Raw genomic sequence first — 55,393 nt, 5'->3', positions numbered from 1 at the left:
CACGCCCACGGCGCCGAAGGCGTCCACTTCTTCACCCGCGGCAAGGTCGTCACCACCCGCTGGCTCGACCCCAGCCACGGCGGCCTCAACCTCGGCTTCCCCCAGAACAACTAGACCCCCAATCACCTGTGCGGGGCGCGGATCTCGGACCGCGCCCCGCGCAGGCCCCCACCCACCACACGTTCGAGGAACACGTCATGCCACTCGTCCACATCCACGTCATCGAGAACAAACGCACTCCCGAGCAGCTACGCCGCCTTGCGGACGTGGTGCAGGATGTGATGCTCGAACACTTCGCCGCACCCGATCGAGACCGCTACCCACTCATCACCGAACACAAGCCGGGCCAGATCATTGCCGAAGACACCGGGCTGGGGTTCGAGCGGACCGACGACATCGTCGTCGTGCAGATCGCTCAACAGGGCAGAAGCGTGGACCAGAAGACGGCGATGTACCGGGCACTGGCTGACCGACTTCACATCGAGACCGGTGTGGCACCAACCGATGTGATCGTCTCGGTCGTCGAGAACACGCGCGATGACTGGTCTTTCGGCAACGGAATCGCCCAATTCGTAGAAGGTCACCTCTGACCGACACCGACACGTGCGCAAGCGGTGCGGCGGGAGTCGACGCAAGAACCCCGGATCAGCGGACTGATCGCTACCTTGACGCCGTAGGCCCGAAGAAGGCCGCGAACGTCCGGATCAGCTGGGCCGAGGCGCGATTGATGCCGTCATGGCCCCCGCGGAGCGCTGCCGCACGGCCGTGGGGCAGCGCAGCAGCAAGGGCATCGTTGAGTTGCTCGTAATAGGGCGGTCCGTCCGCACCCCTCAGCAACAGAACGTCCGCAGTCACCCCCGCCCAGCGGCTCGGCGGACCGTCGGCGCGTGCGATTGCCTGCGACTCGTCCAACGTCATGGGCAACAACGCACCCATGGTGCGCCCGACGGAAGTGCGCAACAACAGTCGGCTCATAGCGATCTGCACGCCCAGTGGCAGGGTGCTCGCCCGCGACTGGGTGTTGATGCCGGCCCCGGTGATCGCCATCGCGCGTGCGACGTCGCCGTCCCGGGCCGCTGCCCTGGCGCTGTCCAGCCATTGTGCGGGGAAAAGTCCGTTCACGGACACTGCTGCGTCGTAGAGCGCGAGACGCGCGATGGGCAGTTGCAGGGCCGCGGTCAGGGCGATGAACCCACCGCTGCTGTGGCCGATGACGTCCGTTGCGCCGGTGTGTTCGAGCACCGTCCGCAGGTCGTCGACGTCCTGCTGAACGTCGTAGGGCTCCGAACGGGGCGGCGCATCCGCGCGTCCGCGTCGGTTGTACAGATACACGGTGAACCTGTCCGACAGTTTGCGCGCCAGTCGGCGATAGGAATCGATCGTCACCCCGCCGCCGTGAACGACCACCAGAGCGGGGCCGTCACCAACCGCGTGCAGGACGACGTCGCCCGCTCGTTCAACCCGCTCGTGCATCGCATGCCTCCCTGAGTGCATGCACAACAATAGCAAACAGTGTTCGCAGTTTAGGATTGTGAGGTGAGCGACGACCCACATCGACCCCACGAACAGAAACCCCCTGCTGGGGAGACACCGCCACGCCGACGAGGCCCGGTCCCCGCGCACAGCCGCGACGACATCGCCTCCGCCGCAATAACACTCACGGATCACGAAGGCTTGGCCGGTCTGTCCATGCGGGCCGTGGCCGCGGCGCTGGGCACCGGTGCAGCGTCGCTGTACCGGTACGTGGCATCGCGTGACGAACTTCTCGCGCTGATGACCGATCACGTCATGCGCGAACTCCGCCCGTACCCCACCGGCCATGATCAGTGGCTGGACGCCATGCTCGAGATGTCACGTCGACAGTTGCACCTGTATCGGCGTCACTCCTGGCTCGTCGACGTCACGCAGCACTCGCCCGCATTCGGTCCCGAAGCCCTGGCCTGGCTGGACCACTGCCTGCAGGTACTCGAACCAGTCACGGCCTCCGGTCGGGCGAAATTTGAAGCGATCGCGATGGCAACGGGGGTCACGACGTTGTTCGCTCGCACCGAGCTCGCCTCACAGCCCGCACTTCCCCCGATCGACAGCCATACGTATCCGCACCTGGCCAGGGCGATCTCCGCTGACGCAACTCCTGCGCCCACCGATCGGGACCTCTTCGAGGATGCCTTGCGCAGCCTGCTGGTCGGTCTGCTGTCCTGAGAGCGGAGTCGTTCGCCGGACCCTTCACGGGATGGTGAGCGGCACTGCCAGTGGATCGCCCGGTGCCGGCGCGCGGCGGTTGGCCGCGGCGAGGTCCCACGCGGTGTGCCGTGGCGTCACGCCGTCCAGCATCCATTGGCCGAGCAGCAACGCGACCTTGGCCAGCATCTCGGTACGCAGCCGATGGAACGAGTCCTCCGGGTCTGCGCCGACGTGACCGAGCAGCACCCACCAGGCCCAGGCGACTGCTCCGGCATTGGCAACGAAGTCCGGGACCACCGGAATGCCCCGGCCGGTGAGCACCGCCTCGGCCTGCGGGGTTGTCGCGGCATTCGCAGCTTCGATCACGACCTTCGCGGCGACGTGGTCGACGTTGTCCGCCGTGATCGCATAGGAGATCGCGGCCGGGACGAGGATGTCTGCCGCAGTGGCGATCACGGCCGCTCTCGGCAACCGCTGAACATGCGAGGGGACGCGAGTACGGTCGATCTCGCCGTAGCCGTTCCGCAGGTCGAGCAGCGCGGGAACGTCCAGGCCGTCGGGGCAGTACAGCGTGCCGACGGCGTCGGCGACAGCAACCACGCGCATACTGGCCTCGTGCAGATACCAGGCCGCGCCGCCCCCCATGGTGCCGATGCCCTGGATTGCCACCGTGGTGGCGGCCGGAGCCCATCCACTGGCATTCACGGTACCGATGCAGGCCTGCGCGACTCCGTAACCGCCGATCACATCGCCGAGCAGAAATCCGCCGGACACCGGGGCGTTCAACGCGGCCCGCACCCGGCGCAGAGTCCTCTGCGGATCTTCCGCACGGCTGATCGCCGCATGGTAGGACTGCTGAAGACCCAGCCGCGCGAAGACGTCGTCGATCAGATGCTGCGGCACCCCCAGATCCTCTGCGGTCACCCAGTGGGCGTCCAGCCACGGGCGCATCGCCTGACAGAACCGCTCCAGCACACCGACGGCGCGGGGGTCCTTCGGGTCGAAGTCGATGCCGCCCTTCGCGCCGCCGACGGGCAGGTCGAATACCGCGGTTTTGGCAGCCATACCGCGGGCCAGGTCCTCCACCTCCGAGATCGTGCAGCCTGCCCGCATACGGGTGCCCCCGGTGGCCAGGCCGGACACCAACGTGTGCACGACGAGGTAGCCTCGCGCTCCGGTGACCGGATCGGACCAGGTCATACGCAGCAGGGGATCACCGCTGCGCGCGGTCGCCGCGTCGACCCGACGCTGCGGCGCCGTGTTCTCACGGTGGTCGTACTCACGGTGCTCGGGGGTGCGCCCGAACCCGGATTCCGTCGTCGTCGTCACCTCGAGTTACCCCAATCGTCCTCGGAAGATCATCGCCGTTTCGGCCATTCGGCCGATGACGTCAGAGTGCGCGCCCCGGTGACCAGGCGTCCAGTTAAGAATTTTGAATGATTGCGTTCACGCTTTCTACACAGCGCGACGCGTGGTCCGATTGGACGGTTCGGACCGGATGCATAGGGTGGGGGCATGGAGCTGTCTCTGCGCCGGTTGCGGATGCTTCGGGAGTTGCATCGCCGAGGCACCGTGACAGCCGCCGCGCAGGCCTTGCACTACACCACGTCCGCGGTATCGCAACAGCTCACCCAGCTCGAACGCGACGTCGGCGCAAAGCTATTCGAGCGGCGCGGCCGGCGGGTACAGCTCACCGAGATCGGTCTTCTCCTCGCCGAGCACGCTGAGGAGATCATGCGATCGGTGGACCGTGCGACGTCCGCCCTCGAGCAAACGCAGGAAGGCGTCACCGCCCGTTTGACCGTTGGTGTGTGGGCGTCCGTCGCGTCGGGCCTGCTGCCGAGTGCGCTGTCGTTGCTGGCCGCCGAACATCCCGGCATCGAGGTGCGGACGAAGGAACTCGCGCCGGAGGACACGGCAGTGGCAGTGCGGGACGGCTCGCTGGACTTCTCGTTCGTGATCAACTATTCCGACTACCCGATGCCGTGGGACCCGGAGTTGACCCGAGTGGTGATCGCGGTGGAGCGACTGCACGCAGCGCTGCCACCGGGCACGGTGTCCGCCAGAACCATGGCGTTGGCGGATCTCGCCGAGCATCCCTGGATCCTCGCGGGACCCACGTCGCATTTCGGCCGCGCGGTCCGCTCGGCCTGTCAGCGTTGCGGATTCGAACCCAAGATCAACCATGAGGTCGGCGAGCAGGCGACGGCACTCGCGATGGTGTCCGCGGGTCTGGGGGTCACCCTCGTCTCCGATCTCGGACTGACGCTGCGCCCGCCGGGCATGGACGTCGTCGCGCTCACCGAACCGGTCATGCGGACGATCTCCATCGCCCATCGGGGGACGGAAGCGCACCGCCAGCCGCTGCAACTGGTGATCGACGCCGTGCGGGCCGCGGCGGCCGCACAGGGGCTCGCCGCGCGGTCGCCGTACCCCTAGCCGACGACGACGCCTGCCTGTCGGGTCAGGGTTGCGCAGCGTTGAACGCCGCCGTGTACTCCGCGAGGAGCGACTCGAGTCGGCTGACCATGAAGCTGTAGTACTCGTGCATCGCGTGGAAGCGGGCGCGCTGTTCGGGCGGGAGGTTCTCTCCCCGGGTTCGGGCACTCTCCGCCAGCGCCAGCAGTTCGGTGGTCTGCTCGAGTTGGTGCTGTAAGCATCCGATCCAGGCATCGTCGCGCCAACGGTAGACGAACTGGCGACTTCCGGGCTCCTTGAATCGTTCGACGGTGCCGGTGGTCATGAGCAACCGAGTTGTCTCCGACACCGATCCCTTGCTCGCATCGAGCGCATCCTGCAATTGCGCCATGGTCATCGGCGCCTCGCTGAGGATCAGCACGCCCGCGGCTCGACCTGCCATGGGGGGCCAGCCCATCGCACCGCCGATATGCACACCGAAGTCCTCGATGAGGGAAGCCCTCTTGTCGCTGTCGGACACCGCCACCTCCATTCGATCAATTTAAAATGAACATTCACTCTTGACTGAACACTTCGCCTACGGAATCCTACTCGGCAGGACCCGGGCGCTCCCGGAGACCTCATTCGCGCAACTCGTTACGGAGGTTTGCTGTGACCGAAACAGGCTGGGACGTCATCGTGGTGGGTGCAGGTTCGGCGGGGGCCGCGCTCGCTGTCCGATCCGCCGAAAAAGGCAAGCGGGTGCTGCTCCTCGAGGCAGGACCGGACTATCGCTCCGCGCACATGCACGACGCGTGGCGGTCACCCAACCCGATCAGAGCACTGCTCGACCCGACGGCGACCGAAAATCTGGTCTGGCCGGGGCTCGACGCGGCGCGGACAGAGAAACAAGAGCCTGCACCCTACTGGCGCGGTCGAGGGGTCGGCGGCAGCTCCTCGATCAACGGACAGATCGCGATTCGACCCCCGGTAGAGGACTTCGACGATTGGGTCAGCTGGGGTTGCGCGGGTTGGGGACCTGACGACGTCCTGCCGTACTTCGCCAAGCTCGAGGACGACGAAGAGTACGGCGACGAGGTCTATCACGGCCGAGGTGGACCGACTCCGATTTACCGCATGCCCCAAGAGAATTGGGGATCCGTCGACACCGCGCTGAGCCGGGCTGCACTGTCCGCCGGGCATGCTTGGGCCCCGGACGTCAATGCGCCCCACGCGATAGGAGTATCGCCCTACCCGATCAACTCACGATCCGGGCGCCGAGTATCCGTCAACGACGCCTACCTCGAGGCAGCACGCGAATCCTCGACCCTGACCATCCGCGGCAACGCCCTGGTCGACCACGTGCTCTTCGCCGGAGACCGCGCGATCGGTGTCCGGATCATCGTCGACGGCACCGCTGTGACGGAGCACGCCGACGAGGTGATACTCAGCGCCGGCGCGGTCCACTCTCCGGCGATTCTCATGCGCTCCGGAATCGGACCGTCCGGGCATCTGCGCTCGGTGGGGATCGAGGTGCGCCAAGATCTTCCGGTCGGCCGAGGTCTGCAAGACCATCCGATGGCGGTGGTGTCGATCCCGCTGATCGACGAGGCGGGGATCCAAAGCCCCGACGACCGGCACACCAACGTCTGCGTCCGCTACACGAGCGAGCCCGGCGCCCCCACCGGCGACATGATGTTCGTGTCGCAGAATCAGAATGTCGTTGCAATGGCCAACCCTGACATGCGTGCGCTGGCAGGTGCGTTCGGTGTCTGGGTGAACCAGGCGTACTCCCGCGGTGTGTTGACGCTGTCCTCGGCCGACCCGGCGGATCAACCCCAGGTTCACACCCGGATGCTCTCCGACGAGCGGGACCTGTCCCGTTTGCGCGACGGGATTCGCAACCTGGTCGAACTCGCCCGCGACCCGGCGGTCGCCGCCATCACGCATGGGCCGCTCGTTACCGAGAACAGGGCCCTGTTCTCGGTGCTCGACAGTGACAGCGAGCTCGACGACTACTTGCTCGCGACCGTGAGCGATGTCCAGCACGCCACCAGTACGTGCCGAATGGGTGCACCTGGAAGCGCGGACACCGTGGTCGACCCGTCGTGTCAGGTCCTCGGAACCGACGGGCTGCGGGTGGTCGACGCATCGATATTTCCGTCCGTCCCGCGGGCCAACACCAACCTGACGGCGATCATGGTCGGCGAGCTCATGGCCGACCGCATTCGCTAACTCGTAATCACAGGGAAGGCAGTACCTTTCACATGAAGACCTTGCAGAACTTGATCGGTGGAAAATGGGTGGACTCCCACAGCGTGTCGCTGCACGATGTGGTGAACCCCGCCACCGAAGAGGTGATCGCACACTACCCCGGAGGATCGGCCGACGACGTCGACCGCGCCGTCGAGGCAGCAGTCGAGGCGCAGCCCGGGTGGGCGGAGTTGCCGGTCGCCGAACGGGTGGAATACCTGACACGGTGGGCCGCGGAGATCGCCGAACACACCGAGGAACTCGCGGAGCTCGAATGTCGGGAAATGGGAAAGCCGGTCGCCCTCGGCAGAACCTTCATCGAAGGTGGTGTCCAGGGGTTTCGGACCGCGGTCGAAGAGGCTCTGACCTATCCCTTCGTCGAAACCCTCCCCTCCGCGGACGGCGGCGGAACGACGATCCTGCGTCACCCGCTCGGCGCCACCGCCGTCATCACCCCGTGGAACTTCCCCGTGCCGATGGTGCTGGGTGCGCTCGGGCCGCTCCTCGCCTCGGGCAACACCGTCGTGGTCAAGCCGTCCGAACGCTCACCACTGTCCACCGCTCGACTGTTCGAGCTGTCGACGCTGCCTCCAGGCGTGGTCAACCTCGTCCTCGGTGACGCCCGAGCCGGGGCACCGCTCGTCGAGCACGGACAGATCCGGCTGGTGCACTTCACGGGTTCCGTCGAGGCCGGTCGCCGGATCGGCGCTGGAACCGGTGGGCGATTGTGCCGGTCGGTCCTGGAACTCGGCGGCAAGGACCCGGTCATCGTCGACTCCGGGGTCGACCCTGTCGCAACCGCTGCCGCGATCGCCTTCGGCGCGTTCGTCAACACCGGACAGATCTGCACGTCCATGGAACGTATCTACGTCCACCAGGACATCGCCGAGGCGTTCGTCGACGCCCTGGTCGACATTGCATCCACCTACACCCTCGGTGACGGCCACGACGCCGAAACCGTGATGGGGCCGTTGGTCGATGCACGCCAACGCGACATCGTCCACGGGCACGTCACCGATGCCGTCGAGCGTGGCGCTCGCGTCCGCATCGGCGGCGTGATCCCGAAGCGGAAGGGGTTCTTCTACCCAGCAACAGTGCTCACCGACGTCGACGACTCCATGCTGGTGATGACCGAGGAAACGTTCGGCCCGCTCGCCCCGATCGTTGTCGTCCCCTCGTTCGAGGAGGCGCTCGAGCGCGCCGGCTCGTCACGCTTTGCGCTCGGGGCCACCGTCTACACGCACAACCCCGACCACGCCGCCGCAGCCGCCGGCATCCCTGCCGGGGTGACGTGGATCAATCAGTGGCAGGGCGGTGGCTCGGAGAGACTCTACGAGCCCGCAGGCGACAGCGGCATGGGCGCAACGGGCGCCCGAGCCGCGTACGACGCCGCAACCCGGCCCGCATCGATTCACACTGCCCCCGCAACTGCGTCCACAGGCTCATGACCCCGGCGGCCGTCGGAGCGAAGGCTTCCGTCGAGAACAGGATCCGACGGTGCGAACGGACACTCCTGGGATTGTCTCACCGCATCCACGCGAACCCTGAACTGGGATTCGAAGAATATCGAGCCAGCGAGTGGGTCGCCGACGAACTCCGCAGCGGGGGATTCGACGTGCAGCGCGGCTGCTACGACCTGCCCACGGCGGTGCGCGCCACCATCGGATCGGGTCCGGTGCATGTCGGAATCTGCGCCGAGTACGACGCTCTCCCCGAGATCGGGCACGCGTGCGGCCACAACATCATCGCCGCAGCGGGCGTCGGTGCCGCCCTGGGCCTGGCCGAATTCGTCGACGACTTGGGGTTGACCGTCACCCTCCTCGGCACCCCCGCCGAAGAGGGCGGCGGCGGGAAGATCCTCATGCTCGAACGCGGTGCCTTCGACGGTCTGCACGCGGCGATGATGGTCCACCCCGCCGCCGTCGAAATGGCGGCGATGCCCGGCACCGCCATTTCCCAGTTCGACGTTGCGTACAAGGGCAAGCCCGCCCATGCCGGGGCGTATCCCGAACTGGGGGTCAATGCCGCCGACGCGATTCTCATCGCGCAGGTGGCGATAGGTCAACTGCGCCAACAAACTCGGGGAACCGACCGCATTCAGGGCATCGTCACCGATGCCGGCACCGCCGTCAACGTGATCCCGGACAGTGCGGCCGGACGCTGGATCGTCCGTTCCGATACCGCGGAGGCACTCGCCACACTCACCGCGCGCGTGAAACGCTGCTTCGAGGCCGGGGCACTGGCCACCGGATGTGCAATGTCGATCACGCCCAGCGGACCCGACTACGCGGATTTGCGTCCGGACGCCACCCTGCTTGCCCTGTACCGCGCGAATGCAGAAGCCCTCGGTCGCAGCTTTCCCGACCTACCGGACGGAATGTCGGGTGCCGCGACCGACATGGGTAACGTCTCTCACGCCGTGCCCACCATTCATCCCATGCTCGGCCTGGACTGTGACCCCGCGGTCAACCACCAACCTGAATTCGCCGCCGCCTGCGTCGGTCCGGCAGCCGACAGAGCTGTTCTCGACGGAGCCATCGCAATGGCCTGGACCGCAGCGGATTTCGCAGAACAGCATCTGGCGATTCCTCACTGATTCACAAGAAGCTTTCGGCCCGGACGTCGAGCATCGTGACTGTGCGCTTCGGGCGAAGCAACATCTTCGAAAGGCATGACCGTATGAGACTCGACAAGACATTGTGCTGGGACGGCGAACTGACGGTGACGCGGCATGACAGGGAAACCGGGACGTCCTTCATCATTCGCTTGGACTCGACCCGACTCGGACCTGCCGCCGGTGGCACCCGCGCGGCACAGTACGCCTCCTTCGGTGAGGCGCTCGACGATGCCGGCCGACTCGCGGGTGCAATGACGTTGAAGATGGCCGTCAGCAACCTGCCGATGGGCGGTGGCAAGTCGGTCATTGCGCTCCCGGCTCCGCGCAATGAGATCGACCAGGGCACATGGAAACGCATCCTTGTTCTGCACGCCGAGAACATCGACAAACTCGGGGGCAACTACTGGACAGGGCCCGACGTCAATACCAACTCCTCGGACATGGACCTTCTCAACGACACCACCGAGTTCGTCTTCGGCCGCTCCACCGCGCGTGGCGGTGCAGGTTCCAGTGCATCAAACACGTCGTTGGGCGTCTTCGAGGCGATGAAGGCGACTGCCCTGCACCGAGGACTCGGGACGCTCGACGGTCTCACCGTGCTCGTTCAGGGCCTCGGCGCGGTCGGCAGCGGACTGGCCGTCCTCGCGTCGCAGGCCGGGGCGCGCCTCCTCGTCTCGGATACCGACTCCGAGCGGTTGGCCTGGGCTCGGCAAGCCGGTCACGATGTCGTCGAGATCGATGACGTCCGGTCCACGCCCTGCGACATTTTCGCGCCGTGCGCGATGGGCGGGGTAATCGACAGCGCGGTCGCCGGTGAACTGCCCGCCTCCGCAGTGGTCGGAGCCGCGAACAATATCCTTGCCGACGTCGAGGCGGGAACGATCCTCCACCAACGCGGTGTCTTGTACGCGCCCGACTTCGTCGCCAACGCCGGCGGCGCGTTTCACTTGGTCGGCCGAGAAGTCCTCGGCTGGAGCGAGGAGACAGTCGGAGCACGCACCCGACGCATCGGAGACACACTTGCCGAGGTCTACTCGATCGCCGAGAGCGAAGACATCGACACCGACCGTGCCGCGCGAATCCTGGCTCGTCGCCGGATCGAGACAGCAGGCACCCATCCCCCGCACACCCGAACCGCGGGGATCAGCGCGGACCCGAGGACGCGGGTACTGCCCACGCGCTCCCCTGTTCGCGATCGAGCACGGTGACCGCCTTGTTCTTCAGCCCGAAGATGTAGACCAGCAAGCTGACCCCGATCACGACCGTCACGTAGACGATGAACCAGCCGACGTGGCCGGCCGACTTCGACGCCTGGTACAGGAGCGGCGCCGTACCGCCGAACACGGAGTTCGCGAGCGCATAGCCCAGTCCCACACCCAGGGCCCGGATGTCGGCGGGGAACAGTTCCGCCTTCACGATCGCGTTGATCGAGGTGTACCCGGTGAGGATGATGTAGCCGACCGCGACCAGCGTGAACGCCGCCAGCGCCGAGGTGGTCTTCGGAAGGTAGGTGAGCAGGACGTAGGTGTAGAGAACCCCACCCACACCGAAGAAAATCAGCAGCGGCTTGCGCCCGACGCGGTCGCTGACGAGGCCGCCGACCGGCTGCAGCAGCAACAGCAGGATCAGTCCGAGCAGGTTGATCCACGTCGCCGTCAGCGCCCGGTCGTCCCCGAAGGTGGACTTCACGATCGCCGGCGCGTTGACACTGTAGGTGTAGAACGCGACCGTGCCGCCCGCGGTGATGAGGAACACCAGCAGCAGCGAACGCCAGTGTTCGGTGAACAACGCCGTCAAGGAACCCGCTGTCCGGTCTTCACCCGCACGGATGGCTTTCAGATGCGACTCGCTGAGCGACTCGTCCATCGACCGCCGAATCCACAGCACGACGAGGGCGGCGACGCCGCCGATGAAGAAGCCGATCCGCCATCCCCAATCGTGCAACGCGTCGACATCGAGAACGCTGAGCGCGATCAGGAGCGTGAACTGCGCGAGGACGTGACCGCCCACGAGGGTCACGTACTGGAACGACGACAGGAAGCCACGCCGATTCGCGGTTGCCGCTTCGGACATGTACGTCGCCGACGTGCCGTACTCGCCGCCCGTGGCAAATCCCTGCACGAGCCGGGCGACGACCAGAATGACCGCCGCCCAATACCCGATGGTGTCGCGAGTCGGCATGACCGCCACCAGGAAGGAACACGACGACATGATGGTGATGCTGAGCATCAGGGCCGCCTTGCGGCCACGACGGTCGGCGAACCGGCCGAAGAACCAGGACCCCACCGGTCGCATGACGAAGGTGACAGCGAAGATCGCATAGATGTACACCGTGGAGTTGGAGTCGTTCTCGTCGAAGAACTGCGCCTCGAAATACGTTGCGAAGACCGTGTAGATGTACACGTCGTACCACTCGACGAGGTTTCCTGCCGAACCCTTCATCGTGTTGAGCACCGCCCGCCGGGTGCTCGTCGGAGCGCGGGTTGGACCGGACGGAGTCGCGTCATCGATCATCCGTCGACGATAACGGATCGATCGACCACACCTGGTCGAGTCACATCAGTGACTGCTCCGGCAGCGTCGTAGTTGGCTGGACAGGTACCGCCTGGCACGGCGATGACCACCCACGTTCTCGAGTTCGATGTCCAACGCGTTCAGGAGCGTCGCGAGTAGGGTCGCCTGCGGAGCCCATCCGTGTCGGCGCCGGCACTGCGCGAGCCAGTCGACCGGACCGATGTGGCCACGGTCCGCGTTGCACCGCCGACACGCCGCGGCCTCATTGGCCACGATGCTGGGCCCTCCTTTGAGTCGCGGCACCAGATGTTCGGTGGTCGGCAGAATCAACGGCCCGAAACGCCGACCACACCACAGGCATCGCCCACCCTGCCGGTCGACGGCGAGGGCGAGTCGGGCGGTGCGGTCCACCAGCGATCGTGACCGAACGACTCGGCGAGCGCCAGTGCTCGGCCGACACATGTTGCTACACCTTCTCCTCCGACGTGTGCGTCGTGAACGGCAACACGAGGCGAGACGGGTGGGCGGCGTCCCGGTAGATCTTGTGGGTCACGGGACGACCGACCGGCAGATGGAACGCATCCGGTGGCAGCAGCGCGTTGTGCTCGTCCGCCATCGGTTCGGCGTTCGACAGTTCCGCCACCAGACGATGCCCCGGCCGGAACGTCGCGGCGAAGGGGTAGAGGCGCAGCACGTACTCCTCGATCGTCCCCGGCTCGACCGGCAGCGCTCGGGTGTGCGGGTGGTGCGGGTTGCCCTCGGTAGTGCGCTCGTCGAGTTCGCGGTGCGAGGCCTTGAGGTACCCGGACGTGATCAACTGGCGTCTCTCGTTCGGTGCGTAATCCCACAGGCGCAGAATGAAATTGGTGTCGGATTGGTCGATCTCCGCGAAGAGGTGCGCGGCTCCGGTGCCGATCAGTTCCGTGGGCTCCTCGAACGGCGCGGTCTCCCATCGCAGGATCTCGACCTTGTCGGTGACGGTCAGCGGCGCCTGATAGAAGCCGTCCGGGGCGGCGTACCGGGCGGCCATCGGTTCGGGGTCGGTGGACAACTTGCCGCGCGGCCGCAGATACAGCGACCGGTACTCCACGTCCTTCGGCGGCCACTGGTCGCCGGTGACCCATTCGCGCGCGCCCTCGACGTGGACGGTGACCGCCGGCTCGTCCATCACGCCGTTGTCGATGCCCTTGATCCAGTAGTCGTACCAGCGGAACATCTTGTCGTGTTCCTCGATGAACGGCCGCGACTGCATGGGTGGGTACGGGCCGATGTCGAGTTTCTTCGGTCCCTGCAGCGCGTCGAACAGCGCGATCGTGCCGTCCACCGTCCAGCCGCGACCCTGGTCGATCTGTAGATGGACGGGGATGTCGATGTTCGGGGCCAGCGTGATGGGGTTTCGTTCCTCGTACCACTCGCCGTCCAGGTCGTTCATCACGATGTCGAACCAGGCCTCGTGGTGATTCGGGTAGTTCAGCACGTGCACCAGGTTCGGCCAGGCGGCCACGTCCGGATCCTCCAGGCGCGCGGCGACACGCTTCCTCAGTTCCTCCGGGGAGCACGTCTCGACCATGCGGGATTTGACGCTGTCGGTGAACGCCCAGCCGGAGTCGCCGCCGCGGCCCTCGCGGGCGGCACGCGGCATGAACCACATGATGCCGCCGTGATAGGTGGTCTCGTAGAAGTCGAAGTGCCCGCCGCTGACGAAGATCGCTTTGAGGTGCGGCGGCCGCTCCGCGGCGGCGAGCACCTGCATCGACCCGAAGTAGGAGATGCCGATCATGCCGACGTTGCCGTCGCACCACGGCTGTTCGGCGACCCACTCGACGAAGTCGTACGCGTCCTGGCCCAAGGAGACGCCGCCGGCGTTGTAGTTGCCGATGTGCTCGCCTTCGGAGGCGCCGGAGCCGCGCAGATCGCCGATGACGTGGACGTAACCCTCTTCGACGACGCGGGCGATGTCGCCGGCTTCGATGCAGCCGTCCCACATCGGGGAGGGGCGACGCTGCGGCGGTGTGGTGAGGGCGAGTGCCTGCAGCTCTTTGCCGTACGGACTCAGGGCTACCAGCGCCGGCCGTGGTGTGTCGTCGACTCCGTGGTACGCGTCCGCGGCCAACTGGATGCCGTCTCGCATCGGGACGCGGAGATCCTTGCGGATGTGGATGGTCTGCCCACCCGCGTCGAACGTCTGGAATTCGGCCATGGGGCGCGACTCCTTTTCTGTGTCAGACTTTCTGGGTGTACTGCGTGCGGTAGCCGTGCAGCGTCGTGAAGAACGGGGACGGTTCGAGGGTGGGATCGCCGTCGTAGCCGAGGTCCTCGGCCACCGCGGTGAACGGCGAGTACGGCGAGTCGATCTCTGGTAGCCCCCCGCACACGCACCGCTGGGCGGCGCCGCGGACATCGCCTTCGATGTCGAGGCTTTCGCGGAGCGCTTCGGCGGCCTGGTCCCGGTCGAGTTCGACGCCGTAGGCGACCCCGTCCGCCCGCCGGTAGGGATGCCCGAGGTACAGGTGGTTCGGACGGATCTCGTCCCGCAGGTACTCCAGGCTCGACCGGTAGGCATCCGAATTCTCGTAGCCGGGGAATCCGTTGGCCGCTCCGTGGACCTGGACGGCGTCGCCGACGAACACGGAGTTCCGACCGTCCACGACGTAGGCCACCGATCCCGGCGTATGGCCGGGGATGGAATGCACCGAGACGGTGACACCTCCTCCGAGCGGCAGGGTCTCGCCGCCGCGGACCGGCATCGTCGGTTCCATCTCACCGGAGATGACGGCGTGCGTCGCCGCGATCTGCTTCGCCTCACCGTCGGGGTCGTGCAGGTACTGCCCGCGCACCGACAGGTACTCGTCGACGTGCGCCTGCCGTGAGCGCAGCAGGTGCGCGTCGGCCTCGTGGATGACGACCTGGGCGCGCCTTCCGGTGAGTTCCCACAGCGCGTGCGCCCCGCCGATGTGGTCGATGTGACCGTGGGTCAACAGGATCCATCGGACATCCTCGATACGGCGCCCAAGGGCCTCGAGGGCGGGCGCCATGCCCTCGGCGGGTGACGTCGCGATGCCGGTGTCGACGATCGCCGGCTCCGGAGCATCGATGAAGAAGCTGTACAGCCCGAACCGGCCCCACGGTGAGACGAGCGGGTGGATGGTCCCGTCCTTCGCCACGTCACTCCCCCGGCCGCGTCAGGAACTCGGCGGTCTCCTCGAACGCCCGGTGGAACTCGGGGATCCACGAGAAGTGCTGGACGAAGCCGTGATTGGCTCCCGCGTAGCGACTGACCGTGGCCTTCACCCCGGCCTCGTTCAGACGCGCGCCGTAGAGCTCGCCCTCGTCGCGCATCGGGTCGAACTCGGCGGTGACGATCAGGGCCGGCGGCAGGCCGGTGAGGTCGTCGCGTTTGACGGGCGAGACGCGCGGGTCGGCGGGGTCGGCGCCGCTGTCGAAATAGAACGCGTTGAAGGGTTTCAACCCGGCCGTCTCCACACCGTAGCCTTCGGCATTCTCCCGGAGGGAGTCGTAGCGGTCGATGTCGAAGTCCAGGTCCAGGGACGGAGAGAACAGCACCTGATGCGTGATGCGGTCGAACCCCTCGTCGTGGGCCCTCGCGGCGACGGCCGCGACGAACGTACCGCCGGAGCTGTCGCCCGCGATCGCAAGGGTATCGCCGTCCCAGTCGAGGCTCTCGCCCTGCTTCACGACCCAGCGGACCACCGCGTCGCAGTCGTCCAGTCCGGCCGGGAATTTCGCCTCGGGTGCGCGACGGTAGCCGACGGAGATGACCTTCAGTCCGGTTTCGCGGGCCAGGTTCCGGGCGACGTGGTCGTGGGTGTCGAGGCTTCCGAGGAAGAACGCGCCGCCGTGGAAGTAGACGAGCACCCCGAACGAGTCGGCCTCGACCGGGGTGTAGATGCGGATCGGCACCGCACCCACGCGTGTGTGCGCAGTCGTGTCCTCGACGGTGTGGAGGGGCAGTCGCTCGTCGATCGGTGCGACCTGCGACTCTTCGATCGCGCGCAGGACTGCCGGGTCGAGCGAGTCCGGCGGAGCCGGCAGTGTGCCGAGGGCCTGGGCGATGGCGGGGTGAAGGGTCATCGTGTCGCCTCTGTCCGAGTGGTGGACTTCTGCCCCGGGAAGACGTCGTCGACCTCGTCCTCGGTCCAGCCCTGACGGGAGATGCGCTGCAGTTCGTCGGTGACCGGTTTGCGGGTGGCCTGGTAGAGCGCCAATGCCCCGGCGACGGTGTCGGCGTCCCGCAGGGCGTCGGCGAGTGCGCCGGCGTCGAGGATCGCCGAGTTCGCGCCCTGACCCTGGTGGTGCAGCATCGAGTGGGCGGCGTCGCCGACGAGGACCGCCGAATCGGAATGCCACGTGTCCACCGGGTCGATGTCGTACACGCCGCGGGTGTTGACAAGGCTCATGTCGAGGTCTCGAGTGATGTCGACGATCCTCGGGTCGAAGCCGTCGACGGTGGCGAGCATGTCGTCCTTGGATACCTGTGGCGCCCAGTCGCTGTCGGGGCACAGGGCGGTGATGTCGAAGGAGACCTGGCCGCGGTGGCGCAGGGGCAGCAGGTATACCTTGGTGCCCTTGCCGATGTACATGCGGAGGTTGTCGTCGACGACTATGCCGTGGGCGTCGGCGATGTCGATGACGGCGCGGTAGGCCCGCTCGCCGGAGAACACCGGTTCGTTGTCGCCGAAGAGTTGTCGGCGCACGACGGATTTGATGCCGTCGGCACCGACCACCAGATCCGCTTCGGCGGTCGTGCCGTTCGTGAAGGTGAGCAGGGAACGCTCGCCGCGGTCATCCACGGTGGCGAGTTTGTGGCCGAGTTCGACCATGCCGCCGGGCAGGACGCTCACGAGGGCCTCGATGAAGTCACCGCGGTGGATCAGGTGAGTATGGGTCTCGACGGTGTACTCGTCCATACCCGGCCACGATTCTTTCATGATCGGTTCGCCCGTGGCGGTGAGGATCTCGAAGTAGTCGCTCGGTGAGCTGACCTTCGCAATCGCGTCGAAGATGCCCCACTGGCGGAAGCAGTCCATGGTGGAGGGGCGCAGGCCGATGCCGGCGCCGACCTCACGGATCTCGGTGGCCTGCTCGTACACGGTGACGTCGGCGCCGAGCAGGCTGAGGGCCTTGGCGGATGCGGCGCCGGCGTACCCGGCGCCGATGACGGCGACGGTCAGATTCTTCAGGTCCGAAGATTGCATGATTCTCGTCCTAGTCAGTTCTGGATGGTCAGGAAGTCGGCCGGGTTCTCGACGAAGAGCGTGGTGATGGTCGCCTCGTCCAGGCCTGCTTCGCGTAGATCCGGGATGAGGTCCTCGAACAGGTAGTTGCACGTGTGACCCTTGACTCCGGGCCAACCGAGTGGGCTGCAGTTGGCGTCGACGCCGGCGAGCGCCTGATCGAGGTGACCGGCGGCGAGGAACCCGAGGAAGTGGTCGAGTCGTTCCTTGCGCGGGCGGGCCCAGAACGGCGGGTCCTCGAGTTCGGTTTCGTAGCCGAAGGTGTCGAAGCCGACGCGACCGCCCTGTTCGGCGATCCACCGGTCGCGTGTCTTCGACGCGTTGACTCCGTCGTCGGCGTGCCCGAACAGCACGCGGTGCAGCGGGAGTCCTTCTTCGGTGAAGATCGCGATGGCGTTCTCGGCGTCGATGGCCAGGTGGGTCAGGATCGGTACGCCGGTCTCGAGTGCGGCGCGAGCCGCGGCCCGGTAGATGCGCTTGTCGAGGTCGGTCATCTTGCCGCCGCGGCTGACGCCGACCTTGATGACTCCGGCGCGGCTGCCGGTGTTGCCGATGCCGACGGTGATCTCGTGGAGGAACTGCTCGGTCAGGTAGTCGACGCTCGCCCGCTCGAAGAACGGCAGGGCGGTGTCGCCGCCGACGAAGCCGGTACAGGCGACGATGTGGACGCCGGTCTTCGCGGACAGCGACTTGTAGTAGTCGACGTCACGGCCGTTGCAGATTCCGGTGACGTCGACGAAGGTTCCGCCGCCGTACTCGTGGAACTTGCGCAGTTTCGGCACGGTCTCCTGGTACCGCTCCTCGGGGGTCTTCCACCACCTCGTGTCCAGCTCGGAGCCGGGCATGCCGTATCCGATGTGCTCGTGGACGGCGACGATGCCCAACTCTTCGGCCGGGATCGATCCCAGGACGGTGTTCACTCTTGACACAGGAAACTCCCCTTCGGGAAGGACGATTCTTCGATGACGTGGGTTCGGGCGCTCAGCGCACCGACAGCAGGTCGCGCGGGTTGTCTGCGAGCATGCGCTGGATGTCGGTGACGCCGAGTCCCTGCGCGGTGAGACGCGGCACGAAAGCCGACAGGATGTAGCTGAACGGCAGATCGAGACCCGGTTCTCCCACCGACACGCCGGTAGCGTTGCTCGACAGGAGGATTCGGTCGCCATGACCGGCGTCGACCAGTTCGCGGATGAGGGTGGCGCGCTCGGCGTCGGTGACGTACAGCCCGCCGTCCGCACCCACGTGGTCGAGGGCGACGTAGGCTCCGCGGCGGGCGATCTCGAGCGGCGCGCCGGCGTCGACCGCATCCCTGCGGTCGAGGCCGCCGACGACGACGCGGTCGGCCTGCAGGCCCTCGTCCACAACGATCCCGAGGTCGTGCACCGCGTCCTTCCCGAAACGGAGAGAGACCGGTACGCCGGTGTCACGGGCGGTTCGGGCTGCGGCGCGGAGAAGGTTCTCCTCGGTGGCGGTCATGCCGTCGGGATTCGCGGCGGTCGCCACCAGTCCTGCGGCACCCCGGCGTTCCACCCGGGGAACCACCATGCCCTCGGTGATCTCCTTGGTGAAGAGGTCGGCGAATTTGTCTGCAGGCCACGGCGTCGGCGGATCGGTCTGCGGCGTCAGGAAGTATCCGCCGAGCATTTCCTCGGGTCCCATGCCCGTCGACGCGACGATGTGCACTCCGGTCGTGCGTGACAGCGCTTCGTAGAGCTTGACATCGCGGCCGTGGAACATGCCGGTGCTGTCGACGATCGTCCGCCCGCCGTGGTCCCGGAATTCGGTGAGCTTCCCCACCAGCACCTCGAAGGTCTCGGCGCGGTCCGGGGTGATGTCGAATGCGTGCTCCGCGCCCGGGACCACGGACAGCAGCGCTTCGTGAACCGAGACGACCCCCAGTTCGTCGGCGGGAACCGGGCCGAGAACGGTGTGGACGGTGTTTCTCTCGGCGGTCTGGGAGCCCTTCATCGGCACTTCCTTTCGTCGACGTCATGTGCGCATGACGTGGTACTAGTCACGGTAGCCATTCACATTACAGATCGTCAAGTGAATTGATTTATCGTTTTGTGAATGGCCTATCTGATTCGTGGGTTGACTGCGGCTACAATCTGAGGTCATGTCGCTCCGCGCCGCACAGAAGCAAATGACCTACGACCTTTTCCTCGCCAAAGGGCTCGAGCTGTTCGGCACAAAGGGCTACGTCGCAACCACGATCGATGACATAGCCAGCGCCGCGGGATCGACCCGGACGACCTTCTACCTGCACTTCTCGTCCAAGGCCGACGTGATGAGCGCGCTGCTGACGAAGGTCGACGCAATACTCACCGCTGCCGACGACCCCACGCTCACCGCGGTGGTGGCCTCGGGCTCGCGTGACCGGATCCAGCAGTGGCTGGACCGCAAGTTCTCACAGTGGGACGAGATCAAGCCCTATCTCACCGCGTCCTACCAGGCAGCCCAGGAGCCGGACGTCGCAGCCAAGACCGAGCAGTGGTTCGAGTCCGCCGTCGGCGACATGACGGCGGGCCTGGACCAGGCCACGCGGTTCCCTCCCGATCGGCGCCGGATCCGCTGCGTGCTCGCGTTCGGTCAGCTGGAGTACCTCTCGCGCCGCTACTTCGCGGTCGGCTGGCAGACTCCCCGCGAGGCGTGCCTCGACGAACTCACCGACTCCTGGTGCCACCTACTCGCGTCGGACGACTAGAACTCGAAAGCCGTCGCGTCGACGAGGATCTCCCGCAACCAGGCGATGAACGCCGCATCCGCCAGCCGCGGATTCCACACCATGTCGATCCCCAACGGCGAGACCGGCAGCGGGAACTCCTCGATGCGGAGGTCCACCCGTTCCCGCATCGCGACGGCAACCCGGAAGGTGTGCACCGCCACCCCGCCTGCCGACGCGACCATGTGCGGGATGAGCAGGTGGTCGGAGATCAATTGCCCGATCCGGTAGTGCACGCCGTGCGCGTCCATCGCGGCGTACGGCGCCACCCGGTGCCGGGAGTCGTAGGTGACATGCGGCAGAGACGTGAGCAGATCCAGTGCGGATGCCCCGGGATCGCTGTCCGGGTGGGCGATCACCACCCAGCGATTCTCGTACAGGCGCTCGCGCGGGTACGGCGAGGTGAACGCCTCGGACAGGAGTACGACGTCCACGCCGTCGTCGGTGAAGTCGCTCGGTTGCGGTTGAACGAAGTTGCGCACCCGCAGAGTCGCATTCGGTGCCCGCTCGGCGATCAGCCGCGCCACACCCGGCCCGACCACGAATGCGGTGCTGGTGGTCATCGCAACCGTGATGGTGCGGCTGTCGCGCGCGGGGTCGAAGCCCGGGAAATTCACCACCTGTGCGGTCTGCCGCAGCACTTCGCGCAGTGGTGCGACGAGTTCCAGGGCACGCGGTGTGAGCATCAACCCGCTCCCCTGCCGCGTCACCAGATCGTCACCGATCAGTCGGCGCATCCGCCCCAGGGCATGACTCATCGCGGGTTGGGACATGCCGACCCGGGCCGCGGCGCGGGTGACCGATCCTTCCTCGAGCAGGGCCAGCAACGGCACCAGCAAGTTGAGGTTGACCGCGGCGAGCCGCTCCAGGCCGAGATCACTCGAGTGATCGCCGGGTTGGTTCATCCACACGAAGTTACGCGTCCTCCTCCCGAGGGGTCGACGTCATCCGGCCGCGGCGGCCATGCGGCGCAGTTTCGGGATCGGGATCCGATGGTTGACGGCGACCGCGACACCGTCACCGCCGACGTGGGTCCAGCGCATCACCGACGGTCCGTGCGGGCTGTCGCCGAGCAGGAACTCGGGTTCACCGGCGGCCGGTAGGTGGCCGGTGGCCTTGAGGTTCAGCCCGAACTGCTCGGTCCAGAAGTAGGGTTCGAGGTCGAGTTCCGGCGCATCGTCGCCCGTCAGGAGCGCGTGGGCAGCGACCTTCGCCTGCTCGATAGCGCTGCTCCACAGCGGAATTCGACGCACTCCCGTAGGCGTGGGAACGGCGGCGGCGTCCCCGGCCGCGACGATGTCTGGCCGGACCCGGCCTCGCGAGTCCACCTCGAGACGGCCGCCGGTCAGCAGTCCGCTGGTGGCCAGCCACTCCGTGTCGGGTATGTCGCCGATCGCACTGACGATCAGGTCGGCGTCGACTCGTGATCCGTCGCGCAGGACCACCCCATGCGCGTCGATCCCGGCAGCCGAGCCGATGACGACCGTGAGCCCTCGGGCTACCGCGGCCGCGGTGAACGCCTCGGACAGGCAGTGCCCCAGATGCGACAGCATCGGCGGGCCGTCGGCTACCAGCGTGGCCCGGCACCCCGCCGACAGGGCCGCGGATGCGATCTCCATGCCCAGCGGACCGGCGCCGACAACCACGACCGTGGGCCGGGCCGCCAGCCGTTCCCGGAGGACCAGGGCGTCGTCCACGGTGCGCAAGGACAGCTCCACGCTGTCGTCGCCGCCCAGGCGCCGCGCCCTGGAACCGGTGGCGATCACGAGTCCGTCGTAGGTCAGGTCCGAACCGTCGTCGAGACGCACCCGGCGGGACTCGACGTCGAGGTCGACGGCCGCCACCCCCAGCACCTCGGTCGCCTCGTGCGTGGGCGGTGCCAGTTCGTGGGAACCCCCGTCGACCAGGAGCGCCTTGGAGAGCGCGGGCCGCGAGTACGCCGCCCGGTGTTCGGCCCCCACAATGGTCAGATCACCGCCGAAACCCGCGGCTCGGAGACTGTCACATGCGGTCTGGCCGGCGATCCCGTTGCCGATGACCAGGATTCGTTCGGGAACTTCGATGAGTTTCATGCGAGCCTGAGTGCGGCCACGGGGCAGACCCGGACCGCGGCGCCGGCGTCCGTGAGTTCCGGGCTTCCCTCGGGGATGTCGTCGACGTCGAGGATCAGTTCGCCCGCGTCGTCGAGGTGCATCAGATCGGGAGCGATCTCTTCGCACAGTCCATGACCTTCACAGCGAGGCCGGTCGATCACGATTCTTGTCATGCTGGAACCACCTTCAGGATCTCGAGTGCGTCGATGGAGCGGGTGATGTTGCTGGGCAACCGAACCGGCTCGGCGGCCACCAGCCGCTGCGCGTGGACGGCGAGTGCCCCGATGACGGCGTGGGCTTCCAAGCGGGCCAGGCCCTGGCCGGCGCAGCCGTGCGGTCCGTATCCGAAGGAGAGGTGGTCGACGGGATTTCGCTGGACCAGGAAGGCGTCCGGGTTCTCGTAGTGCCGCGGGTCGCGGTTGCCTGCGCCGAACAGGATCGCCACCTGGGATCCGGCCGGCACGAGGGTGCCGTCGATGTTCACGTCCCGGGTCACCGAGCGGCCCCAGGCATGGACCGGCGCCCAGAATCGGAGTATCTCGTTGAACGCTGTCGGCACCAGCGCGGAATCTCCGCGGACCAGGTCGAATTGATCGGGGAAAGCCGAGAAGAGCGCGACGATGTTGCCGAGCGCGGCGATCGTGGTGTCGACACCCGCGCCCAGGTACTGGTGGATGATGTGGCCGGCGGTGCCGGGAGGAATGGCGCCGCGGCCCTCGGCGTCGAAGATGCCGCGACCGACCGACCCCGGCGCCAGATCGGCGGCCCCGACCCCGGTGCACCACCCGTAGAGTTCGCCGGCGATCGGGAAGTTCTCCGCGGTCCGCTGATTCATCGGACCGATGACTTCCATCGCGGCCTGTCCCCAGCGCAACATGTTGTCGCGCACCTCACCGGTGAAACCGATCAGGTCCGCGACGACCTCGAGCGGGAAGGCGCGCGCCAACGCATCGATGGCCTCGAACGATCCCCTGGCGACCAGGTCCGCGACCAGCGCATCGGCCTTGGTGTGGATCTGATCCCGGAGCCCCCGCAGCGCCCGTGGAGAGAGGTTCTCGGAAAGAGTCGCGCGCAATTCGGTGTGGATCGGCGGGTCGGAGGCCAGCGATGTGCCCTGAAGCGCCTCGTTGACCACGGAATTGAAGCCGATCGTCCGGGACGAGAAGGTGCCCGGATCGGCCAACGCGTCGCGGATGACGTCGTAGCGGGTCAGGGCATAGACGTCGTTGGCGGGCAGATGTACCACCGCACCGAGATCGCGGAGTTCGGCGTACGTCGGGTAGGGGTCGATCACGACCTCGTCGGCGAAGAGGTCCGTATCGCTACTCGCCGGAGTGCTTCTGTTCATGCCTCCAGTGAAGTGAGTCCACTCACATAAATCCAACTCATATTAGGCATGTACGGACATGAACAAGATTGATGCCGTCCGCCCTGCGGTGCTCTCATCCGTGGTCGCGGCACACCGCGGACGCGGGATCCGGTTCGCACATTTGCTGCCACGTGCAGAAGCCGGGATGTCTTCGCCGTGCAGGATCGTCGCCGTCACTGCGCGGCCACCCTCGCCTGCACGGCGATCAACAGCCGTTTCTGCAGGGCTACTGAGACTGGAGGATTCTACGAGCCCGCTCGGCGACGGGCAGATCCACGAACTCGCCGTCCGGAAGCTGGACGGCCGCTCCGCCCGATTTCGCGAAGACGTTCACAACCCGTCGTGCCCAGACGAGTTCGTCCTCGCCGGGGATGAAGGCGGTGTGAATGATCGGCAGCTGGGAGGGGTGGATCGCGGATTTGCCGCCGAAGCCGAGAGAGCGGGCGTGGGCGGCTTGCCGGGCGAGTCCGTCAGTGTCCCGCAGGAGGGGGTAGACACTGTCGATCGGTGGTGCGATGCCCGCGGCCCGGGAGGCGATGACCAGGTGCGATCGCGCGTACTGCAGCGGGGCGTCCCCGTCGCCGATGCCGAGGTCTTTCCGGAGGTCGATGCCGCCGAGGGCGAGGTGTTCGACGCCGGGTTCGGCGGCGATGGCCGGGGCGTTGGCGACTCCCTTCGCGGTTTCGATCGCGCAGATCAGTGGCGTCTCCGTTACCCGGTCCCGCACCCACCGCACGTCGTCGACCGAGTCGACCTTCGGGATGCGGATGCCGTGAGCACGGTCGGCGACCGCGGCCAGATCGTCGGCGGCGAGCGCGGTGCCGACAGCGTTGATGCGCACCCACGCCGGGTGGATGGTCAGAGTGTCGGCGACGCGAGCGCGGGCGGCATCCTTGTACTCCGGCGGGACCGCGTCCTCGAGGTCGAGGATCACCGCGTCCGCACCGGCGTCGAAGACCTTGCCGAGGAGCTTCTCATTGTGTCCGGGCACGAAGAGGTAGCTGCGGGCCATCAGATGACACCCTTCTCCTGTAGATTCTCGACATTCAATCCGAGTGTGTCGCGGTAGATCTGCGTGTTGTCCTGTCCGAGTCGCCGTCCGGGGAATCGGATGGCGCCCGGGGTGCCGAGCATGCGCACCATGAGGTTCTGCATGGCGAGAGGCCCGAGGTCCTCGTCGTCGACGGTGGTGATCATGTCGCGGGCGCGGACGTGCGGGTCGTTCATCAGTTGCTCGACGTCGTAGATGGGTGCGAGGGCGGCGCCGACGCGCTCGAACTCGGCGACGACCTCGTCGAACGGGCGGGCGGCGATCCATTTCCCGACCGCCTCGTCGAGGAGGTCGCCGTTGCGGCTGCGTTCCGCGGCCGAGGCGAACCACGGCTGTTCGACGAGGTCAGCTCGTCCGACGAGGCGCATGACCCGTTCGGCGACGGAGGTGGCACTGGCCGAGATCGCCACCCACCGGCCGTCCTTGGTGAGGTACGTGTTGCGGGGGGCGTTGTTGGGCGAGCGGTTGCCTTGGCGGCCGGCGATCGCGCCGAGCTGGTCGAAGGCGGTGGGACCCGGGCCGAGGATGCCGACCAGGGGTTCGAGCAGCGAGAGGTCGATGACCTGCCCCTGCCCGGCGCCTTCGGGGCTGTTGCGGTGCAGCAGTGCCGTGACCACGCCAAAGGCGCCGGTAATGCCGGCGACACCGTCGGCGAGACCGAACGGAGGCAGCGTCGGCGGGCCGTCCTCCTCACCGGTCTGGTGTGCGAATCCGCTCATCGCCTCGGCGAGGGTACCGAAGGCGCGACGTTGGGCGTAGGGCCCGTCCTGTCCGAAGCCGGTGACCCGCAACATGATCAAGCCCGGATTGAGCGCCATCAGCAGGTCGGGTCCGAGCCCCCACTTCTCCAGCACTCCGGGTCGGAAGTTCTCCACGAGCACATCGACGTCGACGACCAGATCCCGCAGGATCTGCTGGCCCTCGCGAGTGCCGAGGTCGAGGGTGATGCACTTCTTGTTGCGCGCAATGACCTTCCACCACAGTCCGTGGCCGTCCTTGTTCGCCCCGTGGGATCGGGCGGGGTCGCCCGTCGGGTGCTCGACCTTGATCACCTCGGCGCCGAAGTCGCCCAGCAGCATCGCGGTGATCGGAGCGGCGTACACGGTGCTGATGTCGAGAACTCGGATCCCCTGCAGCGGACCGCGGTTCGCCTTCCCAGGCGAACTCGAGGTCAGGGTGTCATCGTGTGGATTCACGCTCATGGGCAGTCCTCGGCAGTGTCGAGAGATGATGGAGACGGAAGGGTGGTGGCGCCCTGCGTGGAAGTCGGGCGGCGCCTTTCCCGCGTGTGCGGACTCCAATCTGTCACCCGCCCGAGTGAAGTACAATCGCAAGTATCTTGACTCCCTTTAAATTCTTCTAAAGGCAGGTGGCTGACGTGCTCGACACGACGCGGATGTTCACGCTGTGCGAGGTCGCGAAGCACGGCTCCATCACCGCGGCTGCCGCGGCGCTCGGATACACCACCTCGGCGGTCTCGCAGCAGATCGCCAAGCTCGAGAAGGAGGCCGGGCAACCGCTGCTGGAACGGCACGCGCGCGGCATCATGCTCACCGACGCCGGCCGCTCCATCGTCAAACACACCGAACGGATCCTCATCGAACTCGAGGCCGCGGACGCCGAACTCGCGGAGATCCACGGACTACGTGCGGGAGAACTCGCGATCGGAACCTTCCCCACGGCCGGATCCTCGCTGCTGCCGCTGGTGATCAAGGAATTCAAGACCCACCACCCCGGCATCGACCTGCGCGTCCTCAGTGGACGATTCGCCCAGCTCGTCGATTCGCTTCGCCGCCGGGAGACGGAGCTGTCCCTGTTGTGGGACTACGAGTGGAACCGGATCGACGACCCACTGCTGACGTACCACCACCTGATGAACGATCCGACCCTGCTCCTGGTGTCGGAAAAGCACCGCCTCGCCGACCGGGAGTCGATCAGGATCACCGAACTCCGCGACGAGTCGTGGGTGGTGCGCGCCGACGATCACCCGGTTGCCCACACCCTCGAAAGGCTCTGCCAGCAAGGCGGATTCAGCCCTCGGACAAGTTTCCTCGCCCACGACTACGGGGAGGTGCAGGCCATGGTGGGGGTCGAGTTGGGGGTGTCGATCGCGCCGCGGCTGGCGGTCCTCAATCCCCGCCCCGACGTCCGGTCCATCCCGCTCGCCACCCGCTCGCCGCAGCGCCGGATCCTCGTCGCACACCTGACCGAGCGTCGGCTGAGTCCGGCGGCCCAAGCGGCCATCACACTGTGCATGGCGGCAGCGCGACGCCTCGAGGAAGGTTTCGCCGACGCTTAGCGGGTCACCGTGCGGTTCCCGCCAGCACGGCAGCCGGGGACGCGACGAACAGTTCGGCGGCCGCGATGCGCCGCGCCGCGCGGTGCAGTGAGACCGCCTCGATCACTCCGTCGTGGGAGGTGGTGAGGTCGATGTCGAGGACGCCCGCGGCCGTTCCCAGTCGCAGCGATCCGGGCCACCGCACCCGGGCGTTGTCTGCCACCACTCCCCCTCGCACGGTGGCGGCCGCGGCGACGGCGACGGCCGATGTCAGGCCGATCGCCGGATGCGGGGCGAGCATGGACAGCATGCGGACCGAGACGTCGTAGTCCTCGCCGGCGATGTCGATGCCCGCGCTGGTGCGATAGTCCCACGGGGGGCCGATCACACCGACCTTCGGAATGGCATGCGAGATCGGGTCACCGGGCTTGCTCAGTCCCATCCGCAGCGACGATTCGCGCCGCAAAGCCACGAGAACGGAGAGGTGGTCGGCGATCACCGCATTGTCCTCCGCCCCGCTCAGGCCCAGGTCGGCGGCGTCGAACAGCGCGGCCGGCGCCCCGGCGACCACCATCGTGCCCCGGTAGCGGCGATCACCGAGCGCGATCGAATCGGACGCCGACCCGGTGGGCAGCAGTGCGGTACCGGAGGCGAGGCCGGTGAAGGTCAGGGCAACCGCAACGCCGAGCGCACTGGTCCCCGGCACGGCGGCAACCCCCTCGGTGGGGATCACCCCGCCCGGGGTCGCGATCTCGGCGGTGAGGATTGCACCGGTGTTGGTGTTGCGCATCCGCACGATCGTCGTCGCACTGTCGACCGCGACGAGCCCGGACTGCAGCGCATACAGCCCTATCCCGGTGGCGCAGTTTCCGCAGTTGCTGCCCCACTCGACCCGGCGGTCACCGATCGCGACCTGTGCGAACAGGTACTCGACGTCGATGCCCGGCTCGGCGGATCGGCGCACGATCGCGGCCTTGGATGTTGTCGAGCTGCCGCCGCCCACGCCGTCGAGCTGACGGGGGTCACCCGAACCGAAGGCCGAGGTGAGTATGGCGTCGATCCCGCCCGCCTGCTCGACCAGAGGGTCGACATCAACCGCGTTGAAGAGCCAGCACTTGCTGGTGCCCCCTCGCATCCAGGTTCCACGGAGTGTGAACACCGCCCGGCCGCCTTTCATTCGTGACGAAGTCTGAGGCACCGCCGAAGGCTCTGATCGGGGTAAGGGAACTGAATCTCCAGCGGTGACACCGTCAACCCTGCGCCCCACCTGGGTGGAGCACAATTTCGAATGTGAGGACGACCCTTAAGAGTGGCTTACATTGCCGGGTCGAGCGCCATCGTAGGACGGCGCACACACCCGCCGGCGGCGCGGTGCGACCAGGGGCGCCGCCGTTCGTCGAGGTCGACGGCCCACAGCGGCACCACCGGCACGACGATCACCTGGGCACGACGCCGCCGGCATGACTTAAGCAGAACTGAACCCCCGGGTAGAAACGTGACATTGTTCTGAACATCTGTCGTCTCTAACGTGATGTAGGACATGATCGACGAGAGGATGTGACATGCGAACCACGAGCCCGCTACCCCGACGCGAAGACGTTCCCGCCGACCGGGACCGGGCCTGGGAGCTGTCCACCGAACTGGTCGATCCCACCGCGCCCGTTCCGACCCCGCACCGTGACCCCGTCACAAGTCGGGAGACGCCGCGCACGCGCACCCTGGCACCGCCATTCAGTGCCCTCGGACGCGTCGAGGCCCCCTCTGTTCACGCAACCGGAACAGCCGACGACCAGGCAGGCGACCCTGCCGGACAGCAAGCGAAAGAACGACCATGACCTCCATCGAAATACTCCCCCTGATCGCCTTGGTCGCGATGTTCGTGATCGCCACCATCTTCCCCATCAACATCGGCATCCTGGGCTTCATCGGGGCCTTCCTCGTCGGAGCCTTCGCCCTCGGATACGACGACAAGGAAATCCTCGCCGCATTCCCGAGTTCGATCGTCCTGACGATCATCGGCGTCACCTACTTCTTCGGCATGGCCAAGAGGAACGGCACCATCGACCTCCTCGTCAACGCCTGCATCCGCGCAGTCGGCGGCCGGACGGTGATCGTTCCCTGGGTGTTCTTCTTCTCCGCCTCCGTGCTGACGGCACTGGGCACCTTCAGCCCCGCGGCGGTCGCGCTGATCTCGCCCGCGGCGATGTCGTTCGCCGCGCGCACCCGGATGAGTCCGCTCGTGATGGGCATCATGACGATCAACGGCGCCCACGCCGGCGCGTTCTCGCCGATCTCGGTCTCCGGCGTCCTCGTCACCGACATCGTCAACTCCAGTGGCCTGACCATCGCGCCCTGGACGCTGTTCTTCGCCAGCTATGGCATCAATCTCCTGCTGTCGGTGCTGACCGTCGTGGGCTACTCGGTCCTCGCCCGAGTCCGCGACCTCGAGTACACCGCCACCGGAACGAGCGACGAAACCGGCAGCGGTACACCGCGTCCCACCACCGTCGGGGCACCGGATCGGACGCCGACCACCGGCGGTGCAGGCTCGTCGGGCGGGACGCAGGTACTCACTCGCGCGCAGACGGCGACCAGCGTCGTGCCCGACGCGCACCCCGTGACCCGCGTCCAGAAGCTCACCCTGTTCCTCATCGCCACCGTGCTCGTACTCGTGCTGGTGCTGCATCTGCCGATCAGCTTCGTCGCCATCGCCGCCGGCGCGGTCCTCGCCTTCACCGATCTGTCGAAGCAGAACGAAGCCATCGCCGGCATCAGCTGGTCCACCGTCCTACTCGTCGCCGGCATGGTCACCTACATCTCGATCATGGAGGAAATGGGCACCATCGACCACCTCGCCGAAATGGCCATCACCGTCGGTGCACCACTGCTGGTCGCGTTCGTCCTGTGCTACGTCATCGGCGTCACGTCCGCGTTCGCATCCTCGACCGCACTGCTCACCGCGATCATCCCGCTCGCCCTGCCCCTGCTGCAGACCGGCGCACTCCCCGTCGTCGGAGTCGTCGCGGCGCTGGCGATCTCGGCGACCGTCGTCGACGTGTCCCCGTTCTCCACGAACGGCGCCCTCGTCCTCGCCAACGCCCAGAACATCGAACGCCCCGCGTTCTACCGCCAGCTTCTCCTCAACGCAGGCATCGTCGTCGCAGTCGCACCGGCGCTGTGCTGGTTCATCCTGGTAGCCGTTCCCGCAATGGCCTGAGCACCACGGACAACAGCCGCGGCCGCCACCTCACCCGAGGTGGCGGTCGCGTGCGTGTGGCGCCGACCTAGGCTCCCTCCGCTCGGGTTGGATTCAGGCGGTGCCGCGGAACTCGACGCAGTCAACCAATTGCTTTGCGAATGCATCGAGATTGGCGAGCAGACCTCCCCGTGGACAGCCCGGCATCGCCTGAATGCGCGTCAGCGCACCCGAGAGATCATGTCGAGAAGAACGGTCGCGGACGAGATTTGGTCGAGGTCAATCGACCGACGGATGCCGGTCGCTCGACGGCACCTCACACGGAAGCTGAAGTCGACGTCGAACTTCAGGCCCCGGTGGCGATACTCCCAGCAGAAAGTCAAGCCCTGCAAAAATAGCGATTCAATGTCGGGCGCTGGGCGCGTAATCTACTACATAAGGCTTCTTGGCGCTTCCTAGCGCTTCTTGGTGCTACCTGTCGCCCGGTGCCGCGCCATACAAACCCGAAGATTGGAGCAGAGATGCGTATCTTGCGTGCGTTTGTAGGAGGGATCGCTGGGGCGATCATTCTGGTTCTGGGACTGTCTCTTCACGCGCCTGTGCCCACTGCTCAGGCCGAGTGTCTGAGAATGCCGTACTTCACGCCGTTCGGATATGCCAACTTCGATTTTCCCCCGCGAATGGTTGCGCTGGTGAACGACAACGAGATCGCAGTCGAAGGCATCGCACCGTTCGAGGCCAAGCCCGGGAAGACCGGCCTCTATCTGCCAATCGGCTCGCACACCAACTACATCGACGCATGCCAGGGCGTGTACTATCCCGGCGGCCCGAGATTGATCAGTAAGACCGGGAATTCCGTTGCAGTCGAGAATATCTGGCTGCGGATGGACGGCGCCTACGGGCTTGTGACGATCAACGGGGTCCCACAAGGCGAGCGGATGGTCGCCACCTACAATGTGGGTGAAATGATGCCGACGCTCATGACGCCACACGGCGGAGGGATCGGCCCCACATATTGGCCGTTCCGCTTCACCCCATATTTCGCGCAGGTCTTCAACGACACCGCCGGCGCCAACCTCGTCCAGCCCGGTGAGGTGTTCGCTAATCTCGACGCCGTCGGGAAGTTTGCGCCCTGATCTGACACGAGATCAGATGAAGCCCCGGATCGAGTTCGACTGCGAGATCCCGCGGTCGCCGGGTTCGTCTCGGCCACCGCGGTTCCCGACCGGAGAATGTCCATCGATAGCTTGCGTCGGACGATCAACCCGTGATCGCGAGCTAACGACGACGAGCGATACCCACTACACGGGTTGTGGCGTTGAAGGCCGCCTTCAACGCGCGATCAGCAATCGAACCGTCGGGCGGTACAACTTGATCTGGCGGGCGAATTCCATTTGGTCGTAGCGCACCGTGTTGGTGACGACCTTTCCGCCGGCGATGACGAAGTGGTCGAATCCCTCGAATTCGATTCGCCGACCGGTGGCGGCGACGCCGACGAAGGTGCCGACGTGCCGCCCGGTCAGGCGCCAGTGGACGAGGACGTCGCATTGGAGACGTCGTTCGGCGGAGGGATTGTTGTAGGTCGGGCTGCGATCAGACATCTTTACTTCAATGCAGGTTGACGCGAGGCACGCTGGCATGCAGCCTCGGCCCTGCGGAACGAGACACTGACACAACACGACCACGGCCGACTCCACGTGCCGCGGCCGGTCGGCTCCTATTGTCCTCCGCGCCGCCGGCGATGTCACCGATGATTCGCTGAGGGAAAGAGACGCTCCGGCCGACAGTGCATCGAAAGCTCTTTCCGCGCGCAGGGCGCAGCAGACGTGCGAAAAGATCGACGAGCATTCACCCGTCACATTGGAGTAGCTACATGCGGCGTAACGCAATCAGACCGCGCGCGATAGTCGAGTGAGAGCATCGACTCGGTCAGGGACGGCGGTTCGTCCCGAATGCGAATGGAGTGCAAGTGAAGCGGGCTATCGCGGCAACCGTCCTGTCCCTCATCCCCTTCGGCCTCTGCGTGTCGATAGCATCCGCCGATCCCGTCGATACCGACCCGTTCGGGTACAAGGACCGGACCTCCTATTTCGTCACCCCTGTGGATCCTGGAGCGTTCGGCGCGAACGCCGACAAGTCGATCATCCTGAGTCCGTATGGCACTAGCCGAACGATCGAGTGTGCGTCCTTCCATGGGCAGGGTTGGTGTCGCCAGTTCGACCACCTCGGCAATGAGCACAAACTCGATCAGGTGAAGATTCCGACCGGGTCGAGCGAGTGGGACTACCGCGGGGTGTGGATCTATAACCCGTTCTGACACGCGAGCCAGATTCTCCGTTCGAAGCCACCGCGGGGGGCGCGTTTGCGAACGGCTGCTTGTTTCACCTATGCCTTCGGTGATGACCTTCGCGTGGAGGGTCGCCCCATTGCAATCCGCTGCAACCTTTATTGCGCTCGTCATATCTCCCTACATTCATGACCCGGGTTACACGAGGCACGAACCGTTCCGGCGCCGCATCGCGATCGGAGGTCGGCCCCGAGGTAGCCGGCGACAACGGAGAAACCAAGGGAGTGCAATGGCGCTGAACAAGAATTCGTTACTGAGCGCGTATCGGAAGATGTCCGAGATCCGAGCGTTCGAAGACCGGCTTCACGAGGAGAACGCCACCGGCGACATTCCCGGCTTCATCCACCTGTACTCCGGTCAGGAAGCCATTGCCGTCGGCGTGTGCGAGAACCTGCAGGACAGCGATTACATCGGGTCCACCCACCGCGGTCACGGGCACTGCATCGCCAAGGGGTGCGACCTCCACGGGATGATGGCGGAGATCTTCGGGAAGGACGACGGCCTCTGCCACGGCAAGGGCGGTTCGATGCACATCGCCGACCTGTCGGTGGGCATGCTCGGCGCGAACGCCATCGTCGGCGGGGCACCTTCCCTCGCCATCGGTGCGGCGCTCAGTGCGAAGACACTGCGCAACGGCGGTGTCGCCGCCTCGTTCACCGGCGACGGCGGCTCCAACCAGGGAACGGTCTTCGAAGCCATGAACATGGCCGTCGTGCTCGACCTTCCCATCGTCTTCGTCACCGAGAACAACGGTTTCGGAGAGGCCACCGGCCGGGACTACGCCGTCGGCGCACCCAGTATCGCTTCCCGTGCGGCTTCGTTCGGCATGCCTGCCGTGACCGTCGACGGAACCGACTTCTTCGCCGTGTACGAGGCAACCCGTGAGGCCGTCGAGCGTGCGCGCATGGGAGGCGGACCCACGTCGATCGAGGCGATCGCGTACCGCTGGCACGGACACTTCGAAGGTGACGCGCAGCTGTACCGCACCGCGGATCAAGTTGCGGAGCTGCGCAAGACGAAAGACCCGCTGCTGAACTTTCGCAATCACCCGGACAGCAAGAAGGTGTCCGCGAAGGAGCTCGACGCGATCGACGCCGATGCGCGGGCCCGCGTCGACGACGCCGTGGCGAAGGCCCGGCAGGCCGAGTATCCGCCGTTGGCAAACCTTCTGACCGACGTCTACGTGTCGTACTGAGAGTGAGAACAGAAATGACAACGTCGAAGACGACGTACCGCGAAGCAATCAAGGCCGCGCTCGCCCAGGAGATGGAACGCGACGCGACGGTCGTGCAGATCGGTGAAGACCTCCGTGGCGGCCAGGCGGGTACCAATCCGGAACTCGAGTCCGGAAAACTCGAGGCGTTCGGTGGGGTGCTGGGTGTGACGAAGGGCCTGTGGACCGAATTCGGTTCCGACCGGGTCATCGACACCCCGATCACCGAGTCCGCGATCATCGGCATGGCAGCCGGCGCCGCATTGACCGGGCTGCGTCCGGTCGCCGAACTGATGTTCATGGACTTCTTCGGAGTCTGCTACGACGCCCTGTACAACCAGGCGGCGAAGTTCCGCTACATGTTCGGCGGCAAGGCCCGCACCCCGCTCGTGGTGCGCGGCATGATCGGTGCCGGATTCTCGGCGGCGGCGCAGCATTCGCAGTCCCCGTACAACGTGTTCGCCGCGGTCCCCGGCCTCAAGGTCGTGGCCCCGTCCAACGCATATGACGCCAAAGGCCTTCTCATCCAGTCCATTCGCGACGACGACCCGGTGGTGTTCTGCGAGCACAAGACCCTGTACGACCTGAAGGGCGAGGTTCCCGACGAGCCATACACGATCCCGTTCGGGGTCGCCAACTACACCCGGGAAGGTACGGACGTCACGATCATCGCGCTCTCGGCGATGGTGAACGCCGCCAACACGGCCGCCGACAAACTTGCCACCGAGGGCATCTCCGTCGAGGTGGTCGACCCGCGGACCGTCTCGCCCCTCGACGAGGAAGGCATCCTCGAATCCGTCGCGTCCACCGGACGAGTCGTGATCGTCGACGAGTCCGCGGCGCGGTGCGGATTCGGCCACGACGTCGCCGCACTGATCGCCACCAAGGCGTTCGGTTCGCTGAAGGTACCGATCGAACTGGTCACCCCGCCGCACACCCCGGTGCCGTTCTCCCCCGTGCTCGAACAGGCATGGCTTCCCAACGCGGCGCGCATCGAGGCCGCGGTACGCAAGGTGGTGACTGCCTGACCATGAGCGACATCAAGCTGATCGAAGTTCCCAAATGGGGCCTGTCGATGGACGAGGGCACCGTCACCGCGTGGTTGATCGACGAAGGATCGCCCTTCGCAAAAGGCGATCTGATCTGCGAGATCGAGACCAGCAAGATCACCAACGAGTTGGAGGCGCCGTTCGACGGCGCACTGCGGCGCATCGTCGCCAAGCCGGGTTCCACGCTGCCGGTGGGTGCGGTCCTGGCGGTGTCGGCGGACGCGGCCGTCTCCGATGCCGATATCGAGGAGTTCCTGACCGGAATCGGAGCGGATCACGTCCCAACGTCCGAGCCGGAGCGGACACCGGGCGGGCAGCCCACGCCCGCAGAGCCGCGCGTGACTACTACCCCGTCCGCTCCGGCGGCCCAGGAATCGGCGCGGCCATCCGGCACCACCGCCGTCCCGGATTCGCTACGGGGACGGACGAATGGCGACGTCTTCGCGACGCCGCACTCCCTGCGGTTGGCCGAGAAACTGTCGATCGACCTGGGCCGGGTGGCCGGGACCGGCCGCGACGGCCGGATCTCGCTCGCCGACGTCCACGATGCGATTCGCTCGGCAGGCGGAACCGTCGCAGAGGCACCGTCGCCGACTCGCTCAGGTGTGCCCGGACGCTCCGCCGAGGACGACGGCGCGGTCGAGGCGACGCCGGTGGCACGTCGACTGGCGAAATCTCTGGGCATCAACCTGCACGACTGCCGGGCCACCGGTTCGCGGGGGCGCGTCTGCGAGGCGGACGTCCGGGAAGCCGAAAGGGCGTTCCGACCGGTTCCCGAACCGACACCGGCGCCCGCCGGCGGTACGGACACCTCGCACGCGCTACCCGAGTTCGAGACGATCCCCTTCAACTCGATGCGCAAGGCGATCGGTCAGCGCCTGCAGGAATCGAAGCGCAACGCCCCGCACTTCCGGCTCACCGCGGACCTCGAGATCGACAATCTCCTCGCACTCCGCACGGAGATCAACGCAACTGTGCCGGCCGTCAAGCTGTCGGTCAACGACTTCGTGGTCAAGGCCTGCGCTGCGGCGCTGCGCAAGGTCCCGGACGTCAACGTCCAGTTCGACGAAGCGGCGCAATCGGTGCTGAGATTCTCCGCCGCCGACATCTCGGTGGCCGTCGCCTTGCCGTCGGGGCTGATCACGCCGATCGTTCGCGGAGCGGAGAGCAAGAGTCTGGCCGAGATCTCCGGTGAGGTTCACGCATTGGTGACCAGGGCCAAGACCGGCAAGCTGACGCCCGAGCAGTTCCAGGGCGGCACGTTCACCATCTCGAACCTCGGTATGTTCGGCGTGCGCGAATTCGACGCGATCATCAACCCACCGCAGGGCGCCATCCTCGCCGTCGGTGCGGGGCAGCAGCGGCCGGTCGTCGTGGACGGCCGGGTGGAGGTCCGTACGATGCTGACCGTCACGCTGTCGTGCGACCACCGCGTGATCGACGGCGCCCTCGGCGCGACGTTCCTGCAGGAACTGCGGCGCTTCGTCGAATCACCCGCGTTGATGCTGGTCTAGGGAGTGTTGATGACTGACAACTACGACGTCCTGGTGATCGGAAGCGGACCCGGCGGCTACGTCGCCGCCATCCGCGCCGCCCAACACGGACTCCGCACCGCGGTGATCGAACGGGACCGGCTCGGCGGCATCTGCCTGAACTGGGGTTGCATTCCCACCAAGGCCCTGCTGCACGGCGCCGACGTGGCGCACACGCTGGCGAATCTGCGTCCCCTCGGGTTCTCCACCAGCGGTGTCGAATTCGACATGGCGCAACTGGTCGAGTTCAGCCGTGGGGTGTCGGGGCGGTTGTCCGACGGCATCGGGTATCTGATGAAGAAGAACGGCATCGACGTGATCACCGGCACCGCGCGACTGACCGGAAAGGGTGTGGTGGGTGTTCGGGAGGACGGTGACTCGGCGTCGCCGCTCACCGAGTACCGGGCCGACCACATCATCCTCGCCCCGGGTGCGCGTCCCCGTTCGGTGCCCGGGGTGACACCGGACGGCGATCGGGTCTGGACCTACTTCGACGCGCTGGTGCCCCAGGAACTTCCGAAGTCGCTGCTGGTCATCGGTTCCGGTGCGATCGGCGTCGAGTTCGCGAGCCTCTACCACGATTTGGGTAGTGCGGTCACGCTCGTCGAACTGGCACCGCAGATCATGCCCGTCGAGGATGCCGCGGTGGCCGGCCACGTGCGTCGGCAGTTCGAGAAGCGCGGGATCGAGATCCACACCGGCGCCTCGGTGTCCGGACTCACCGTCGGCGCGGATTCCGTCGCCGTGACGGTGAAATGCGCGGACGGATCCCTCGAAGAACGGGTCGTGGAGCGGGTTCTGGTCGCCGCCGGCATCCAGGGCAACGTCGAGAACCTCGGGCTCGAGGACGTCGGCGTCGAGGTGGACCGCGGGTTCGTCACGACCGACGAGTGGTGCCGCACCACCGCATTCGGGATCTACGCCATCGGCGACGTCGCCGGCGCCCCGTGCCTCGCCCACAAGGCGAGTCACGAAGGCGTGCTGTGTGTCGACAAGCTGGCGGGAGCCCCGCACGTGACACCGTTGGACAAAGACTACGTCCCCGGATGCACGTACTCGAGGCCCCAGGTCGCCAGCCTCGGCCTCACCGAGGACCAGGCGCGGGCAACCGGACGTTCCCTGCAGATCGGACAGTTCGATCTGCAGGCGTCCGGCAAAGCACTCGCCATCGGTGAAGCCGACGGCTTCGTCAAGACCATCTTCGACGCCGACAGCGGTGAACTGCTGGGCGCCCACATGGTCGGGCCCGAAGTCACCGAGCAGATCCAGGGATTCGGCATCGCACGATCCCTGGAGGCCACCGGTGACGATCTCGCAGACGTGGTCTTCGCGCACCCGACGCTGTCCGAGGCCATGCACGAATCGGTCCTGTCGGCGCTCGGCCGCCCGATCAACATGTAGCACTCCCCGCCGAACCGCGGTTGCCTTCCGGCACTGCGGTTCGGTGGGAACCACCACCCAGGAATCGACACGTGACTGCCACACCACGAACACCGTCCGGGGCCGTGCAGGCTCCGCCCGGCCGCAAGCTGCTCCGCCTCGAGATCCGAAACGCGGAGACTCCGATCGAACGCAAACCGAACTGGATCAAGACGAGAGCGAAGATGGGCCCGGAATACTCCGAGCTCAAGGGCCTCGTCACACGCGAGGGTTTGCACACCGTCTGCGAAGAAGCCGGCTGCCCCAACATCTACGAATGCTGGGAAGACCGCGAGGCGACATTCCTCATCGGCGGGCAGCACTGCACCCGCCGCTGCGACTTCTGCCAGATCGACACCGGCAAACCCACTGACCTCGACCGCGACGAACCCCGCCGCGTCGCCGAATCCGTCCAGGCGATGGGACTGCGGTACTCCACCATCACCGGCGTCGCCCGCGACGACCTGCCCGACGGCGGCGCCTGGCTCTACGCCGAAACGGTCCGCCAGATCCACCAGCTCAACCCCGGCACCGGCGTCGAGAACCTCATCCCCGACTTCAACGGCAAGCCGGACCTGCTCGCCGAGGTCTTCGACTCCCGCCCCGAGGTCCTCGCCCACAACCTCGAGACCGTGCCCCGCATCTTCAAACGGATCCGGCCCGCGTTCCGCTACGAACGCTCCCTCGGCGTGATCACCGCCGCCCGCGAGGCCGGGCTGGTCACCAAGTCCAACCTCATCCTCGGCATGGGCGAGACCCCCGACGAGGTCCACCAGGCGATGGAAGACCTGCACGCCGCCGGCTGCGACATCCTCACCATCACCCAGTACCTGCGCCCCTCCCCCCGGCACCACCCCGTCGAGCGGTGGGTCAAGCCCGAAGAGTTCGTCGAGCACTCCCAGGCCGCCGAGGAGATCGGGTTCGCCGGCGTCATGGCCGGACCGCTCGTCCGCTCGTCGTACCGCGCCGGCCGCCTCTACATGCAAGCGAAAGCCAAACGCACAAATCCAGTTTCGCCACCAACGGAGATTCACCATGACGAATGATTCCGTCATCGACGACGTAAGGGTCGTCGAGTTCGCCCGCCGCTGGCTCCCCTACGGCGGCGGCACCACCGGCGATCTTCTCGTCGAATTCGGCATGACACCCGCGTGCTACCTGGCGCGGCTCGGCAAGATCCTTTCCGGACCCGTCGGTCAGCGGCTCGATCCACAACTGCGCGCCGACCTGCGTCACTTCGTCGCCGTGCGCTCGGCGCCACGATAGGCCCGAGGTCCGGCATCCGCGTCAGTCGACGATCTGCACTGCCACACCGTCCGCGAACCGGTAGGGATGGGTGGACAGGACCGGGCCGAGACTTTTCCGGAGACGGGAGATCTCGGCGCGCACGGCCACCACGTGGTCGCGGTCACCGAACAACGACACGCTCAGCGACGCGGCATCGATTCCGGCGGAACCGATTTCGGTCAGCACTCGCAGTATCTGCGCATGGCGCGGGGAGAGAGCACGGGTCCATTCCGTATCGCCCCGCACCGTTGCTCGCGGGGACTCACCGAGATCGAGTTCCACCTGGACGCCCGTCGGCGTGCCGGAACGTCGCACCAGCCAGCCGTCACCGAGCGGTTCCGGTACACACAGCCCCAACCCGGGCACCAAGAGCGGCGTGCCGGGGCCCGGAAGTGACACCCGGTCGGGGGCGGCGAGGCCACGGGCGTCGGCGACCCAGCCGTGCCGGTCCACCACGAGGGCCGGCCCGGCGGTCGCCCCCAGCACCGGTGCCGCGTGCCCGCGAAGCTTCTCCAGGTTGATCGTGTGCTCCTGCCACAGTGTGGCCTCGGCCAACCGCACCGCCGTTTGCACCAGCGCCACCGTCGTCGGGTGAACCGACATCGCCGAGCCACTGATGTCGACGACGCCGAGCACTTCACCACTCCGCGGATCGTGCACCGGAGAGCCCGTGCACGACCAGCCACGATGCGACCGAGCATAATGCTCCGCCGAGAACAGTTGCACAGGAGCATCTTCCACCAACGCCGTCCCGATGGAGTTCGTACCCACCGAGCTCTCGGACCATCGGGCCCCCTCCATGAATCCCAGGGCATCGGCGGCCTTCCGCAGGCCACGGGACCCTTCCCGCCACAGGACCACCCCGTCGGAGTCCGCGATCACCACGATAAAATTCGCGTCCTCCGCCACCTGAGTCAACGCGCTGCGAAGCTCCGGAAGAACCGCACGCAGGGCAGTACGCGTCCGCCGGGCTTCGACCTCGGCGCAGTCGGCCAGCACCACGTCCTCACAACTGTCGGGACTCACCCCGTCCGCTTGTAGCCGCGACCACGACCTGCCGACGATCTCGCGCGGCTGCGCCGGTGGTCGCCGACCCGACAGCACTGCATCGTGCACTTGACTCAACAACCGTGCGTGCCGGGGAAGATCCACCCCCGAGCCGACAGCGGGAAGGCGGTGCCGAACCGAACCGGTAGTACTCACACCTCGGAGCCTACCGGGAATGTGAGCGCCGAACCATGGCCGGGTTCGGCACATTTTCGTTGGGAGAGAACGCAATCGGTTCACAATTCGTCACAATGCAATCGGCTGCAACCCTTGAACAGTCACGGCCGGCGATGCTTGGCTCTCGTGTGAGCACGATCACATGAGAGAGGAGCTAGAGATGAGCATCGAGGGCAAAGTCGCGTTGATCACCGGCGCGGGCCAGGGCATCGGACGAGCGATCGCGTTGCGGCTGGCGTCGGACGGCGCCGACATCTCGCTCGTCGACGTCAACGCCGACCGGATCAGCGCGGTGGCCGACGAGGTCCGGGCGGCGGGTTGGAAGGCCATCTCGTTGGTCGCCGACGTGACGGACCGCGATCAGGTCCGGTCCGCCGTCGACCGGACGGAGCACGAACTGGGCGGCTTCGACATCATCGTCAACAATGCGGGCATCGCCCAGGTCGACCCGATCGCCGACGCGACACCGGAGGACGTGTCACGGATCCTCGCCGTCAACGTCGAAGGTGTGCTGTGGGGAATCCAGGCCGCAGCCGACAAGTTCCGGGCGCGGGGGCACGGCGGGAAGATAATCAACGCGTCGTCGATCGCCGGTCACGAGGGGTTCGCGATGCTCGGTGTGTACTCGGCGACCAAGTTCGCGGTGCGCGCACTCACCCAGGCCGCGGCGAAGGAGTACGCATCCGAGGGCATCACGGTCAACGCCTACTGCCCCGGCGTCGTCGGCACCGACATGTGGGTCACCATCGATGAGCGTTTCGCGGCCCTCACCGGTGCGCCGAAGGGTGCCACGTTCGAGAAGTTCGTCGGCGGCATCGCCCTCGGCCGTGCACAAACCCCCGAGGACGTCGCCGCGTACGTGTCGTATCTGGCCGGACCGGACTCCGACTACATGACCGGGCAGGCCGGACTGATCGACGGCGGCCTCGTATACCGGTAGGCAGGGCGTCCAGGAGAAGGCTGAGCGGTGGTGGTTTCGCGGCCGCAACCGCGGGTAGACGAGGTGGTGACGCGTCAGTGAGTTCGGGATGAAAGGGGGCAGCGATGGACGCCGGCGACCTCGTCGAACGCACCGCCCGGTTGCGGGCCGATCTGCAGGAACTCGAACACCGCATCAAGGAGTTGGCCGACGCGTTCGACCTTCTCCACAGCACAGCCGACGGCGCTTCGCGGGAAGGGGTGATCGACAGCCTCAGCGACGCCCGGCTGGACCTGAGCACCGCGGACAGGCACCTCGAGACCGCCGTGCGCAACGCCGAGAAACTGTCGGTGGCCTGACCGCCCGGCACCCCGCGAGCGTCTGCTCGCGGGGTGCCGGGTCAGGTGACGGTCGACCGGCCCGAGGGCCGGCCGACCACCGTGATCAGTCGAGGTCGAACCGGTCGAGGTTCATCACCTTGTTCCACGCGGACACGAAGTCCTGCACAAACTTCTGCTGCGCGTCGTCGGTGGCGTAGACCTCGGCGAGAGCACGCAGTTGCGAGTTCGAACCGAACACCAGATCGACGGCCGTGGCGGTCCACTTGGCATCGCCCGTCGCACGGTCACTGCCCTCGTAGACATTCTCGGCAGACGCGGCCCCCTTCCACACCGTCCCCATATCGAGGAGGTTGACGAAGAAGTCGTTGGTCAGCACCTCGGGCCGGTCGGTGAACACGCCGTGCGCCGTCTGCCCGAAGTTGGCGTTCAGCGCCCGCAGGCCGCCGATGAGGACCGTCAACTCGGGGGCGGTCAGGTTGAGCATGTAGGCCCGCTCGACCAGAAGCGCCTCGGCAGGCAACTTCTCTCCCGGCCGGAGGTAGTTGCGGAACCCGTCGGCCCTCGGTTCGAGCACCGCGAACGACTCGACGTCGGTCTGCTCCTGCGAGGCGTCGGTGCGCCCCGGCGTGAACGGAACCGTGATGTCCTGGCCGGCGCTCTTCGCCGCCTTCTCGACACCGGCGGCACCGGCCAGAACGATCAGGTCCGCGAGCGAGACCTTCACACCGCCGGACTGCGACGAGTTGAAGTCCTGCTGGATCTGTTCGAGGGTCTGCAGAACCTTGGACAGCTCGACCGGGCTGTTGACCTCCCAATCCTTCTGCGGCGCAAGTCGGATCCGCGCCCCGTTGGCGCCGCCCCGCATGTCGGTGCCGCGGAAGGTGGCTGCCGACGCCCAGGCGGTGGACACCAGCTGGGAGATGGACAGCCCCGAATCGAGGATCTTGCCCTTCAGGGCGGCGATCTCGCTGTCACCGATCAACTGGTGATCGACGGCGGGGACCGGGTCCTGCCACAGCTGCGCCTCCGGGACCCACGGGCCGAGGTAGCGCGTGACCGGTCCCATGTCGCGGTGCAGCAGCTTGTACCACGCCTTGGCGAACGCGTCGGCGAACTCCTCCGGGTGGTCGAGCCAGCGGCGGGTGATCTTCTCGTACGCCGGGTCGATGCGCAGCGAGAGGTCCGTGGTCAGCATCGTGGGGGCGCGTCCCGCCGACGAATCGAACGGGTCGGGAATCGTGCCCGCGCCCGCGCCGTCCTTCGCGGTCCATTGCCAGGCACCGGCGGGGCTCTTGGTCAGCTCCCATTCGTAGCCGTACAGGACCTCGAGGAAGCTGTTGTCCCACTTCGTCGGTGTGGGAGTCCACACGACCTCGAGACCGCTGGTGATCGCGTCCTTGCCGACGCCGGTGCCGTAGGCGCTCTTCCAGCCCAGACCCTGCTGCTCGATCGGGGCGGCCTCCGGCTCCGGGCCGACCAGGTCGGCGTCGCCTGCGCCGTGCGTCTTGCCGAACGTGTGGCCGCCGGCGATCAGCGCGGCGGTCTCCTCGTCGTTCATCGCCATGCGGCCGAACGTCTCCCGGATGTCGCGTGCGGCGGCGAGGGGATCGGGCTGGCCGTTCGGACCTTCCGGGTTCACGTAGATGAGACCCATCTGCACGGCCCCGAGCGGACCCGAGAGGTCACGATCGCCGCTGTAGCGTTCGTCGCCCAGCCAGGTGTCCTCGGGACCCCAGTAAATCTCCTCGGGCTCCCAGATGTCCTCGCGCCCGAATCCGAATCCGAAGGTCTTGAATCCCATCGACTCCAGGGCAACGTTGCCGGCGAAGACGAGGAGGTCGGACCACGAGATCTGCTTGCCGTACTTCTGTTTCACGGGCCAGAGCAGGCGGCGGGCCTTGTCGAGGCTCGCGTTGTCGGGCCAGCTGTTGAGGGGCGCGAACCGCTGGGCGCCCTGACCGCCGCCGCCGCGGCCGTCGGCGATGCGGTAGGTGCCTGCGGCGTGCCAGCTCATCCGGATGAACAGGCCGCCGTAGTGGCCGAAGTCGGCGGGCCACCAGTCCTGCGAATCCGTCATCAGATCGGTGAGGTCACGCTTGAGTGCCTCGACGTCGAGTTTCGCGAACTCCGCTGCGTAGTCGAAGTTCTCGCCCATCGGGTTCGACTTGGACGAATGGGCGTGCAGGACCGACAGCTCGGGCTGGTTCGGCCACCAGTCGCGGTTCGTCCTCGGGCGGTGCGCCGTCGGAGTGGGGGACGGGATTGCGGGGTTTTCACTTTCACTGGTGCTCTGAGTGTTTCCCTCGTGAGCGACCGGGCAGCTATCGGACACAACATTCCTTCCGGGAGAGACCAATTTGGGCTGTTGGTCAGGGTTTCGATCGAGAAGTCTGTGTTGTCGAGCAGTCGGGGCACAGACCCCAGTAGATGACCTCGGCCTCCTCTACGAGGAAACCGTTGTCGTCGGACGCGGTCAGGCAGGGGGCCTCGCCGACGGCGCAGTCGACGTCCGCAATGGCCCCACACGACCGGCAGATCACGTGGTGGTGATTGTCTCCGACCCGCGACTCGTAACGAGCCACGGAGCCGGCCGGCTGTATCCGGCGCACCAATCCCACCGCGGTCACTGCGTGCAGCACGTCGTACACGGCCTGCCGGGACACCCCGTCCAGAACCGTGCGCACCGCGCCGAAAATCGTCTCCGTATCGGCGTGCGGACGTGCGTGCACCGCCTCCAACACCGCGACCCGCGGGCGGGTCACGCGAAGCTCAGCCCCGCGCAGTAACGCTGCGTAATCCGGCATCGACGGCACCCACCCACTATGACCTACTTTTCTGGACTCAGTAAAGAGTTTGCGGAAACAATTTGCCGTGACTTCCACTTACATACAAATGGTGGCCCGATCATCGAAGAGTGCTCCGACAATCGGTCAGGGAAGCTCGAAGGTGACCACGACCGACGGAACCGAATCCGGAAAGGACACTCCGACGATGCCACCCGACGGCACGAGCGACAGTCCGCTGCCCCCGCCGCCGGTGGCCACGATGTGCACGTTCCACACGCCGTGGCGAATCGTCAGCGACACACCGTGGATTCCGCCGGAAGGGGATTCTCCGCTGTTGTCGAAGTAAGTGCAGGTGACCGTTTTGCCGGACTGGGTGCATTGCAACGGCAATTGCGCCGACGGTCACCGAGCGCGACACCCCACCCACGACACTTCGATACGGAACTGGCCCAACCTGACTGGCGGGGCCGACCCCGTCAGTACCAGTACTTACGTCCGCCCACCTTGCGGCCCAGCAGACCGAGGAGCAGGAGGAGAAGGCCGACGGCGCCGACGATGAGACCCGCGATCCACAAGGACGAGATCTTGACGACCAGGCCGACGACGATGAGCACCACACCGATTGCGATCATGGCCAATTCCTCTGTGAGAGTGGCTCGGGCTTTTGTGCGAATCCTAGGCGCAGGAAGCCGTCGACGTCAGGGAACCGCAGCGGCTGATCACGCGGGCGGCCCTCGATCCGAACCGGTGTCGCCCGGGGAGACGATGCCGTGATCGAACGCGTAGACGATGGCCGCCGCGCGATCGCGGAGATCGAGCTTGAGGAAGATGTGCCCGACGTGACTCTTCACGGTCACACCCGAGATGCCCAGTTCACGCCCGATCTCGCCGTTGCTGTGGCCGCGCCCGACGAGCGCGAGCACGTCGAGTTCCCGCGCGGTCAACTCGGTGAGGCGGTTGCCGTCCCCGTCGGACGAGGGCGCGACGGTGCGGTACGTGGCGAGAACCCGTCCGGTCACGGCCGGGTCGAGGCAGGCGCCGCCGTCGGCGACAGTGCGTACGGCGCGAATCAGATCCTCCGCCGGTGAATCCTTGAGGATGAACCCCGTGGCACCGGCGCGCAGCGATCCGGACAGCAGTTCGTCGTCGTCGAACGTGGTGAGCACCAACACCGGCGGCGGCTGAGCGGCCGAGCGGAGTTCGCGGGTGGCCTGGATGCCGTCGACCTTCTTCATCCGCAGATCCATGAGCACGACATCCGGGGTGTGCTCCGCCACCGCGCCCGGCACCTCCGAGCCGTCTGCGCATTCGCCGACGATCACGAAGCCGTCCTTGCGCCGAAGGATCCGGCGCAGCCCCGACCGCACCAGTTCCTGGTCGTCGACCAGCAGCACCCTGATCTCCGGGCCCGTCACGACAGTCCCGGAAGGTGACGGAGAATCGCCGGCCGGCACGAGTCTCGGGGCAGTGGCACCGCCGCGTGCACCGACCACCGCCCGCCGTCCGGGCCTGCGTGGAGGGTGCCACCGAGCAATGTGGCGCGCTCGCGCATGCCCCGCAGACCGGAACCGCGTGCGCGGCCGGGTGCCGGCACCCGGCCGCGGATCGGGTTGCGGATCGCCAGGGTCACGCGGTCCGCGTCGATCGTGAGCCGCACGTCGACGCCGGCGCCGGGTGCGTGCTTGGCGACATTCGCCAAGGACTCCTGCGTGATGCGGTACAGGCCGAGACCGACTGTCCCGGTCACCGCGGACAGGTCTCCGTGCAGGTCGAAGTCCACCGGGAGACCCGCGCGGCGGAAGTCGTCGATCAGATCGGGAAGGTCGGCGACCCCCGGTTCGGGGCGGGTGCCGGCCGGGCCCGCGTCGAGCAACCCGACCGTGCGGCGGATGTCGGCCATCGCCTGCCGCCCGAGTCGCTCGGCGTCGGAGAGCGCATCCACTGCGTCGTCGACGTCGCGATCCTGCTCGAGCGCGCGGCGGGCCGCGGTCAGATGGAGCAGCGTGATGCTCAGCGAATGGGCGATGACGTCGTGTACCTCGCGGGCGATCCGTTGGCGCTCCCGGGTGGCGGCCTGCTCCGCCTGGATCGCCTTCGATGCCCGCTCCTGATGCAGGAGGCGCAACTGGGTGAGCATCAGATAGCCGAAAGCCCAACCCAGTACGACTCCGGCGAGGGCGTACGCCGCGCCGTCGAGTCGCCCCGCGACGGCGAACGCCGACAGGACCCCCATCGAGCCGAACAGGGTGACAAGACCGACTCCCAGCGACGCCGTTGCGGCGACCTCGCCGGTGAGGATCACCAGGATGAGCGGGGCGAAGTCGAACGCGGTGTCGGGTTGCTGCAGGAGCAACAGTGTGGCCGCCGCGATGACGACGACGGCCAGGTACGGCCGGGGAAGCACCACCCCCGGTCGGATCATGTCTCCCGCAACGGGGGTCACTGCGGCGACCAGGCCGCACAGCAGCACCCACCCCGGCGGCACGAAGCCGTCGCGTTGCGCGACAGCGGCACCGGCGATGGCGACGACGGCGATGTGCGCGAACACCGGCACGGCGAGCGGGTAGTCGTACTCGCTCTCCGCGACACGTCGACGAAAGAATGTCGTCACCTGCACACGACCAGCGTAGGCGAAGAGCCGCCCCGGCCGCGTCGTCTCCGGAGCGGAGACAGCCTCCGCCCACGGTAGGAGACGGGAACGCGACCGTGGCACGGCGAAACGGCCGCCGCGGATCCGTAGCGTTGCGGGTATCAACGGAACTACGGAGGTGGCCGAGATGTCGTGGAACGATTTCCGTGCACGCCGGGCGGTACTGGACGAGGTCCTGGCGCGGGCACACGTCGACCCCGCACTGGCGTTGCGGTTCGACGAAGTGCCCGGCGCGATCCAGCTTTTCGGTTCGGCCGACAACATCCTGCTGGCCCTGCAGCACCGGTGGAGCAATCACCTCGCCGCCCGCCTCGACCAGGCCGTCGAGGACGGCACACCCGTGAACGCGGCGTGGCGTGCACTGGCGGGTGAGCAGCCGGCATTGCGCGCGCTCCTCGACACCGCGGCCGCCTCGTCCCTGCCGTTGCGCGGCTCCCAGCGCGACGAGCAACGGATGATCGAGGCCCACACCACGGGACGTGTGTCCGGCTCCGGAGCGACCGGCGGCTCCGCGCGCGACCGCCGGATGACACCGGTGTGACCGCGGCACGTCGCCACGGCCGGACTAGGGGTGCGCGAAGGCCGCCTCGAACGCGTCGAGCGCGTCGTCCGGGTCGTTGCGGGCCCAGCCCTCGAGTCCGATGACGCCGGTGTAGCCGACGTCGCGGAGGGCGGCGGCTATGGCCGGGTAGTGGATTTCGCCGGTTCCGGGTTCGCAGCGTCCGGGGACGTCGGCGACCTGGATTTCACCGATGTAGGGCAACGCTTTCCGGACGAGTTCGATCAGGTTCCCCTCGCCGATCTGAGCGTGATACAGGTCGAGATTCATGCGCAGATGAGGGCTGTCGACCGCCCGGACGAGAGCAAGCGTGTCGGCGGCGGTCGCGAACGGGGTGCCGGGATGGTCGACGGCGAGGTTGAGGTTCTCGAGCGTGAACACCCGGCCCGCCTGTTCACCGAGTTCGGCGACCTTCCGCAGAGTGTCGGCGGCAGTGAGCCACATTGCGGGCGTGACCGTTTCGACGGGACGAACGGGCAGTCCCCGGTGGTCGAGTCCGGTTCCGTGCAGGTTCAACCTCGGGCAGTCGAGCCGCTTCGCGACGTCGAGGGAGTGGCGTGCGGTGGTGAGCAGCGCCTCGATACCGTCGGGTTCGGTGAGGTCGCCCTCCAGATAGCCCGTCATCGAGGAGAATTCGGCGCCGCTCGCGGCGAGGGCGTCGACGTTCTTGGTGGACCAGTCCCAGATCTCCACCTGGAGTCCGCGTTCGGCGATGCGCCGGACGCGGTCCGCGAACGGGAGGTCGAGGTAGAGCATTTCGGCGCTGGCAGCGAGCGTGTACGTCATCGGGGTCACCGGTCCAGGTCGACGGCGGCGCCGGTCTCGACGCTGCGGATCGCGGCGAGTGCGATCGACAGCGCGGTGCGGGCATCCTCGCCCGTGACGACGGCCGGTGTGTGGGCGCGGATCGCGCCGACGAACGCCGTCAGTTCGCCCACGTAGGCGGTGTGGAGGAGGTCGGTGTCGCGGCGCGCGGTGTCGGCGCGCTGCCCGTCGGGTCCGTAGTAGGTCATGTCGGTGCTGAGCCCGCTACCCGCGGTGACCATGCCGCCGGAGCCGAACACCTCGGCGCGCACGTCGTATCCGTACAGCGCGCTGAAACTCGCCTCCGCCGTCGCGATGGCGCCGGTGTCGAATTGCACGGTGACGACCGCGGTGTCGAGGTGGCCCGCGCTCTTGGCGTCCGGCCGCACCAGGGCGTCGGCGATCGCGTGCACCCGCACCGGTCGCGCACCCGGGTTGAGGAAGCACAGGGTGTCGAAGTCGTGGATGAGCGTTTCGAGGAAGATGGTCCACTGCGGGATGCGCGCCGGATCGGCGGTGAACGGACCGGGGTCGCGGGTCAGCGAACGCAGCAGGTGCGGAGTGCCGACCTTCTGCGCGTCGATCGCCGCGCGGGCGGCAGCGAATCCGGGAGCGAACCGGCGATTGAACCCGACCTGCAGGACGATGCCTGCGTCCGCGGCCGCCGCGATGGCGCGGTCGGCGTCCTCGAGGGTGACCGCCATCGGCTTCTCGACGAACACGTGCTTGCCGGCCGCCGCGGCCGCGACCACCAGGTCCGTGTGGCTCCGCGCGGGGGCGGTGATCAGCACCGCATCGACCTCGTCGCTGGTGAGGACGTCGTCCACGGCCGTAGTGGCGAGCGGTGCGCCCAGTGCTGCGGCGAGATGTTGCGCGGACTCGCCGACCGGGTCGCTGACCGCGACGAGCGCAGCCCCGGGGACCAGGCGGGCCACGATCTCCGCGTGATTCGAGCCGATGCGTCCGGCGCCGATCGTCGCGATGCGGACCGGATGGGAAGCGGCCGTCGTCGAGCGGTCGGGTGCGGCTTCGGTGAGTGACATGAATGCGCTCCAGTGCGGTGAAGGGTGGAGGTAGAGGTGAACTAGTACGTTCTAGTTCTAGACCGTAGAACTCGTGAGATCATTGGTCAAGAGCGGCCCCGAACGCGGGCCCGGGAGACAGGAGTCGTGCACGTGGCCGAACCCGTGGCGGGATCGACCGGTGGCACCCGTCCGACGATGGGCGACGTCGCGCGAGCGGCAGGCGTCTCCACGGCGCTCGTCTCGATCGTGATGCGCGGGGTCCCCGGCGCCAGCGAGGCGACCCGTCAGCGGGTGCTCGAGATCGCCGACGGGATGGGCTACGTGCCGGACCGTCGCGCACAGAAACTGCGTCAGGCCAGTTCCCGACTCCTCGGCGTCGTGTTCGAACTGCAGCAACCGTTCCACGGCGACCTCGTCGAACAGATCTACGCGGCGGCCACTCGCCGGGGTTACGACGTGATGCTCAGCGCGGTCGCGCCGAGTCGCGCCGAGCAGGTCGCGGTCCAGGCGCTCATGCGGGAACGCTGCGAGGCCGCGATCCTGCTCGGCTCCCGGTTCGACACCGACGAACTCGGCGCGCTGGCCGACCGCCTGCCCGCCGTCGTCGTGGCGCGCTCCAGCGGACTGCCCGGAGTCGGCGCCGTGCGCGGTGACGACGTCGCCGGCATCAGCCTGGCCGTCGACCACCTTGCCGAACTCGGGCACCGGAACATCGCCCACATCGACGGCGCCGACGCTCCCGGCGGCGCCGACCGGCGGGCCGGCTTCCTGGCCGCGATGGACCGGCACGGACTGTCGGATTCGGCCACGGTCGTGGCCGGTGGTCCGACGGAAACCGAAGGCGCACAGGGAATGCACGAGCTTCTCGCGTTGCCCGCTCCCCCGACCGCGGTCGTCGCGTTCAACGACCGGTGCGCCACCGGCGTACTCGACCTGCTGGTCCGCCGCGGCCGGGACGTGCCGGCGGACATCTCCGTCGTCGGCTACGACGACTCCCGCCTGGCGCGGATTCCGCACGTGCAGATGACGACGATCTCGCAGGACGCCACGCAACTTGCCGAAGCGGCGGTCGACGGAGCGCTGGCCCAGATCGCCGGCAAGGATCCCGTGGATCTGGTTCTCGCACCGCACCTCGTCCGCCGCGCGACCACCGGCCCTGTCGCACACGGCGACTAGATTCGACGGCGATCAGGTCGACGACCAGACCCCGAGCTCGTTTCCGCTCGGATCGGTGAAGTGGAAGCGACGCCCGCCCGGAAAGTCGTAGGGACCGTTGACGACCACGCCGCCGGCCGCCCGCACGGCGTCCACCGATGCGTCGAGGTCCACGGAGTACAGCAACACGAGCGGTCCACCTGCCGGCTTCCGTTCGGGAACCTGCAACAGGCCCCCGACCTCTTCGCCGTCCGCTCCGACGATGCCCGCGTACTGCGGTCCGTAGGGGTTGAATTCCCAGCCGAATGCCGAGCGGTAGAACGCTTCCGCGTCCTCGAGGTTCGTGACCGGCAGCTCCACGTAGTTCAGCCGGTGATGGTCTGCGCGAGAAGGTGACATTCCGGAACTCTAGCCGGAATCAGCTCCTCGATCGGGAGTTCGCTCGGCGAGAAGCATGTTCACGAATCCGCGCGTGCTCGCCGTCTGCGGCCGGCCGGCGACCTGGACGAGGGAGATGGTGCGTTCGACTCTCGGTTGCAGGGGTATGTGGACGAGACCGGCGAACGAGATCATGGGAAGCACGAGTGCGGGAACCGCGGTGACACCGAGCCCGGCGGCCGCCAAACCCGCGACGGCGCCGACGTTCTGCGCCTGCATGACGGGGCCGAGTTCGATGCGTGCGTCCTCGACGGCCCGGCGGACCGGCGACGCGATGCTGCTCTCGGGGCCGAACGCGATGAACGACTGGCCGGCGAGATCCGACCACTGCAGCACCGGCCGGTCGGCGAACGGATGCGTCGGCGCGACGGCGCAATAGAAGGAATCGCTCGTCAGGACGTCCTGTTGCAGGCCGGGCAGATTCCCGGAGGTGGTGACCAGCGCGAGGTCGACCGTGCCCGAGTACACGGCGTCGAGAACCTCTTGACGTAGTCCGTCGCGGATCTGGAGTCGCACGTCGGGGTGCCGCTCGCGGAAGCTCACCACGTAGCGGGGAAGGAACGTGGCCGCGAGCGACGGCAGACACGCGACCGTCACGATTCCGCGGTCACCGGTGACGAATCGTTCGATCTGGGTGAGCCCGTCGTCGAAGTCGTGGAGCATTCGCCGGGCGTGCTCGATGATCTCGTGCCCGTGCATGGTCAGTTCGACGCGGCGGGTGGTGCGCTCGAACAGCGTGACGTCGAGTCGGCGCTCGGCCTCGGCCACTGAGCGGCTCAGCGAGGACTGGGACACGTCGAGGGCGTGAGCAGCCGAGGTGAAGCTCGCGTAGTCGGCGATCGCGACGATGTTCCTCAGGTGCGAGATCCCGAGATTGATGCTCATGTGCATCAGTATGGCCGCTACTCATGCGCCGAGCCATCACGATCACCCGTCGATCTGCGACCACCTATTGATGAGTTCAAATCATGAATTCATCGCACATTGATATTTGACGCGCAATTGTGAGGCGCGCGACACTGAGACTCCGATTCGAAGGAGGTCACATGGTTGCCGCACTCGGGTTCGCCACGATCGCGTGTTTCCTGGCGCTGGCGTTCAGCCGCCGGGTCTCGGTGCTCGTCGCGCTGATCCTCGTTCCCGTCACGTTCGCGATCGTGGGAGGGTGGGCACCCGACCTCGGGGAGATGGTGGGCGACGGCCTCCTGAAGGTCGCGCCCGTCGCCATCATGATCGCGTTCGCGGTCCTGTACTTCAGCCTGATGGTCGACGTGGGACTGTTCGATCCGGCGATCCGCCGGATCGTCCGGTGGGCAGGGGGCAATCCCACCAAGATCGCCGTCGGCACCGCGGTGCTGACCCTGCTCGTCGCGCTCGACGGCGACGGAACCTCGACCTTCCTGATCACCATCTCGGCGCTGCTGCCCATCTACCAGAAGCTCGGGATGCGCCCCGTCGTCCTGACCGGCATCGTCTGCCTGGCCGCCGGTCTGATGAACATGATCCCGTGGGGCGGCCCGACCGTCCGCGCCATGGCCGCACTCGACCTGACCAGCGCCGACATCTTTACACCGGTCCTGCCCGCGATGGGCGCCGGGGTCCTGTGGGTCCTGTTCGCCGCCTACATGATCGGCCGCACGGAACGGAAACGGCTCGGCGTCACCGAACTCGTGCCTCCCGGCGGCGGTGGCCCCGGCACGCCGCACGTCTCCGACCCGCCGGTGCGCACCGGCCGCCAACGGGCGGTGATGGCGTTCAACACGGTACTCACCCTCGTCCTGATCGTGATCCTGCTGTTCCAACTCGTGCCGCTGGAGGTGGCGTTCGCCATCGCCTTCGCGCTCGCGCTCGCCGTCAATCGCCCGAAGTGGGCCGATCAGCAGGCCCTGTTCGCGAAGCACGGCGGCAACGTCACCATGGTGGTGGCGATGATCCTCGCGGCAGGTGTGCTCACGGGGATCCTCAACGGCACCGGGATGATCACCGCGATGGCGCAGACGTTCGTCTCCTGGATTCCGCAGTCCGCCGGGTCCCTGATCCCCGTGATCACCGCGGTCACGTCGATGCCGCTCAGCCTGGTCTTCACCCCGGACGCCTACTACTTCGGCGTCGTACCGGTGCTGGCGGAGACCACCGCGTCGTTCGGTGGCGACCCCGCCGAGATCGGCCGCGCCGCCATTCTCGGCCAGATGACCACCGGGTTCCCACTCAGCCCACTGACCGCGGCGACGTTCATCCTGATCGGGCTGAGCAAGGTGGACCTCGGCAAGCATCAGCGGTTCATCTTCGGCTGGGCCTTCGGGACCACGATCGTGATGACCGTCGTGGCGCTGTTCACCGGTGCCCTCTCGCTGTAATCGTCCCCGACACCCCCGCATCCGTCGAACCAGCAAAGGACTTCGAAACCGTGACACCATCGAGCACCCGCGGCAGCACCGCGCGGAGCGTGCGGCTCGGCGCAGGATCCGGGTTCTCCGGGGATCGCATCGACCCCGCCGAGAAACTCGCCCGGCACGCCGACCTCGACTACCTGATCTTCGAATGCCTCGGCGAACGCACCGTCGCCGCCGGAAACGCTCGCCGGCTGGAGAACCCGGACCAGGGTTACGATCCGTTGCTCGCCGCACGCATGCGGGCGGTGCTCCCGCACACCCTCGCGTCCGGGACCACGGTGATCACCAACGCCGGCGCCGCCAACCCGCTCGCCGCCGCGGAACTGGTCTCCGGCATCGCGTCCCGGTCCGCGGGCCGTCCGGTGCGCATCGCCGCGGTCACGGGCGACGCGGTGCTCGAGCAGGTGCTGCGCCACGACCCTGTCGTGTGGGAAACCGGGAAACGCCTGTCTCAGCACGACGACGTGCTCGTCTCCGCGAACGCGTACATCGGTGCGGACGCCGTGCTCCCCGCGCTCGAACTGGACGCCGACGTCGTCGTCACCGGCCGCCTGGCCGACCCGTCGCTCTACGTCGCCCCGCTCGCCCACCACTTCGGGTGGGATCTCGCCGATCACGAAACCATCGGCGCCGCAACTGCGATCGGGCATCTGCTCGAGTGCGCCGGGCAGCTCACGGGCGGGTACTACGCCGATCCGGTCACCAAACCGGTGAAGGGCATGGCCGATCTGGGCTTCCCGTTCGCCGACGTCCTCGCCGACGGATCGGCGACGTTCGGCAAGCTCGACGGATCGGGCGGCATCCTCACCGAACGAACCTGCGCCGAGCAACTCCTGTACGAGGTGGGTGATCCCACGTCGTACCTGACCCCGGACGTCACCGCCGACTTCGGCACCGTGTCGTTCACCGGCGTCGGACCCGACCGCGTCGCCATCACCGGCGCAACCGGACGTCCCCGCCCGCAGGAACTGAAGGTGACCCTCGGCTTCCGCGGCGGCTGGCTCGGCGAGGGGCAGATCAGCTACGCGGGACCGCGCGCCTACCCCCGCGCCCGGCTCGCCGCCGACATCGTCACCGAACGACTCGTCGACGTGCACGGCGTCAGCGAGGACGCCGTCTCCGTCGAATACATCGGCGCCGGTGCCGCTTTCCGCGGACTCGACACGGACACCGATGCCCGCGAGGTTCGCGTCCGCGTGACGGCCCGGGCACGGACCCGCGAGGAAGCCGACCTCGTCGGCTGGGAGGTGGAAAGCCTGTACACCAACGGACCGGCAGGCGGCGGCGGTGCCCGGCGCTCCTCGACGGAGGTGCTCGCGATCCGCTCGTGCACCCTCCCCCGCGAACTCGTGCCCACCCGCGTCCATCTCACGGAGGTGTCGAAATGACCACGCCCGCCACCGTTCAGCGCATCGACGCACTCGCGGACGTCCGTGCCGGCGACAAGGGCGACACGCTCATCGTCGCCGTCCTGGCCCGGGACCGCGCCGCCTACGGCCTGCTCGAGCGGAGACTGACCGACGACGTCGTCGCCGCCCACTACGGTGAACTGATCACCGGACCGGCCCGGCGCACCTGCCAGCCCAACCTGCTGGCGATGGTGTTCGAACTGCCCGGCGTCCTCGGTGGCGGCGTCACGGGTTCACCCGCGCTCGACGGGCACGGCAAGACGCTGGGCTACCACCTGCTGAGCCTCGAAATCCGGGACGTCTAACCGGGATTCGGGTTCCGCGAGTCGGCCAGGGTGGCGGCGAGTGCGGGACGATCGAGCTTGCCGCGCGGCGTGCGCGGCAGGCTGTCCACCACGAGGACCTGAACCGGCATGCTGGGGCTGGGGAGGGTGGCGCGCAGATGCCGCCAGATCTCGGCGGTGCTCGGGGCGTCGCCGCGCACGACGATCGCGGCGGCGGGCGCCTCCCCCATCCGTGCGTCGGGAACCCCGATGCACGCGGCCTCCGACACCCCGGGCAACGCGGTCAGCGCCGCTTCGACGGCCGCGGGTTCGACATTGAGTCCCGCCCGGATCACCGTGTCGCTGTCGCGGCCGAACAACTGCAGACTGCTGCCCACCACCCGGCCGCGGTCGCCCACCGTCATCCACCCGTCGTCGGGGCCGTTCACCACACCGTCCTCGGTGAGGTACCCGTCGAACAGCATGTCGCTGCGCACGTGCACCAGGCCGTCGCGGATCTCGGCGTCGACGCCGTCGAACAGTTCGCCCGCCGAATGCTCGTCGGCGGCACCGAGACCCCGGTCGTAGGACACGAAACTCAGTTCGGAGGCGCCGTAGAAGTGCACGAGCGACGCATTCGGCAGGACGTCC

Annotated in this window: 57 protein-coding genes and 1 pseudogene (1 of these 58 running past the window's edge); 27 read left to right on the top strand and 31 right to left on the bottom strand. The window is 67.1% G+C overall.

Annotated features, from left to right (window positions below):
- Positions 1-114, top strand: a pseudogene (locus ACFU5V_RS31460) (methylmalonate-semialdehyde dehydrogenase); the annotation flags it as partial.
- Positions 115-197: 83 nt separating this feature from the next.
- Positions 198-590, top strand: coding sequence for a tautomerase family protein (locus ACFU5V_RS31455; RefSeq protein WP_378703790.1), 393 nt, complete (start codon positions 198-200; stop codon positions 588-590).
- Between the two features lie 70 nt (positions 591-660).
- On the opposite strand, the gene ACFU5V_RS31450 is transcribed toward ACFU5V_RS31455, so the two are convergent.
- Positions 661-1,473: an alpha/beta fold hydrolase gene (locus tag ACFU5V_RS31450; RefSeq protein WP_378703789.1), complete on the bottom strand. Its 813-nt coding sequence runs from the start codon at positions 1,471-1,473 to the stop codon at positions 661-663.
- Between the two features lie 63 nt (positions 1,474-1,536).
- Between ACFU5V_RS31450 and ACFU5V_RS31445 the strand changes: the two genes are divergently transcribed.
- On the top strand, positions 1,537-2,202 hold the full coding sequence (locus ACFU5V_RS31445; RefSeq protein WP_378703787.1) for a TetR/AcrR family transcriptional regulator: 666 nt from the start codon (positions 1,537-1,539) through the stop codon (positions 2,200-2,202).
- A gap of 24 nt (positions 2,203-2,226) precedes the next feature.
- Here ACFU5V_RS31445 and ACFU5V_RS31440 read toward each other — a convergent pair whose 3' ends face one another.
- Positions 2,227-3,513 (bottom strand): Glu/Leu/Phe/Val dehydrogenase dimerization domain-containing protein, encoded by a 1,287-nt coding sequence (locus tag ACFU5V_RS31440; protein ID WP_378703785.1) that lies wholly within the window; start codon positions 3,511-3,513, stop codon positions 2,227-2,229.
- Between the two features lie 186 nt (positions 3,514-3,699).
- Between ACFU5V_RS31440 and ACFU5V_RS31435 the strand changes: the two genes are divergently transcribed.
- Positions 3,700-4,623, top strand: a complete 924-nt coding sequence (locus ACFU5V_RS31435; protein WP_072946813.1) for a LysR family transcriptional regulator — start codon at positions 3,700-3,702, stop codon at positions 4,621-4,623.
- Between the two features lie 25 nt (positions 4,624-4,648).
- Here the strand turns inward: ACFU5V_RS31435 and ACFU5V_RS31430 are convergent, their stop codons facing one another.
- Positions 4,649-5,122: a GbsR/MarR family transcriptional regulator gene (locus ACFU5V_RS31430; RefSeq protein WP_378703783.1), complete on the bottom strand. Its 474-nt coding sequence runs from the start codon at positions 5,120-5,122 to the stop codon at positions 4,649-4,651.
- Positions 5,123-5,253: 131 nt separating this feature from the next.
- Between ACFU5V_RS31430 and ACFU5V_RS31425 the strand changes: the two genes are divergently transcribed.
- The 4 genes from ACFU5V_RS31425 to ACFU5V_RS31410 all read left to right on the top strand — a co-directional run bounded on the left by ACFU5V_RS31425 (position 5,254) and on the right by ACFU5V_RS31410 (position 10,659).
- The gene (locus ACFU5V_RS31425; RefSeq protein WP_378703781.1) at positions 5,254-6,816 is read left to right on the top strand and encodes a GMC family oxidoreductase; all 1,563 of its coding nucleotides are present in this window, start codon (positions 5,254-5,256) and stop codon (positions 6,814-6,816) included.
- 32 nt (positions 6,817-6,848) lie between these two features.
- Positions 6,849-8,282 carry an aldehyde dehydrogenase family protein gene (locus ACFU5V_RS31420; protein ID WP_378703779.1) on the top strand — a complete coding sequence of 478 codons (1,434 nt, stop codon included), beginning with the start codon at positions 6,849-6,851 and terminating at the stop codon, positions 8,280-8,282.
- Entirely contained in the window at positions 8,279-9,430 is a 1,152-nt protein-coding gene (locus ACFU5V_RS31415; protein ID WP_378703778.1) for a M20 family metallopeptidase, read from the top strand. The genes ACFU5V_RS31420 and ACFU5V_RS31415 overlap by 4 nt, the downstream gene beginning before the upstream one ends.
- Positions 9,431-9,513: 83 nt before the next feature.
- Entirely contained in the window at positions 9,514-10,659 is a 1,146-nt protein-coding gene (locus ACFU5V_RS31410; protein WP_378703776.1) for a Glu/Leu/Phe/Val dehydrogenase dimerization domain-containing protein, read from the top strand.
- Here the strand turns inward: ACFU5V_RS31410 and ACFU5V_RS31405 are convergent.
- Genes ACFU5V_RS31405 through ACFU5V_RS31370 form a run of 8 tightly spaced genes read right to left on the bottom strand, consistent with a single transcriptional unit; the run spans position 10,595 to position 19,188 of the window.
- On the bottom strand, positions 10,595-11,965 hold the full coding sequence (locus ACFU5V_RS31405) for an MFS transporter (RefSeq protein ID WP_378703775.1): 1,371 nt from the start codon (positions 11,963-11,965) through the stop codon (positions 10,595-10,597). The two genes, ACFU5V_RS31410 and ACFU5V_RS31405, sit on opposite strands and share 65 nt — an antisense overlap.
- A gap of 45 nt (positions 11,966-12,010) precedes the next feature.
- Entirely contained in the window at positions 12,011-12,376 is a 366-nt protein-coding gene (locus tag ACFU5V_RS31400; RefSeq protein WP_378434514.1) for an HNH endonuclease, read from the bottom strand.
- Positions 12,377-12,431: 55 nt separating this feature from the next.
- On the bottom strand, positions 12,432-14,165 hold the full coding sequence (locus tag ACFU5V_RS31395; protein WP_378703773.1) for a CocE/NonD family hydrolase: 1,734 nt from the start codon (positions 14,163-14,165) through the stop codon (positions 12,432-12,434).
- A gap of 22 nt (positions 14,166-14,187) precedes the next feature.
- Positions 14,188-15,129 carry an MBL fold metallo-hydrolase gene (locus ACFU5V_RS31390; protein ID WP_378703771.1) on the bottom strand — a complete coding sequence of 314 codons (942 nt, stop codon included), beginning with the start codon at positions 15,127-15,129 and terminating at the stop codon, positions 14,188-14,190.
- Position 15,130: 1 nt separating this feature from the next.
- Positions 15,131-16,057 (bottom strand): alpha/beta hydrolase, encoded by a 927-nt coding sequence (locus tag ACFU5V_RS31385; protein ID WP_378703769.1) that lies wholly within the window; start codon positions 16,055-16,057, stop codon positions 15,131-15,133.
- Entirely contained in the window at positions 16,054-17,181 is a 1,128-nt protein-coding gene (locus ACFU5V_RS31380; protein ID WP_378703768.1) for an FAD-dependent oxidoreductase, read from the bottom strand. Before ACFU5V_RS31380 ends, ACFU5V_RS31385 begins: the two co-directional genes overlap by 4 nt.
- A gap of 14 nt (positions 17,182-17,195) precedes the next feature.
- Complete coding sequence (locus ACFU5V_RS31375) at positions 17,196-18,149, bottom strand: phosphotriesterase (protein WP_378434524.1); 954 nt, start codon at positions 18,147-18,149, stop codon at positions 17,196-17,198.
- Between the two features lie 52 nt (positions 18,150-18,201).
- Positions 18,202-19,188, bottom strand: a complete 987-nt coding sequence (locus ACFU5V_RS31370; RefSeq protein ID WP_378703766.1) for a phosphotriesterase — start codon at positions 19,186-19,188, stop codon at positions 18,202-18,204.
- Positions 19,189-19,336: 148 nt separating this feature from the next.
- On the opposite strand from ACFU5V_RS31370, the gene ACFU5V_RS31365 reads away from it, so the two are divergent.
- Positions 19,337-19,924, top strand: coding sequence for a TetR/AcrR family transcriptional regulator (locus ACFU5V_RS31365; protein ID WP_378434528.1), 588 nt, complete (start codon positions 19,337-19,339; stop codon positions 19,922-19,924).
- Here the strand turns inward: ACFU5V_RS31365 and ACFU5V_RS31360 are convergent.
- From ACFU5V_RS31360 to ACFU5V_RS31335, 6 genes are all read right to left on the bottom strand, one after another.
- Positions 19,921-20,847, bottom strand: coding sequence for a LysR family transcriptional regulator (locus tag ACFU5V_RS31360; RefSeq protein ID WP_378703764.1), 927 nt, complete (start codon positions 20,845-20,847; stop codon positions 19,921-19,923). The genes ACFU5V_RS31365 and ACFU5V_RS31360 overlap by 4 nt on opposite strands.
- A 39-nt stretch (positions 20,848-20,886) precedes the next feature.
- Positions 20,887-22,014, bottom strand: a complete 1,128-nt coding sequence (locus ACFU5V_RS31355) for an NAD(P)/FAD-dependent oxidoreductase (protein WP_378703762.1) — start codon at positions 22,012-22,014, stop codon at positions 20,887-20,889.
- Positions 22,011-22,208 carry a ferredoxin gene (locus ACFU5V_RS31350; protein ID WP_378434534.1) on the bottom strand — a complete coding sequence of 66 codons (198 nt, stop codon included), beginning with the start codon at positions 22,206-22,208 and terminating at the stop codon, positions 22,011-22,013. Before ACFU5V_RS31350 ends, ACFU5V_RS31355 begins: the two co-directional genes overlap by 4 nt.
- Complete coding sequence (locus ACFU5V_RS31345; protein ID WP_378703760.1) at positions 22,205-23,383, bottom strand: cytochrome P450; 1,179 nt, start codon at positions 23,381-23,383, stop codon at positions 22,205-22,207. Before ACFU5V_RS31345 ends, ACFU5V_RS31350 begins: the two co-directional genes overlap by 4 nt.
- A 247-nt stretch (positions 23,384-23,630) precedes the next feature.
- Positions 23,631-24,416: an HpcH/HpaI aldolase/citrate lyase family protein gene (locus tag ACFU5V_RS31340; RefSeq protein ID WP_378703758.1), complete on the bottom strand. Its 786-nt coding sequence runs from the start codon at positions 24,414-24,416 to the stop codon at positions 23,631-23,633.
- A complete protein-coding gene (locus ACFU5V_RS31335; RefSeq protein ID WP_378434540.1) occupies positions 24,416-25,657 on the bottom strand; it encodes a CaiB/BaiF CoA transferase family protein in 1,242 nt (413 codons plus the stop codon). The genes ACFU5V_RS31340 and ACFU5V_RS31335 overlap by 1 nt, the downstream gene beginning before the upstream one ends.
- A 176-nt stretch (positions 25,658-25,833) precedes the next feature.
- On the opposite strand from ACFU5V_RS31335, the gene ACFU5V_RS31330 reads away from it, so the two are divergent.
- Complete coding sequence (locus tag ACFU5V_RS31330) at positions 25,834-26,754, top strand: LysR family transcriptional regulator (protein ID WP_378434542.1); 921 nt, start codon at positions 25,834-25,836, stop codon at positions 26,752-26,754.
- A 4-nt stretch (positions 26,755-26,758) separates the two neighbouring features.
- On the opposite strand, the gene ACFU5V_RS31325 is transcribed toward ACFU5V_RS31330, so the two are convergent.
- Positions 26,759-27,868, bottom strand: a complete 1,110-nt coding sequence (locus tag ACFU5V_RS31325; RefSeq protein WP_378703756.1) for a PrpF domain-containing protein — start codon at positions 27,866-27,868, stop codon at positions 26,759-26,761.
- A 427-nt stretch (positions 27,869-28,295) separates the two neighbouring features.
- On the opposite strand from ACFU5V_RS31325, the gene ACFU5V_RS31320 reads away from it, so the two are divergent.
- From ACFU5V_RS31320 to ACFU5V_RS31310, 3 genes are all read left to right on the top strand, one after another.
- On the top strand, positions 28,296-28,568 hold the full coding sequence (locus ACFU5V_RS31320) for a hypothetical protein (RefSeq protein ID WP_378703755.1): 273 nt from the start codon (positions 28,296-28,298) through the stop codon (positions 28,566-28,568).
- Positions 28,565-29,950, top strand: coding sequence for an SLC13 family permease (locus ACFU5V_RS31315; protein ID WP_378703753.1), 1,386 nt, complete (start codon positions 28,565-28,567; stop codon positions 29,948-29,950). Before ACFU5V_RS31320 ends, ACFU5V_RS31315 begins: the two co-directional genes overlap by 4 nt.
- Positions 29,951-30,558: 608 nt before the next feature.
- Positions 30,559-31,065, top strand: a complete 507-nt coding sequence (locus tag ACFU5V_RS31310) for a hypothetical protein (protein WP_378433431.1) — start codon at positions 30,559-30,561, stop codon at positions 31,063-31,065.
- 195 nt (positions 31,066-31,260) lie between these two features.
- Here the strand turns inward: ACFU5V_RS31310 and ACFU5V_RS31305 are convergent, their stop codons facing one another.
- On the bottom strand, positions 31,261-31,530 hold the full coding sequence (locus ACFU5V_RS31305) for an ester cyclase (RefSeq protein WP_378703751.1): 270 nt from the start codon (positions 31,528-31,530) through the stop codon (positions 31,261-31,263).
- A gap of 368 nt (positions 31,531-31,898) precedes the next feature.
- On the opposite strand from ACFU5V_RS31305, the gene ACFU5V_RS31300 reads away from it, so the two are divergent.
- The 7 genes from ACFU5V_RS31300 to ACFU5V_RS31270 all read left to right on the top strand — a co-directional run bounded on the left by ACFU5V_RS31300 (position 31,899) and on the right by ACFU5V_RS31270 (position 38,755).
- The gene (locus ACFU5V_RS31300) at positions 31,899-32,246 is read left to right on the top strand and encodes a hypothetical protein (RefSeq protein ID WP_378703749.1); all 348 of its coding nucleotides are present in this window, start codon (positions 31,899-31,901) and stop codon (positions 32,244-32,246) included.
- A gap of 259 nt (positions 32,247-32,505) precedes the next feature.
- Positions 32,506-33,471, top strand: coding sequence for a thiamine pyrophosphate-dependent dehydrogenase E1 component subunit alpha (locus tag ACFU5V_RS31295; RefSeq protein ID WP_095863522.1), 966 nt, complete (start codon positions 32,506-32,508; stop codon positions 33,469-33,471).
- Positions 33,472-33,485: 14 nt separating this feature from the next.
- Entirely contained in the window at positions 33,486-34,517 is a 1,032-nt protein-coding gene (locus tag ACFU5V_RS31290; RefSeq protein WP_378703747.1) for an alpha-ketoacid dehydrogenase subunit beta, read from the top strand.
- Between the two features lie 2 nt (positions 34,518-34,519).
- Complete coding sequence (locus ACFU5V_RS31285; protein ID WP_378703746.1) at positions 34,520-36,052, top strand: 2-oxo acid dehydrogenase subunit E2; 1,533 nt, start codon at positions 34,520-34,522, stop codon at positions 36,050-36,052.
- 9 nt (positions 36,053-36,061) lie between these two features.
- Positions 36,062-37,471 (top strand): dihydrolipoyl dehydrogenase, encoded by a 1,410-nt coding sequence (lpdA, locus tag ACFU5V_RS31280; RefSeq protein WP_378703744.1) that lies wholly within the window; start codon positions 36,062-36,064, stop codon positions 37,469-37,471.
- 71 nt (positions 37,472-37,542) lie between these two features.
- Positions 37,543-38,535 (top strand): lipoyl synthase, encoded by a 993-nt coding sequence (gene lipA / locus ACFU5V_RS31275; protein ID WP_378703742.1) that lies wholly within the window; start codon positions 37,543-37,545, stop codon positions 38,533-38,535.
- Positions 38,525-38,755 (top strand): DUF3263 domain-containing protein, encoded by a 231-nt coding sequence (locus ACFU5V_RS31270; RefSeq protein ID WP_378703741.1) that lies wholly within the window; start codon positions 38,525-38,527, stop codon positions 38,753-38,755. The genes lipA and ACFU5V_RS31270 overlap by 11 nt, the downstream gene beginning before the upstream one ends.
- A gap of 21 nt (positions 38,756-38,776) precedes the next feature.
- Here the strand turns inward: ACFU5V_RS31270 and ACFU5V_RS31265 are convergent, their stop codons facing one another.
- Entirely contained in the window at positions 38,777-40,033 is a 1,257-nt protein-coding gene (locus ACFU5V_RS31265) for a GAF domain-containing protein (RefSeq protein WP_378703740.1), read from the bottom strand.
- A gap of 127 nt (positions 40,034-40,160) precedes the next feature.
- Here ACFU5V_RS31265 and ACFU5V_RS31260 point away from each other — a divergent pair, with 127 nt between their 5' ends.
- Positions 40,161-40,940: an acetoin reductase gene (locus ACFU5V_RS31260; RefSeq protein ID WP_378703739.1), complete on the top strand. Its 780-nt coding sequence runs from the start codon at positions 40,161-40,163 to the stop codon at positions 40,938-40,940.
- Between the two features lie 104 nt (positions 40,941-41,044).
- The gene (locus ACFU5V_RS31255) at positions 41,045-41,278 is read left to right on the top strand and encodes a hypothetical protein (protein WP_378703738.1); all 234 of its coding nucleotides are present in this window, start codon (positions 41,045-41,047) and stop codon (positions 41,276-41,278) included.
- Between the two features lie 85 nt (positions 41,279-41,363).
- On the opposite strand, the gene katG is transcribed toward ACFU5V_RS31255, so the two are convergent.
- The 6 genes from katG to ACFU5V_RS31225 all read right to left on the bottom strand — a co-directional run bounded on the left by katG (position 41,364) and on the right by ACFU5V_RS31225 (position 46,663).
- On the bottom strand, positions 41,364-43,592 hold the full coding sequence (katG, locus tag ACFU5V_RS31250) for a catalase/peroxidase HPI (protein ID WP_378703736.1): 2,229 nt from the start codon (positions 43,590-43,592) through the stop codon (positions 41,364-41,366).
- 37 nt (positions 43,593-43,629) lie between these two features.
- Positions 43,630-44,073: a Fur family transcriptional regulator gene (locus ACFU5V_RS31245; protein ID WP_087555081.1), complete on the bottom strand. Its 444-nt coding sequence runs from the start codon at positions 44,071-44,073 to the stop codon at positions 43,630-43,632.
- Between the two features lie 117 nt (positions 44,074-44,190).
- Positions 44,191-44,346: a hypothetical protein gene (locus ACFU5V_RS31240; RefSeq protein ID WP_378703735.1), complete on the bottom strand. Its 156-nt coding sequence runs from the start codon at positions 44,344-44,346 to the stop codon at positions 44,191-44,193.
- A 176-nt stretch (positions 44,347-44,522) separates the two neighbouring features.
- Positions 44,523-44,678 (bottom strand): hypothetical protein, encoded by a 156-nt coding sequence (locus tag ACFU5V_RS31235; protein ID WP_167372170.1) that lies wholly within the window; start codon positions 44,676-44,678, stop codon positions 44,523-44,525.
- Positions 44,679-44,765: 87 nt separating this feature from the next.
- Positions 44,766-45,440: a response regulator gene (locus ACFU5V_RS31230; RefSeq protein ID WP_378703796.1), complete on the bottom strand. Its 675-nt coding sequence runs from the start codon at positions 45,438-45,440 to the stop codon at positions 44,766-44,768.
- Between the two features lie 17 nt (positions 45,441-45,457).
- Positions 45,458-46,663, bottom strand: a complete 1,206-nt coding sequence (locus tag ACFU5V_RS31225; protein ID WP_378703734.1) for a sensor histidine kinase — start codon at positions 46,661-46,663, stop codon at positions 45,458-45,460.
- 151 nt (positions 46,664-46,814) lie between these two features.
- On the opposite strand from ACFU5V_RS31225, the gene ACFU5V_RS31220 reads away from it, so the two are divergent.
- Positions 46,815-47,237: a hypothetical protein gene (locus ACFU5V_RS31220; protein WP_378703733.1), complete on the top strand. Its 423-nt coding sequence runs from the start codon at positions 46,815-46,817 to the stop codon at positions 47,235-47,237.
- A 24-nt stretch (positions 47,238-47,261) separates the two neighbouring features.
- Here the strand turns inward: ACFU5V_RS31220 and ACFU5V_RS31215 are convergent, their stop codons facing one another.
- Positions 47,262-48,041 carry a TIM barrel protein gene (locus ACFU5V_RS31215; RefSeq protein ID WP_378703732.1) on the bottom strand — a complete coding sequence of 260 codons (780 nt, stop codon included), beginning with the start codon at positions 48,039-48,041 and terminating at the stop codon, positions 47,262-47,264.
- A gap of 5 nt (positions 48,042-48,046) precedes the next feature.
- Positions 48,047-49,102, bottom strand: a complete 1,056-nt coding sequence (locus tag ACFU5V_RS31210) for a Gfo/Idh/MocA family oxidoreductase (protein ID WP_378703730.1) — start codon at positions 49,100-49,102, stop codon at positions 48,047-48,049.
- A 132-nt stretch (positions 49,103-49,234) separates the two neighbouring features.
- On the opposite strand from ACFU5V_RS31210, the gene ACFU5V_RS31205 reads away from it, so the two are divergent.
- The gene (locus ACFU5V_RS31205) at positions 49,235-50,260 is read left to right on the top strand and encodes a LacI family DNA-binding transcriptional regulator (protein ID WP_378703728.1); all 1,026 of its coding nucleotides are present in this window, start codon (positions 49,235-49,237) and stop codon (positions 50,258-50,260) included.
- Positions 50,261-50,272: 12 nt separating this feature from the next.
- Here the strand turns inward: ACFU5V_RS31205 and ACFU5V_RS31200 are convergent, their stop codons facing one another.
- Both ACFU5V_RS31200 and ACFU5V_RS31195 read right to left on the bottom strand, forming a co-directional pair.
- Positions 50,273-50,638 (bottom strand): VOC family protein, encoded by a 366-nt coding sequence (locus ACFU5V_RS31200; protein ID WP_378429823.1) that lies wholly within the window; start codon positions 50,636-50,638, stop codon positions 50,273-50,275.
- A gap of 9 nt (positions 50,639-50,647) precedes the next feature.
- Positions 50,648-51,568 carry a LysR family transcriptional regulator gene (locus tag ACFU5V_RS31195; RefSeq protein WP_378703726.1) on the bottom strand — a complete coding sequence of 307 codons (921 nt, stop codon included), beginning with the start codon at positions 51,566-51,568 and terminating at the stop codon, positions 50,648-50,650.
- A 155-nt stretch (positions 51,569-51,723) separates the two neighbouring features.
- Here ACFU5V_RS31195 and ACFU5V_RS31190 point away from each other — a divergent pair, with 155 nt between their 5' ends.
- The 3 genes from ACFU5V_RS31190 to ACFU5V_RS31180 are packed head-to-tail and all read left to right on the top strand — an operon-like array spanning position 51,724 to position 54,784.
- Positions 51,724-53,034 (top strand): CitMHS family transporter, encoded by a 1,311-nt coding sequence (locus ACFU5V_RS31190; protein WP_378703724.1) that lies wholly within the window; start codon positions 51,724-51,726, stop codon positions 53,032-53,034.
- A 50-nt stretch (positions 53,035-53,084) separates the two neighbouring features.
- Positions 53,085-54,458, top strand: a complete 1,374-nt coding sequence (locus tag ACFU5V_RS31185; protein WP_378703722.1) for an acyclic terpene utilization AtuA family protein — start codon at positions 53,085-53,087, stop codon at positions 54,456-54,458.
- Positions 54,455-54,784: a hypothetical protein gene (locus ACFU5V_RS31180; RefSeq protein ID WP_095863509.1), complete on the top strand. Its 330-nt coding sequence runs from the start codon at positions 54,455-54,457 to the stop codon at positions 54,782-54,784. The genes ACFU5V_RS31185 and ACFU5V_RS31180 overlap by 4 nt, the downstream gene beginning before the upstream one ends.
- Here the strand turns inward: ACFU5V_RS31180 and ACFU5V_RS31175 are convergent.
- A protein-coding gene (locus tag ACFU5V_RS31175; RefSeq protein WP_378703720.1) for an AMP-binding protein crosses the window boundary here: on the bottom strand, positions 54,781-55,393 show its 3' end. It continues 785 nt past the right edge of the window; only the last 613 of its 1,398 coding nucleotides appear in the window; its start codon lies off the right edge, out of view; the stop codon is at positions 54,781-54,783. The genes ACFU5V_RS31180 and ACFU5V_RS31175 overlap by 4 nt on opposite strands.

Source organism: Rhodococcus sp. NPDC057529, assembly GCF_042802055.1.
In the GTDB taxonomy this organism is placed as follows: Bacteria; Actinomycetota; Actinomycetes; order Mycobacteriales; family Mycobacteriaceae; genus Rhodococcus_F.
Note: the sequence above shows the minus strand (reverse complement) of the source record. Positions and strands in the feature narration are given on the sequence as shown.

Coding starts and splice junctions, on each gene's coding strand:
- ACFU5V_RS31265 (WP_378703740.1), bottom strand. CDS start 40,033: ATGTGCCGAACCCGGCCATGGTTCGGCGCTCACATTCCCGGTAGGCTC.
- ACFU5V_RS31260 (WP_378703739.1), top strand. CDS start 40,161: ATGAGCATCGAGGGCAAAGTCGCGTTGATCACCGGCGCGGGCCAGGGC.
- ACFU5V_RS31415 (WP_378703778.1), top strand. CDS start 8,279: ATGACCCCGGCGGCCGTCGGAGCGAAGGCTTCCGTCGAGAACAGGATC.
- ACFU5V_RS31380 (WP_378703768.1), bottom strand. CDS start 17,181: ATGCAATCTTCGGACCTGAAGAATCTGACCGTCGCCGTCATCGGCGCC.
- ACFU5V_RS31370 (WP_378703766.1), bottom strand. CDS start 19,188: ATGAAGGGCTCCCAGACCGCCGAGAGAAACACCGTCCACACCGTTCTC.
- ACFU5V_RS31195 (WP_378703726.1), bottom strand. CDS start 51,568: ATGCACATGAGCATCAATCTCGGGATCTCGCACCTGAGGAACATCGTC.
- ACFU5V_RS31345 (WP_378703760.1), bottom strand. CDS start 23,383: ATGAACAGAAGCACTCCGGCGAGTAGCGATACGGACCTCTTCGCCGAC.
- ACFU5V_RS31305 (WP_378703751.1), bottom strand. CDS start 31,530: ATGTCTGATCGCAGCCCGACCTACAACAATCCCTCCGCCGAACGACGT.
- ACFU5V_RS31455 (WP_378703790.1), top strand. CDS start 198: ATGCCACTCGTCCACATCCACGTCATCGAGAACAAACGCACTCCCGAG.
- ACFU5V_RS31335 (WP_378434540.1), bottom strand. CDS start 25,657: ATGAGCGTGAATCCACACGATGACACCCTGACCTCGAGTTCGCCTGGG.
- ACFU5V_RS31355 (WP_378703762.1), bottom strand. CDS start 22,014: ATGAAACTCATCGAAGTTCCCGAACGAATCCTGGTCATCGGCAACGGG.
- ACFU5V_RS31190 (WP_378703724.1), top strand. CDS start 51,724: ATGGTTGCCGCACTCGGGTTCGCCACGATCGCGTGTTTCCTGGCGCTG.
- ACFU5V_RS31385 (WP_378703769.1), bottom strand. CDS start 16,057: ATGACCCTTCACCCCGCCATCGCCCAGGCCCTCGGCACACTGCCGGCT.
- ACFU5V_RS31320 (WP_378703755.1), top strand. CDS start 28,296: ATGCGAACCACGAGCCCGCTACCCCGACGCGAAGACGTTCCCGCCGAC.
- ACFU5V_RS31200 (WP_378429823.1), bottom strand. CDS start 50,638: ATGTCACCTTCTCGCGCAGACCATCACCGGCTGAACTACGTGGAGCTG.
- ACFU5V_RS31290 (WP_378703747.1), top strand. CDS start 33,486: ATGACAACGTCGAAGACGACGTACCGCGAAGCAATCAAGGCCGCGCTC.
- ACFU5V_RS31270 (WP_378703741.1), top strand. CDS start 38,525: ATGACGAATGATTCCGTCATCGACGACGTAAGGGTCGTCGAGTTCGCC.
- ACFU5V_RS31215 (WP_378703732.1), bottom strand. CDS start 48,041: ATGACGTACACGCTCGCTGCCAGCGCCGAAATGCTCTACCTCGACCTC.
- ACFU5V_RS31310 (WP_378433431.1), top strand. CDS start 30,559: ATGCCGTACTTCACGCCGTTCGGATATGCCAACTTCGATTTTCCCCCG.
- ACFU5V_RS31405 (WP_378703775.1), bottom strand. CDS start 11,965: ATGATCGATGACGCGACTCCGTCCGGTCCAACCCGCGCTCCGACGAGC.
- lpdA (WP_378703744.1), top strand. CDS start 36,062: ATGACTGACAACTACGACGTCCTGGTGATCGGAAGCGGACCCGGCGGC.
- ACFU5V_RS31235 (WP_167372170.1), bottom strand. CDS start 44,678: ATGATCGCAATCGGTGTGGTGCTCATCGTCGTCGGCCTGGTCGTCAAG.
- ACFU5V_RS31210 (WP_378703730.1), bottom strand. CDS start 49,102: ATGTCACTCACCGAAGCCGCACCCGACCGCTCGACGACGGCCGCTTCC.
- ACFU5V_RS31360 (WP_378703764.1), bottom strand. CDS start 20,847: ATGAACCAACCCGGCGATCACTCGAGTGATCTCGGCCTGGAGCGGCTC.
- ACFU5V_RS31295 (WP_095863522.1), top strand. CDS start 32,506: ATGGCGCTGAACAAGAATTCGTTACTGAGCGCGTATCGGAAGATGTCC.
- ACFU5V_RS31255 (WP_378703738.1), top strand. CDS start 41,045: ATGGACGCCGGCGACCTCGTCGAACGCACCGCCCGGTTGCGGGCCGAT.
- ACFU5V_RS31365 (WP_378434528.1), top strand. CDS start 19,337: ATGTCGCTCCGCGCCGCACAGAAGCAAATGACCTACGACCTTTTCCTC.
- ACFU5V_RS31420 (WP_378703779.1), top strand. CDS start 6,849: ATGAAGACCTTGCAGAACTTGATCGGTGGAAAATGGGTGGACTCCCAC.
- ACFU5V_RS31435 (WP_072946813.1), top strand. CDS start 3,700: ATGGAGCTGTCTCTGCGCCGGTTGCGGATGCTTCGGGAGTTGCATCGC.
- ACFU5V_RS31410 (WP_378703776.1), top strand. CDS start 9,514: ATGAGACTCGACAAGACATTGTGCTGGGACGGCGAACTGACGGTGACG.
- ACFU5V_RS31350 (WP_378434534.1), bottom strand. CDS start 22,208: ATGACAAGAATCGTGATCGACCGGCCTCGCTGTGAAGGTCATGGACTG.
- ACFU5V_RS31325 (WP_378703756.1), bottom strand. CDS start 27,868: ATGCGAGGGGGCACCAGCAAGTGCTGGCTCTTCAACGCGGTTGATGTC.
- ACFU5V_RS31340 (WP_378703758.1), bottom strand. CDS start 24,416: ATGGCCCGCAGCTACCTCTTCGTGCCCGGACACAATGAGAAGCTCCTC.
- ACFU5V_RS31450 (WP_378703789.1), bottom strand. CDS start 1,473: ATGCACGAGCGGGTTGAACGAGCGGGCGACGTCGTCCTGCACGCGGTT.
- ACFU5V_RS31180 (WP_095863509.1), top strand. CDS start 54,455: ATGACCACGCCCGCCACCGTTCAGCGCATCGACGCACTCGCGGACGTC.
- ACFU5V_RS31285 (WP_378703746.1), top strand. CDS start 34,520: ATGAGCGACATCAAGCTGATCGAAGTTCCCAAATGGGGCCTGTCGATG.
- ACFU5V_RS31395 (WP_378703773.1), bottom strand. CDS start 14,165: ATGGCCGAATTCCAGACGTTCGACGCGGGTGGGCAGACCATCCACATC.
- ACFU5V_RS31315 (WP_378703753.1), top strand. CDS start 28,565: ATGACCTCCATCGAAATACTCCCCCTGATCGCCTTGGTCGCGATGTTC.